Source organism: Kribbella jiaozuonensis (assembly GCF_005233875.1).
Classification (GTDB): Bacteria; Actinomycetota; Actinomycetes; order Propionibacteriales; family Kribbellaceae; genus Kribbella; species Kribbella jiaozuonensis.
In genome coordinates, this window is record NZ_SZPZ01000002.1 from 849,532 (window position 1) to 905,991 (window position 56,460).

At 68.3% G+C, this 56,460-nt stretch carries 57 protein-coding genes, 1 tRNA gene and 1 riboswitch (2 of these 59 cut by a window edge); of the genes, 45 read left to right on the forward strand and 13 right to left on the reverse strand.

Annotated elements, in window-relative coordinates; all coding sequences use genetic code 11:
* The 3 genes in view from FDA38_RS15585 to FDA38_RS15595 are tightly spaced (at most 5 nt apart) and all read left to right on the forward strand, a layout consistent with a single transcriptional unit that may run on beyond the window.
* Window positions 1-224 carry the 3' end of an ABC transporter ATP-binding protein gene (locus tag FDA38_RS15585; RefSeq protein WP_233714738.1) on the forward strand. Its footprint begins 712 nt before the window's first position, so 224 of the gene's 936 nt are visible here — the last part of the coding sequence; its start codon lies beyond the left edge, outside the window; its stop codon occupies window positions 222-224.
* A complete protein-coding gene (locus FDA38_RS15590) occupies window positions 211-1,071 on the forward strand; it encodes an ABC transporter permease (protein WP_137254742.1) in 861 nt (286 codons plus the stop codon). The genes FDA38_RS15585 and FDA38_RS15590 overlap by 14 nt, the downstream gene beginning before the upstream one ends.
* Window positions 1,072-1,076: 5 nt before the next feature.
* Window positions 1,077-1,919: a putative RNA methyltransferase gene (locus tag FDA38_RS15595; RefSeq protein WP_137254743.1), complete on the forward strand. Its 843-nt coding sequence runs from the start codon at window positions 1,077-1,079 to the stop codon at window positions 1,917-1,919.
* Window positions 1,920-1,961: 42 nt separating this feature from the next.
* Here the strand turns inward: FDA38_RS15595 and FDA38_RS15600 are convergent, their stop codons facing one another.
* Entirely contained in the window at window positions 1,962-2,630 is a 669-nt protein-coding gene (locus FDA38_RS15600; RefSeq protein ID WP_137254744.1) for an FMN-dependent NADH-azoreductase, read from the reverse strand.
* Window positions 2,631-2,755: 125 nt separating this feature from the next.
* On the opposite strand from FDA38_RS15600, the gene FDA38_RS15605 reads away from it, so the two are divergent.
* On the forward strand, window positions 2,756-3,304 hold the full coding sequence (locus FDA38_RS15605) for a MarR family winged helix-turn-helix transcriptional regulator (RefSeq protein WP_137254745.1): 549 nt from the start codon (window positions 2,756-2,758) through the stop codon (window positions 3,302-3,304).
* Here the strand turns inward: FDA38_RS15605 and FDA38_RS15610 are convergent, their stop codons facing one another.
* Complete coding sequence (locus FDA38_RS15610) at window positions 3,305-3,955, reverse strand: response regulator transcription factor (protein ID WP_137254746.1); 651 nt, start codon at window positions 3,953-3,955, stop codon at window positions 3,305-3,307. It lies immediately after the preceding gene.
* A gap of 1 nt (window position 3,956) precedes the next feature.
* A complete protein-coding gene (locus FDA38_RS15615; protein WP_233714739.1) occupies window positions 3,957-5,231 on the reverse strand; it encodes a sensor histidine kinase in 1,275 nt (424 codons plus the stop codon).
* Window positions 5,232-5,606: 375 nt separating this feature from the next.
* Here FDA38_RS15615 and FDA38_RS15620 point away from each other — a divergent pair, with 375 nt between their 5' ends.
* From FDA38_RS15620 to FDA38_RS15680, 13 genes are all read left to right on the forward strand, one after another.
* Window positions 5,607-6,626 (forward strand): ABC transporter substrate-binding protein, encoded by a 1,020-nt coding sequence (locus FDA38_RS15620; protein WP_137254747.1) that lies wholly within the window; start codon window positions 5,607-5,609, stop codon window positions 6,624-6,626.
* Between the two features lie 16 nt (window positions 6,627-6,642).
* The gene (locus tag FDA38_RS15625) at window positions 6,643-7,422 is read left to right on the forward strand and encodes an ABC transporter ATP-binding protein (protein ID WP_137254748.1); all 780 of its coding nucleotides are present in this window, start codon (window positions 6,643-6,645) and stop codon (window positions 7,420-7,422) included.
* Window positions 7,419-8,198 carry an ABC transporter permease gene (locus FDA38_RS15630; RefSeq protein ID WP_137254749.1) on the forward strand — a complete coding sequence of 260 codons (780 nt, stop codon included), beginning with the start codon at window positions 7,419-7,421 and terminating at the stop codon, window positions 8,196-8,198. Before FDA38_RS15625 ends, FDA38_RS15630 begins: the two co-directional genes overlap by 4 nt.
* Before the next feature lie 115 nt (window positions 8,199-8,313).
* Window positions 8,314-9,402 (forward strand): Ldh family oxidoreductase, encoded by a 1,089-nt coding sequence (locus FDA38_RS15635; protein WP_137254750.1) that lies wholly within the window; start codon window positions 8,314-8,316, stop codon window positions 9,400-9,402.
* Complete coding sequence (locus FDA38_RS15640; RefSeq protein ID WP_137254751.1) at window positions 9,402-9,797, forward strand: RidA family protein; 396 nt, start codon at window positions 9,402-9,404, stop codon at window positions 9,795-9,797. The genes FDA38_RS15635 and FDA38_RS15640 overlap by 1 nt, the downstream gene beginning before the upstream one ends.
* A 40-nt stretch (window positions 9,798-9,837) precedes the next feature.
* On the forward strand, window positions 9,838-10,671 hold the full coding sequence (locus FDA38_RS15645; RefSeq protein ID WP_137254752.1) for a fumarylacetoacetate hydrolase family protein: 834 nt from the start codon (window positions 9,838-9,840) through the stop codon (window positions 10,669-10,671).
* The gene (locus tag FDA38_RS15650; protein ID WP_137254753.1) at window positions 10,668-11,366 is read left to right on the forward strand and encodes a GntR family transcriptional regulator; all 699 of its coding nucleotides are present in this window, start codon (window positions 10,668-10,670) and stop codon (window positions 11,364-11,366) included. The genes FDA38_RS15645 and FDA38_RS15650 overlap by 4 nt, the downstream gene beginning before the upstream one ends.
* The gene (locus FDA38_RS15655; protein WP_137254754.1) at window positions 11,363-12,088 is read left to right on the forward strand and encodes an SDR family NAD(P)-dependent oxidoreductase; all 726 of its coding nucleotides are present in this window, start codon (window positions 11,363-11,365) and stop codon (window positions 12,086-12,088) included. The genes FDA38_RS15650 and FDA38_RS15655 overlap by 4 nt, the downstream gene beginning before the upstream one ends.
* A gap of 4 nt (window positions 12,089-12,092) precedes the next feature.
* Window positions 12,093-13,649, forward strand: coding sequence for an FAD-dependent monooxygenase (locus tag FDA38_RS15660; protein WP_202877698.1), 1,557 nt, complete (start codon window positions 12,093-12,095; stop codon window positions 13,647-13,649).
* Complete coding sequence (locus FDA38_RS15665; protein ID WP_137254756.1) at window positions 13,646-14,035, forward strand: cupin domain-containing protein; 390 nt, start codon at window positions 13,646-13,648, stop codon at window positions 14,033-14,035. Before FDA38_RS15660 ends, FDA38_RS15665 begins: the two co-directional genes overlap by 4 nt.
* 1 nt (window position 14,036) lies before the next feature.
* Window positions 14,037-14,936 (forward strand): amidohydrolase family protein, encoded by a 900-nt coding sequence (locus FDA38_RS15670; protein WP_137254757.1) that lies wholly within the window; start codon window positions 14,037-14,039, stop codon window positions 14,934-14,936.
* A 61-nt stretch (window positions 14,937-14,997) separates the two neighbouring features.
* Window positions 14,998-15,942, forward strand: coding sequence for a quinone oxidoreductase family protein (locus FDA38_RS15675; protein ID WP_137254758.1), 945 nt, complete (start codon window positions 14,998-15,000; stop codon window positions 15,940-15,942).
* A gap of 117 nt (window positions 15,943-16,059) precedes the next feature.
* Window positions 16,060-16,752 carry a GntR family transcriptional regulator gene (locus FDA38_RS15680; RefSeq protein WP_137254759.1) on the forward strand — a complete coding sequence of 231 codons (693 nt, stop codon included), beginning with the start codon at window positions 16,060-16,062 and terminating at the stop codon, window positions 16,750-16,752.
* Here the strand turns inward: FDA38_RS15680 and FDA38_RS15685 are convergent.
* Complete coding sequence (locus tag FDA38_RS15685; protein WP_137254760.1) at window positions 16,715-17,482, reverse strand: PIG-L deacetylase family protein; 768 nt, start codon at window positions 17,480-17,482, stop codon at window positions 16,715-16,717. The genes FDA38_RS15680 and FDA38_RS15685 overlap by 38 nt on opposite strands.
* Window positions 17,482-17,946, reverse strand: a complete 465-nt coding sequence (locus tag FDA38_RS15690; protein ID WP_137254761.1) for a PPOX class F420-dependent oxidoreductase — start codon at window positions 17,944-17,946, stop codon at window positions 17,482-17,484. Before FDA38_RS15690 ends, FDA38_RS15685 begins: the two co-directional genes overlap by 1 nt.
* On the opposite strand from FDA38_RS15690, the gene FDA38_RS42245 reads away from it, so the two are divergent.
* From FDA38_RS42245 to FDA38_RS15700, 3 genes are all read left to right on the forward strand, one after another.
* On the forward strand, window positions 17,945-18,115 hold the full coding sequence (locus FDA38_RS42245) for a hypothetical protein (protein ID WP_170989747.1): 171 nt from the start codon (window positions 17,945-17,947) through the stop codon (window positions 18,113-18,115). The two genes, FDA38_RS15690 and FDA38_RS42245, sit on opposite strands and share 2 nt — an antisense overlap.
* 31 nt (window positions 18,116-18,146) lie before the next feature.
* The gene (locus FDA38_RS43090) at window positions 18,147-19,283 is read left to right on the forward strand and encodes a hypothetical protein (RefSeq protein ID WP_233714740.1); all 1,137 of its coding nucleotides are present in this window, start codon (window positions 18,147-18,149) and stop codon (window positions 19,281-19,283) included.
* A gap of 148 nt (window positions 19,284-19,431) precedes the next feature.
* On the forward strand, window positions 19,432-21,021 hold the full coding sequence (locus FDA38_RS15700) for a DNA polymerase Y family protein (RefSeq protein ID WP_233714741.1): 1,590 nt from the start codon (window positions 19,432-19,434) through the stop codon (window positions 21,019-21,021).
* A 1-nt stretch (window position 21,022) separates the two neighbouring features.
* On the opposite strand, the gene FDA38_RS15705 is transcribed toward FDA38_RS15700, so the two are convergent.
* The gene (locus FDA38_RS15705; protein ID WP_137254763.1) at window positions 21,023-21,631 is read right to left on the reverse strand and encodes a GNAT family N-acetyltransferase; all 609 of its coding nucleotides are present in this window, start codon (window positions 21,629-21,631) and stop codon (window positions 21,023-21,025) included.
* A gap of 148 nt (window positions 21,632-21,779) precedes the next feature.
* On the opposite strand from FDA38_RS15705, the gene FDA38_RS15710 reads away from it, so the two are divergent.
* Complete coding sequence (locus FDA38_RS15710) at window positions 21,780-22,544, forward strand: class I SAM-dependent methyltransferase (RefSeq protein ID WP_137254764.1); 765 nt, start codon at window positions 21,780-21,782, stop codon at window positions 22,542-22,544.
* A gap of 100 nt (window positions 22,545-22,644) precedes the next feature.
* Window positions 22,645-24,267, forward strand: a complete 1,623-nt coding sequence (locus tag FDA38_RS15715) for an alkaline phosphatase D family protein (RefSeq protein WP_137254765.1) — start codon at window positions 22,645-22,647, stop codon at window positions 24,265-24,267.
* A 10-nt stretch (window positions 24,268-24,277) separates the two neighbouring features.
* Here FDA38_RS15715 and FDA38_RS15720 read toward each other — a convergent pair whose 3' ends face one another.
* Window positions 24,278-25,459, reverse strand: coding sequence for an RNA polymerase sigma factor (locus FDA38_RS15720; RefSeq protein ID WP_137254766.1), 1,182 nt, complete (start codon window positions 25,457-25,459; stop codon window positions 24,278-24,280).
* Window positions 25,456-25,824, reverse strand: coding sequence for a YciI family protein (locus FDA38_RS15725; protein WP_137254767.1), 369 nt, complete (start codon window positions 25,822-25,824; stop codon window positions 25,456-25,458). The genes FDA38_RS15720 and FDA38_RS15725 overlap by 4 nt, the downstream gene beginning before the upstream one ends.
* A gap of 198 nt (window positions 25,825-26,022) precedes the next feature.
* Between FDA38_RS15725 and FDA38_RS15730 the strand changes: the two genes are divergently transcribed.
* The 21 genes from FDA38_RS15730 (at window position 26,023) to FDA38_RS15830 (ending at window position 48,084) form a co-directional block, all read left to right on the forward strand.
* Complete coding sequence (locus FDA38_RS15730; protein WP_137254768.1) at window positions 26,023-26,619, forward strand: CDP-alcohol phosphatidyltransferase family protein; 597 nt, start codon at window positions 26,023-26,025, stop codon at window positions 26,617-26,619.
* 4 nt (window positions 26,620-26,623) lie between these two features.
* Window positions 26,624-27,472 (forward strand): DUF881 domain-containing protein, encoded by an 849-nt coding sequence (locus tag FDA38_RS15735; protein ID WP_233714742.1) that lies wholly within the window; start codon window positions 26,624-26,626, stop codon window positions 27,470-27,472.
* Complete coding sequence (locus tag FDA38_RS15740) at window positions 27,469-27,801, forward strand: small basic family protein (protein WP_012920789.1); 333 nt, start codon at window positions 27,469-27,471, stop codon at window positions 27,799-27,801. Before FDA38_RS15735 ends, FDA38_RS15740 begins: the two co-directional genes overlap by 4 nt.
* 1 nt (window position 27,802) lies before the next feature.
* On the forward strand, window positions 27,803-28,669 hold the full coding sequence (locus FDA38_RS15745; RefSeq protein WP_137254769.1) for a DUF881 domain-containing protein: 867 nt from the start codon (window positions 27,803-27,805) through the stop codon (window positions 28,667-28,669).
* Window positions 28,670-28,699: 30 nt separating this feature from the next.
* Window positions 28,700-29,083, forward strand: coding sequence for a glycine cleavage system protein GcvH (gcvH, locus tag FDA38_RS15750; RefSeq protein ID WP_137254770.1), 384 nt, complete (start codon window positions 28,700-28,702; stop codon window positions 29,081-29,083).
* A gap of 127 nt (window positions 29,084-29,210) precedes the next feature.
* On the forward strand, window positions 29,211-29,747 hold the full coding sequence (locus FDA38_RS15755; protein ID WP_137254771.1) for an FHA domain-containing protein: 537 nt from the start codon (window positions 29,211-29,213) through the stop codon (window positions 29,745-29,747).
* Complete coding sequence (ftsR, locus tag FDA38_RS15760; protein ID WP_137254772.1) at window positions 29,734-30,447, forward strand: transcriptional regulator FtsR; 714 nt, start codon at window positions 29,734-29,736, stop codon at window positions 30,445-30,447. Before FDA38_RS15755 ends, ftsR begins: the two co-directional genes overlap by 14 nt.
* A gap of 47 nt (window positions 30,448-30,494) precedes the next feature.
* Entirely contained in the window at window positions 30,495-30,986 is a 492-nt protein-coding gene (locus tag FDA38_RS15765) for a bifunctional nuclease family protein (RefSeq protein ID WP_137254773.1), read from the forward strand.
* Window positions 30,987-31,306: 320 nt separating this feature from the next.
* Window positions 31,307-31,813 (forward strand): MerR family transcriptional regulator, encoded by a 507-nt coding sequence (locus tag FDA38_RS15770; RefSeq protein WP_233714804.1) that lies wholly within the window; start codon window positions 31,307-31,309, stop codon window positions 31,811-31,813.
* A gap of 15 nt (window positions 31,814-31,828) precedes the next feature.
* Complete coding sequence (locus FDA38_RS15775; protein ID WP_137254774.1) at window positions 31,829-32,722, forward strand: dihydrodipicolinate synthase family protein; 894 nt, start codon at window positions 31,829-31,831, stop codon at window positions 32,720-32,722.
* A 15-nt stretch (window positions 32,723-32,737) separates the two neighbouring features.
* Window positions 32,738-32,827, forward strand: a riboswitch (glycine riboswitch).
* Between the two features lie 70 nt (window positions 32,828-32,897).
* Window positions 32,898-35,729, forward strand: coding sequence for an aminomethyl-transferring glycine dehydrogenase (gene gcvP, locus FDA38_RS15780; protein WP_137254775.1), 2,832 nt, complete (start codon window positions 32,898-32,900; stop codon window positions 35,727-35,729).
* Window positions 35,729-37,027, forward strand: a complete 1,299-nt coding sequence (locus FDA38_RS15785) for a serine hydrolase domain-containing protein (RefSeq protein ID WP_137254776.1) — start codon at window positions 35,729-35,731, stop codon at window positions 37,025-37,027. The genes gcvP and FDA38_RS15785 overlap by 1 nt, the downstream gene beginning before the upstream one ends.
* A gap of 14 nt (window positions 37,028-37,041) precedes the next feature.
* Window positions 37,042-37,113 (forward strand) — tRNA-Tyr (locus FDA38_RS15790).
* A gap of 32 nt (window positions 37,114-37,145) precedes the next feature.
* Complete coding sequence (locus FDA38_RS15795; RefSeq protein WP_137254777.1) at window positions 37,146-39,440, forward strand: hypothetical protein; 2,295 nt, start codon at window positions 37,146-37,148, stop codon at window positions 39,438-39,440.
* Window positions 39,441-39,523: 83 nt separating this feature from the next.
* Window positions 39,524-41,011, forward strand: coding sequence for a pyridoxal phosphate-dependent decarboxylase family protein (locus tag FDA38_RS15800; protein WP_137254778.1), 1,488 nt, complete (start codon window positions 39,524-39,526; stop codon window positions 41,009-41,011).
* Window positions 41,008-42,630: an IucA/IucC family protein gene (locus FDA38_RS15805; protein ID WP_137254779.1), complete on the forward strand. Its 1,623-nt coding sequence runs from the start codon at window positions 41,008-41,010 to the stop codon at window positions 42,628-42,630. Before FDA38_RS15800 ends, FDA38_RS15805 begins: the two co-directional genes overlap by 4 nt.
* Before the next feature lie 17 nt (window positions 42,631-42,647).
* Entirely contained in the window at window positions 42,648-43,172 is a 525-nt protein-coding gene (locus FDA38_RS15810; RefSeq protein WP_233714743.1) for a GNAT family N-acetyltransferase, read from the forward strand.
* A gap of 1 nt (window position 43,173) precedes the next feature.
* On the forward strand, window positions 43,174-44,436 hold the full coding sequence (locus tag FDA38_RS15815) for a lysine N(6)-hydroxylase/L-ornithine N(5)-oxygenase family protein (protein ID WP_137254781.1): 1,263 nt from the start codon (window positions 43,174-43,176) through the stop codon (window positions 44,434-44,436).
* Window positions 44,433-46,178: an IucA/IucC family protein gene (locus FDA38_RS15820; protein ID WP_137254782.1), complete on the forward strand. Its 1,746-nt coding sequence runs from the start codon at window positions 44,433-44,435 to the stop codon at window positions 46,176-46,178. The genes FDA38_RS15815 and FDA38_RS15820 overlap by 4 nt, the downstream gene beginning before the upstream one ends.
* A 230-nt stretch (window positions 46,179-46,408) precedes the next feature.
* Window positions 46,409-47,071 (forward strand): hypothetical protein, encoded by a 663-nt coding sequence (locus FDA38_RS15825; protein WP_137254783.1) that lies wholly within the window; start codon window positions 46,409-46,411, stop codon window positions 47,069-47,071.
* A gap of 491 nt (window positions 47,072-47,562) precedes the next feature.
* Window positions 47,563-48,084, forward strand: a complete 522-nt coding sequence (locus FDA38_RS15830; protein ID WP_137254784.1) for a Mom family adenine methylcarbamoylation protein — start codon at window positions 47,563-47,565, stop codon at window positions 48,082-48,084.
* Between the two features lie 17 nt (window positions 48,085-48,101).
* Here FDA38_RS15830 and FDA38_RS15835 read toward each other — a convergent pair whose 3' ends face one another.
* The 4 genes from FDA38_RS15835 to FDA38_RS15850 all read right to left on the reverse strand — a co-directional run bounded on the left by FDA38_RS15835 (window position 48,102) and on the right by FDA38_RS15850 (window position 53,127).
* Window positions 48,102-49,640, reverse strand: a complete 1,539-nt coding sequence (locus FDA38_RS15835) for a carbohydrate kinase family protein (protein WP_137254785.1) — start codon at window positions 49,638-49,640, stop codon at window positions 48,102-48,104.
* A 50-nt stretch (window positions 49,641-49,690) separates the two neighbouring features.
* Window positions 49,691-49,903: a hypothetical protein gene (locus FDA38_RS15840; protein WP_137254786.1), complete on the reverse strand. Its 213-nt coding sequence runs from the start codon at window positions 49,901-49,903 to the stop codon at window positions 49,691-49,693.
* Between the two features lie 319 nt (window positions 49,904-50,222).
* Window positions 50,223-51,713 carry a PfkB family carbohydrate kinase gene (locus FDA38_RS15845; RefSeq protein WP_137254787.1) on the reverse strand — a complete coding sequence of 497 codons (1,491 nt, stop codon included), beginning with the start codon at window positions 51,711-51,713 and terminating at the stop codon, window positions 50,223-50,225.
* 25 nt (window positions 51,714-51,738) lie between these two features.
* Window positions 51,739-53,127: a PfkB family carbohydrate kinase gene (locus tag FDA38_RS15850; RefSeq protein ID WP_170989748.1), complete on the reverse strand. Its 1,389-nt coding sequence runs from the start codon at window positions 53,125-53,127 to the stop codon at window positions 51,739-51,741.
* A gap of 904 nt (window positions 53,128-54,031) precedes the next feature.
* Between FDA38_RS15850 and FDA38_RS15855 the strand changes: the two genes are divergently transcribed.
* Window positions 54,032-54,700, forward strand: coding sequence for a class I SAM-dependent methyltransferase (locus FDA38_RS15855; protein ID WP_137254789.1), 669 nt, complete (start codon window positions 54,032-54,034; stop codon window positions 54,698-54,700).
* Window positions 54,701-54,861: 161 nt separating this feature from the next.
* A complete protein-coding gene (locus tag FDA38_RS15860; protein WP_137254790.1) occupies window positions 54,862-55,293 on the forward strand; it encodes a DUF805 domain-containing protein in 432 nt (143 codons plus the stop codon).
* 57 nt (window positions 55,294-55,350) lie between these two features.
* On the opposite strand, the gene FDA38_RS15865 is transcribed toward FDA38_RS15860, so the two are convergent.
* Window positions 55,351-56,460, reverse strand: the 3' portion of a protein-coding gene (locus FDA38_RS15865; protein WP_137254791.1) for a metallopeptidase TldD-related protein. The gene runs 294 nt beyond the window's last position; only the last 1,110 of its 1,404 coding nucleotides appear in the window; its start codon lies off the right edge, out of view — the gene reads right to left on this strand; its stop codon occupies window positions 55,351-55,353.

Genomic DNA, 56,460 nt, shown 5'->3' on the forward strand with positions numbered 1-56,460 from the left:
CGGACCTCGGAGCCGCGGCGGAAACGCTGCAAAGTCTGGGTGTGACCGAGCTGAAGACGACGCCCGAGACCGTCGAGGGCGATCCCGGCGAGCTACCCATCGAGAAGTTCGCCGCCGCACTCGTCGCGGCTGACGTCCGCATCCACGGCTTCGGCATCGAGCGCCCGAGCCTCGAAGACGCTTTCGTGGCGCTCACCGGGGAGGGTTTCGATGTCGCCGAGTGAAGCGACCGCGGACGTCGTGGTCACCAGGCCGAGTGCCGGCCGGCACACCTTGGCGCTGTTCATCTCGGAGCTGCGCCTCGTCTTCGGCCGCGCCCGCACGCAGGTCGGCCTCGGCGTACTCGCCGCCGTCCCGCTGCTGATCGGGATCGCGATCAAGCTCAGCGGCTCCGGAGGTGACGCCGAAGGGTTCATCGGCCAGGTCGCCGGCAACGGACTGTTCCTGATCGTGGCCAGCCTCGGCCTGTCGCTGCCGTTCTTCCTGCCGACCGCGGTGACCGTCATCTCGGGGGAGTCGCTGGCCGGTGAGGCCAGCCTCGGCACCCTGCGCAACCTGCTCACCGCACCCGCCGGCCGGTCCCGGTTGCTCGCGGCCAAGATGGTCGCGCTCACGGTCTTCTGCCTGGTCGCGACGATGACGATCTGGGTCTCCGGCCTGATCGTCGGCTTCATCCTGTTCCCGGTCGGCGACGTACTCCTGCTCTCCGGCTCGACCGTCTCGCTCGGCGAAGGCCTGCTCCGGGCACTCGCGATCGCGCTGGTGATCTCGCTGTCGCTGCTCGGGCTGGCCGCCATCGGCCTGTTCGTCTCGTCGCTGACGTCGACCCCGCTGGCGGCGATGGCCGCGACGTTCGGCACGTTCATCGTGCTCGGCATCATGACCGCGATCCCGCAGCTGCACGCGATCCACCCATGGTTGCTGATGTATCGCTGGCAGTCGTTCGCCGACGTGCTCCGCGACCCGCCGTACTGGCACGACATCGGCCGCAACCTGCTCCTGCAGGCCGGGTATGTCGCCGTGTTCTACACCGCTGCCTGGGCTCGCATTACGAGCCGCGACATAACCTAGGCTGCGTGAGAGCCGATCTCGTCGCCGCCCTGCGCTGCCCGGTCTGTGCCGACGGGCTGGCGCTGGACGGTCGTACGGCGCGGTGCCCGCGCGGGCACGCGTACGACCTGGCCAAACAGGGCTACCTGAATCTGTTGCCTAAGGCATCTAATGGGATCGAGGGCGACTCGGTGGAGATGGTCGGCGCCCGGACGGTCTTCCTCGGCGGCGGCCACTACGCGGCGATCCGGGACGCGCTGATCATCGCCACCGAACTCGGGCCCGACGACCTGGTCGTGGAGGTCGGCGCCGGCACCGGCTACTACCTGGCAGGCGTCCTCGGCCTGGCTCCGCAACGACGCGGAATCGCCCTGGACGTGTCGAAGTTCGCCGCCCGCCGCGTGGCGAAGGTAGATCCGCGGATCGCCTCCGTCGTGTGCGACGCGTGGCAGGAGCTGCCGCTGCTCGACGGATCGGCGCAGCTGATGCTGAACGTGTTCGCCCCGCGCAACGCCGCCGAGATGGCCCGGGTCCTCGCGCCCACCGGCCGCCTGCTCGTGGTCACACCGAACCAGCAGCATCTCGCCGAGCTGGTCGACGTACTCGGACTGGTCAGTGTGGACGAGGAGAAGGACCGACGGCTGCAGGAGTCACTGTCGGGGGAGTTCGTCCGGATCGGCAGCGAGGCGGTCGAGGAGACGATGCGGCTCGACCGGACGGCCGTCGAGCAGTTGGTGCTGATGACGCCGAGCGCGCGGCACGTGAACTACCGCGAGCTCCTGCAACGGATCGCAGTACTCCCGGAGCCTGTGATGGTGACCTTGTCGGTCACGCTGTCGGTGTGGCAGCCACGCTATCGGTCATCGTGATGCCGGCTCGAGCTCGGCACCACTGACCGGATCAGCAACAGATCAGGCCGCGTGGCCGATCAGTTCGCGGGCGACGACGGTGCCATGGTTCTCGGCCTCGACGTGCGCCTCGGACTCGGAGACCTTGGAGGCGTCGATCAGCTCCTCCATGCCCGGGGTAACCGGGGCCAGGGTGAGCTCAGCGGCGGCGGTGCGGATGTTCATCCCGAACAGGTCGGCGAAGACCCGCTCGAGGTACGGCGTGGCGTGGTCCCAGCCGTGCTTCGGCGTACCCGGGGCGTAGCCGCCGCCGCGGGCGATGGCGAAGATCGCGGGCCGGCCGGCCAGCGGACGGGAGCCGAAGGCGAGGTCCCGGTCCATCAGCAGCAGGTCGATCCAGGTCTTCACGTTCTGCGCGATGCCGTAGTTGTAGAGCGGTACGGCGAGCAGGATCGCGTCGGCGTTCCGGGCCTCGGCCGCCAGGTCGGCGGCGATCGCCTGGGCCTCGGCGAGCGGCATCCGGTCGGAATCGGCGACCGGCTCCTGACCCACCTGGGCGGCGGCCAGCGTCGGCCACACGGTCGACGGCAGCGGGTGCTGTCCGAGGTCCCGCCGTACCACGACACCGTCCGGGTGCTCGGCCTTCCAGGCGGCCTCGGCGCTGTCGGCCAGCGCTCGGGACACCGAACCGTCCAGCCGGATGCTGGCGTCGACGCGTAGCAGGGTGCTCATAGGTTCTGTCTCCATCGAGTTGAGGGGGCGTGCTCATGTTGAGCTGCCTCGAAGATAATCTGTGAAGCAGAACATATTCAAGTCAGATCGTATTCCGAGTGGCGTACACCACGTACGATGGAGGCATGTCCAGTACTTCGCCTGAGGTCGCGACCCGGGTCGCCCGTGGGGTCGAGCCGCCGGTCGCCAGCGGCGCGCCGGTGGAGGCCGACCTCGGCTGGGCGCTGGGTGTCGTGTTCCGGCGGTACGCGAAGGCGTCCGCCGCGGCGCTCGAGGGCCTGCCAGGCGGCCCACGCGGCTACCAGGTGCTCGCGACGACGAGCTCCGAAGGCCCGAAGCGGCAGCTCGACCTGGCCGCCCAGCTCGGCGTCGACCGGACCGTGATGACCTACCTGCTCGACGACCTCGAGAAGGCAGGCCTCGTGCAGCGCCGGCCCGACCCCGCGGATCGTCGGGCCCGGCTCATCGCGCCGACCGACGAGGGCCACGAGGCCCTGTGTGACCTGGAGCGCCGCCTGCGCAGCACCGAGGAAGAGGTGCTCGGCATCCTGGACGAGCCGGAGCGCGCCAGCTTCCGGATGCTCCTGCAGCGCGTGGCGATGAAGGCCAACGCTGTCGACCCGCTGCACAACGCGTGCTCCCTGGCCGAGGCGGACGACCCCGCCAGCACCTAGCTAGTGCAGCGGCACGAAGCCTGACTCGTAGGCGCGGATGACCGCCTGGGTGCGGTCCCGTGCGTTGAGCTTGGACAGCACGTTGGCGACGTGCGTCTTGACCGTCTGCAGGCCGAGGATCAGCTCTTCGGCGATCTCGGCGTTCGACAGACCGCGCGCCATCAACCGGAGCACCTCCTGCTCCCGCTCGGTCAGTTGGTACTCGTCCAGTCCGCTCGGCGTCTGCGGGCCGACGTGGGCGAGCGCCAACGCCCGGATCGCCTCCGGGAACAGCAGCGACTCGCTCCGCGCGACGGTCCGGATCGCCGCGATGATGTCGTCCGGCGGCGTCCGCTTCAGCAAGAACCCGGACGCGCCGGCCCGCAATGCGTCGTACACGTAGTCGTCGTTCTCGAACGTGGTGACGACCAGCACGCGCGGCGCCGGGTCGAGGTTCTCCAGCAGCAACCGGGTCGCCTGGATGCCGTCCACCGCGGGCATCCGGACATCCATCAGTACAACGTCGGCGCCGGTACGACGAACGACCGGCAGCACCTCCGCGCCGTCTCCGGCCTCACCGACCACCGTGAGGTCGGGCTCGGCGTTGATGATCGCCCGCAGCCCGCTCCGGATCAGCGGCTCGTCGTCGACCACGACCACCGACAGGTTCATGTCATCCCTTCGTCATGCTCACCGGCAGCCGGACCGCCAAGCGCCAGGCCTCGCCCTCCGCGACCGGGCCGGCATCGACCGTGCCACGCAGTACGGCGACTCTTTCACGGATCCCGGCCAGGCCGCGGCCGCCGCCGGAGTGATCCGACTTGCCGCTGACCGGATTGGTGACCGCCAGCCGCAGGCCGGACGTGTCGAGCCGGATCGACAGGTCCACGGCCAGCTCACCGGCCGGACGTCCGGCGTGCCGGATCGCGTTGGTCAGACCTTCCTGGACAATTCGGTACGCCTCCCGGGAGACCGCCGCCGGCAGCTGGTCCAGGTCGCCGGACCGATCAACCTCGATCGTGATGCCGCCTGCCCGGGTGGCCTCGACCAGACGGTCGAGACCGCCGAGGGTGGCCTGCGGCGTGGTCCGTGAGCCCGGGCGACGGTCGTCGCGGAGCAGGCCGAGCACGTGGTCGAGATCCGCGAGCGCTGCCCGGGCCGACGTTTCCATCGCGGCCAGTGCGTTCTCCGCGAAGTCCGGGTCGCTGGCAAGTACCCGCCGCGCCGCTGCGGCCTGGATGGTCACCAGGCTGAGTGCGTGCCCGACGCTGTCGTGCAGTTCGCGGGCCAGACGGTTGCGCTCGGCAAGCGTTGCGGTCTGTTGCTCGAGCAGCTCGATCCGCTCCGCGGCGGTGGGTCCGAGGACGCGCGGCGCGAGGTACGCCAGCAATGCGCCGACCGCGGCCGACAGCAGGAACAGTCCGGCGAGGCCGCCGATCGCGGCCGCGGGCATCCAGAGATCGGTCCAGTTGCCGTGGATGTCGTACGACCAGCCGGGCACGATGTCGCGCGTTCCGGCCGACCGGAACGGCGCGGCCAGCCAGATCGCGCCGACGCCGAACACGATCGTGCTGAGGATCCCGACGACCCCGCCGGCGACGAGATGGAGGCAGAACCAGGCCGCCGTCCGCCGGCGCTGCGGCCAGGTCCGCGCCGGACCGAGCGGACGCTCGTCGAACCGCACCGCGAGCAGCGATTCGACCGCGATGCCCTCCACCTCGCGGACCGCGGGCAGCAGGCCGAGCACGACCGGGGGGATCAGCCCCATCAGCACCCAGATGATGCCGGTGGCAACTTTCGGCATGCCGAGGTCGCCGACCACGGCGCCGAGCGCGCTGTCCACCAGGATGAACGCCAGCACGAGCGCAGACCCGAGCAGCAGGTAGACCCAGCGCAGGTACGTCGACGTACGCCACAGGCTCCCGATCGCGCGCGCGACTGCTTTCACGGTCACATCGTGTCAAAGCCGGGGGAGTGTCACCTCCCTCCCCGGAGTGAGTGCGGGGAAACCCCTGCGTTCCCGCACCCCGGAAGTGGGATGCCTCACCAAGAAGTTGAGGGTTTACGCAAATTTGACGCTGCGCGGCCCGGTTGTGCCCTCGGGGGCGTCGCGATCTGCTGCTCAGGCAGGTACGGTCTGTGGTCGGGGCGGGTGCCCGTTCGGCTACGGACAGGTATGGGGAACGGCTCCAGGACGGGTGGCCAGCATGCTCTGCGAGGACCCGGCACGGCGGACGTTAAGTCACCGTGAAGACCCCGCGGGCGGATTGACCACCCTTCCATATTTGATGTTTGATCAAATATCGGGACGAGAGAGGTCGATATGAGGTTGAGGCGTTCCGTCATCGCACTGATGGCGGTCCTGGGGCTCGCCCTGGTCAGTGCGTGCAATGGTGACGACAAAGGCAATCAGGCCGACACCGGTCTGCAGAAGGTCAACTACCTGACGTCGTTCAACACCTTCGGACGCGAGGCGTACGCGTACGTCGCGCTGGACAAGGGGTACTTCAAGGACGCCGGCTTCGACGTCAAGATCACCCCCGGCACCGGCACCGTCGACGTGATGAAGCTGGTGGCCGGCGGTCAGGCCGACTACGGCATCGGCGACTTCACCGCGGTCGTGATCACCCTCGGCAAGCAGAAGCTGCCGGTCACCACGGTCGGCATGGTCCACCAGAAGTCGCTGGCCGCGATCATGTCGCTGAAGGGCTACGGCATCGAGAAGCCGCAGGACCTGGTCGGCCAGACGATCGCCGACCAGCCGGGCTCCACCAACACGGTGATGTTCCCGGTCTACGCCAAGGCGGTGCACATCGACCCGAAGTCGGTGACGTTCCTGCCCTCGCCGCCGCCGGCGCTGCCGAAACTGCTTGCCTCCGGCAAGGTCAAGGGCATCGGCCAGTTCGTGGTCGGCAAGCCGCTGATCCAGAAGGCCGACCCGACCCACCGCGAGCCCGTCACGCTGGCCTACGGCGACGTACTGCCGGAGCTGTACGGCAACGCGATCATCACCCGGTCGGACCTGGCCAAGGACCACCCGGACCAGGTGAAGAAGTTCACCGGCGCGCTGCTGAAGGGCCTGCAGGACACCGTCACCGACCCGGAAGGGTCCGCGGCGATCCTGAAGAAGTACGTGCCGGACACCGATCTCGCCGTCGCCACCGCCGAGCTGAACATCATGAAGGACTACACGAAGCCGAAGAACTTCGACGGTCCGCTCGGTGATGTCGACGTCAACCGGGTCAAGACGATCATCTCGCTGCTGGAGCAGTCCGAGGCGATCCAGAAGGGTGCCGTCACCCCGGACGACGTCGTCACGATGAGCCTGGCTCCGAAGAGCTAGGGGTGTCTGACCACTGATGATTCGCCTGGACGGCGTGGGTCAGGTCTTCGATGGACGCGAGGGCCAGGTGACCGCCCTCGAGAAGATCGACCTGCACGTCCGTGGCGGTGAGTTCGTCACGCTGATCGGCCGGTCCGGATGTGGCAAGTCCACTCTGCTCCGGCTGATCGCGGGACTGCTGCCGCCGACCTCCGGTTCGGTCCAGGTGGCGGATGAACCCGTCACCGGGCCGCGCCGGGACGTCTCGTTCATGTTCCAGCGGCCGGCGTTGCTGCCGTGGCGTTCGGTGTTGTCGAACGTGATGCTGCCGGTCGAGATCGACAAGGGCGGTGACCGCAGCAAGGCGGCGTACCGCGACCGGGCTCATCAGTTGCTCGAGTTGGTCGGTCTGCAAGGGTTCGAACGGCGGCTGCCGCACGAGCTCTCGGGCGGTATGCAGCAGCGGGTGTCGCTGTGCCGGTCGCTGATCCGCGACCCGCAGGTGATGCTGATGGACGAGCCGTTCTCCGCGCTCGACGCGCTCACCCGGACCGAGCTGTCCGAGGAGCTGCAGCGGATCAAGATGGAGCTGGCCACCACGATCGTGTTCGTCACGCACTCGATCGAGGAGGCCGTCGTACTCGCCGACCGGGTCGTCGTCCTGACGCCGCGGCCGGGCCGGATGCGGGAGGTCGTCGACATCGACATCCCGCGACCGCGCAGCCTGGCCCAGAACGCGTACGTCACCGAGGTGGCGACGATCAGCGCGCGGCTGCACGGGCTGCTGTCGGAGAAGGACAGCGAGGACCGGCGATGAAGAAGCGTTCCTGGCTGACCAGTTCGCCGGCCGCGGCCATCATCCTCCCGATCATCGGGCTGGCGGCGACGATCGCGCTGTGGTGGGGCGCGACGGCCGTGTTCTCGATCGAGTCGTACCTGCTGCCGACGCCGTGGGAGGTCGTGGTCAAGTTCTTCGACCAGCCCGGCGTCCTGCTGTCGGAAACCGGTACGTCGCTGCTGGAAACGATCGAGGGCTTCCTGCTGGCGATCGTGATCGGCGTACCGATCGCGCTGGTGATCGTCCGCTCGGTCGTGCTCGAGCGGCTGGTGTACCCGCTGCTGCTGATGGTGAACTCGATCCCGAAGGTCGCGATCGCCCCGCTGCTGGTGGTGTGGATGGGTTTCGGTCAGTGGCCGAAGGTCGTAATGGTGCTGCTGATGTGCTTCTTCCCGATCGTGATCTCGACCGCGCAGGGGATGAAGTCGACGCCGACCGAGCTGGTCGAGCTGATGCGGTCGCTGAACGCGAGCCGGGCGCAGGAGTTCTTCAAGCTCCGGCTGCGGTACGCGATGCCGCAGATCTTCACCGGGTTCAAGGTCGCGATCTCGCTGGCGGTGATCGGCGCGGTGATCTCCGAGTTCGTTGGTGCCACCAAGGGACTCGGCTACGTGATCCAGCAGTCCGGCGCGAGCGCCGACACCACCCTGGCGTTCGCCGCGATCACGCTCCTGAGCGTGATGAGCATCGTCCTGTTCTACGGCTTGGTGCTACTCGAGCACCTGCTGCTGCCCTGGGCCCAGGAGAAGCGGTGACTCTACTGATGCCACGCCTCCGGCGCGGCGGGTCATCGGGCTGTAACTCCCGCCCTTCCCTCGTCGCTCCGGTCGCTTCGCTCCCTCCGCTCCTCAGTCCAGGCCGGGAGGCCCGATGACCGCACAAGCATCGGATGCGGACAGACGCGTGCTGGTCCGGCCGGACTGGCTGCATGCCACTGTTTCGGCTGTTTTCAGGGCGCTCCGGTTCGACCGGGAGGATGCCGACAAGATCGCTGCTGCGCTGGTCGAGGCGGATCTGCGTGGCGTCAGTTCGCATGGCGTGATGCTGGTGCCGATGTACGTCGAGCGCCTGAACGCCGGCGGGGTGACCCGCGAGCGTGAGCTCGACATCCTGTTCGACGCCGGCGCCGCGATGGTCGCCGACGCCCGCGGCGGGATGGGCCAGCTGTCCAGCCCGCAGGCGATGGGACACGCGATCGAGCGCGCCGGGCGGTACGGCATCGGCCTCGTCTCGATCCGCAACGCACACCATTTCGGCGCGGCCAGCCGCTGGGCCATGCAAGCCGGTCAGGCCGGGTGTATCGGTATCGCGATGTCGAACACCACCCCGCTGATGCCGGCCCCGGGCGGCGCCGAGCGGATCGTCGGCAACAACCCGCTGGCGATCGCGGTACCGACCAAGGCCGGCGTGGAGATCGTCCTGGACATGGCGTTGTCGGCGGTTGCCCTGGGCAAGATCCGGCTGGCCGCCTCGGCCGGGCGGCCGATCCCCGAGACCTGGGCGACCGATCCCTCGGGCACACCGACCACCGACCCGGAGGAGGCCGTGCTCGGCATGCTGCTGCCGGCCGCCGGTCACAAGGGCTTCGGGCTGGCGCTGATGATCGACGTACTCACCGGCGTACTGAGCGGTGGCGGCTGGGGCGACCAGGTCCGCCCGCTGTACCGCGAGCCGGACCGGCCGAACGACTGCGCACACCTGTTCTTGGCGATCGACCCGGAGTTGATGGGCGGCGTGGAGAGTTTCCGCCTGCGCTCGTCCGGGCTGGCGGCGCGGGTCCGGGGGAGCGCGACGGCTCCGGGCGTGAACCGGTTGCATCTGCCGGGTGAGATCGAGGCCGAGCGTGCGGCGTACCAGCGCCGGCACGGTGTGCTGATCGAGCGGTCCGGACTGGACGGGCTGCTGGAGGCCGCGCGGGCGGTCGGTGCCGTCGTACCGGCGGGAGGGGTGTTGAGCTGATGGGGAAGACACAGGTGTCGACGGAGGCGCTGCGCAGCCCGAACGGGGTGTTCTCGCAGGCCACGACGATCGAAGCGACCGGGCGGTTGGTGTTCGTTTCCGGGATGACCGCCCGGCAGCCGGACGGCGGTATCGCCGGGGTCGGGGACGTCCGGGAACAGACCAGGCAGGTGTGCGAGAACGTGAAGGCGGCGGTCGAGGCCGCCGGCGGCACGCTCGCGGACGTCTGCCGGGTGGATGTGTACGTGCGCAACATGGAGGACTTCGCCAAGATCCACGAGATCCGGGCGCAGTACTTCACCGAGCCGCTGCCGGCGTCGACGATGGTCGAGGTCAGCAAGCTCGCACATCCCGATTACCTGATCGAGATCAACGCGATCGCAGTGGTCGCATGACCGGGGGTGAGTTCCGTGCGCGGTGTCGAGTGGACCTGAGATGAAGTACGTGACGGTGGAGTACGCCGGGCGCGAGGTGCCCGGCGTACTCGACGGGGACTCGATCCTGTTGCTGTCAGCAACGGATCTGACCGAGGTGATCTCCGGGCCGGCCGACGTGGTGGACAAGATCCCTTATGACGAAGGGATCCTGCGAGCACCGCTGCGACGGTTCCGGCGGGACATCCTGTGCACCGGGTGGAACTACTGGGACCACTTCGAGGAGAGCAGGGGCAAACGCGAGGGCCAGGACGTGGAGCGGCCGAAGCACCCGACGTTCTTCACCAAGGGCCCGGACGTGGTGATCGGTCCGTACGACGACATCGCCTGGGATCCGGCTGTCTCCGCCAAGTGGGACTACGAGGCCGAGGTCGCGCTGGTGATCGGCAAGACCGGCAAGAACATCGCCGTCGCCGACGCACTGGACCACGTCTGGGGCTACACGCTGGCGAACGACGTGTCGCAGCGGGACCTGCAGCGTGCACACGGCGGTCAGTGGTTGAAGGGCAAGAGCATCGACGACACCATGCCGCTCGGACCGTGGATCGTGACCGCCGACGAGGTGGGCGACCCGCAGGACATCCACCTGCAGTGCCTGGTGAACGGCGAGGTGCGCCAGGACGCGTCCACGCGGCAGATGGCGTTCGACGTGGCCACGCTGATCAGTGAGCTCTCGTTCGGTATGACGCTGCGCCCGGGCGACCTGTTGCTGACCGGTACGCCGGCCGGCATCGGCAACGCCCGCGAGCCACAGGTGTTCCTCCAGGACGGCGATGTCGTCGTCACCCGCTCCGACAAGCTCGGCGAGTTGCGCAACAGAGTGGCACGCGCATGAGCGGGCCGCTGGAACTGCTGCCGGGTGGCGGCAAGGGTGGACGCCGTACCCTCGCCGAACACGCGGCCGCCGAGCTGCACCAGCTGATCCTGTCCGGCGAGCTGCCCAGCGGTACGCCGCTGCGCCTCGTGGAGCTGGCCAGTCGCCTCGAGATGAGCCAGATGCCGGTGCGGGAAGGACTCCGCCGGCTGGAGGCGCTCGGGCTGGTCGAGATCATCCCGCACCGCGGCGCGTGGGTCCGTGACCTGTCGCTGTCCGATCTGCGCGACACGCACGAGACCCGGCTGGCGTTGGAGAGTCTCGCAGTACGAGCTGCTGCGGCCCGGTTCAGTGAGGACGATCTGACGAAGGCAGCGGCTGCGTTGGCCGAGCACCTGCGGCTGTCGCGCGCTGAGGACTCGGCGGGTGCTCGTGAGGCCCATGCGGACTTCCACTTCGCGATCTACCGGGCGAGCGGTTCCCAGTGGTTGCCGCGGGCAATCGAGCCGGTGTGGCAGAACAGCGAGCGCTACCGGTTCGGGAGCCGGCCGACGGCGTTCCTGATCGAGAAGAGCCGGCAGGAGCATCAGGCGATCCTGGACGCGTGCGTCGCGCAGGACCCGGATGCGGCCGAGTTGGCGTTGCGCAGCCACCTGGCCGGCGCGTTCCAGCGGATCACCGAGACGATGACGTCGAAGCAGAAGGAGACGTCATGAAGGTGAGCTTCGACGCGACCGGTGAGGTCGTGGTGATCACAGGTGGCGCACGCGGCATCGGTGCGGCGCTGGCGCATGCGGTCAACGACGCTGGTGGTACTGCGGTCGTCTTCGACATCAAGCCGCCGGACGACGGCGTCGAGTACGTCGAGGTCGACGTGGCGGACCGGTTCGCCGTACAGGCCGCGGTTGCCGGCGTGCTGCAGCGGTACGGGCGGATCGACGGACTGGTCGCCGGTGCGGCCGTGCAGCCGCGGTCGACCGTGCTGGAGATGGATGCGGCCGAGTGGACCCGCACGCTGCAGGTGAACCTCGACGGCGTGGTCTGGGCATGCCAGGCCGTCGTACCGCAGATGGTGGAGCGGCAGTCCGGTTCGGTGGTGGTGTTCACGTCGGGGCTGGCGTCGACCGGGTACGCGGGCGCGTCGGCGTACGCGGCGAGCAAGGCGGCGCTGGTGGCGTTCGCGAAGTCGCTGGCGGTCGAGGTGGCGCGCTACCGGGTCCGGGTGAACGTAGTCGCGCCGGGCGTGATCGACACCGAGCAGTTCCGTAGTGCGAACGGCGGTGCGGACCGGGATCACTGGCACGACACCATAGGTATCGGCGACCCCGACGACGTGGTCGGGCTGTTGCTGTTCCTGCTGTCCGACGCGGCCGCGATGACCGGGTCGGTGCTGGCCCGGGAACGTGCCTTTGCCAAGCTCACGACGTTTGTGGAGTGAACGAGTGAACCAACTGCCTGTCGCCGTGGTGGGTGCCGGACCGATCGGTCTGACCACCGCGCTCGGTCTCGCGCACTACGGCATCCCGTACGTGCTGCTGGAGGAGGACGCCGTCCTGTCGTCCGACACCAAGGCCGGTACGACGCTCAGCCGGACGCTGGAGATCTGGAACCGGTACGGCGCCGTCGACCGCATCCTCGGTGCCGCACTGCGCATCGACGAGATCGGTGACATCGACCGCGCGACGAACACCCCGCGCGCCTCGGTCCAGCTGGCCGAGCTGGCGAACGACACGCAGTTCCCGTTCGTCATCAACCTGCCGCAGCAGAAGATGGAGCCGCTGCTGGCAGCGGCGCTGCCGGAGCCGGTACGGACGCAGCACCTGATGACGTCGTTCGAAGTACGTGACGACCGGGTCGTGCTGCAGCTGGAGACGCCGGACGGTCCGCAGGAGCTGGAAGCGTCGTACCTACTGGCCTGTGACGGTGGGCGTTCACGGATCCGCGATGCGCTCGGGGTGAAGGTGGTGGGGGAGACCCTGCCGGAGCGGTACATGCTGATCGACGTCGTGGTGGACCTGGACGTCAACAACGCCAGGGACTACCCATACCTCGCGTACTTCGCGGACAAGTCCGAGTGGATGGTGCTGATCCGTCAGCCGGACAACTGGCGGTTCCTGTTCCCGCTGGCGCCGGGCGCCGACGCACCGGGTGACGAGGACCTGCTGGTGAAGGTGAAGCAGTTCATCGGCGAGGTGGACCGGATCGAGCTGCTGGGCTCGGTCGTCTACAACGTGCATCACCGGGTCGCGGAGCAGTGGACCAAGGACCGCAGGGTGTTCCTGATGGGCGATGCGGCCCATCTGATCACGCCGATGTGGGCGCTCGGTCTGAACACCGGTGCGCTGGACGCTTCGAACCTGCCGTGGCGGCTGGCCTGGGTACTGCGTGGCTGGGCCGATCCGTCGTTGCTGGACGGGTACGAGCAGGAGCAGCGCCCGGTGGCGATCGAGGGCTCGGGCGAGATGGCCGAGGCCGCGCGGAAGTACATGTCGTTCCAGCGTGGTGCTGTTACCGAAGGCACCGGCGCGTGGGCCACGGCGTACAACAGGACTCTGCTCAGTGTGCGGCTCGACGTGGAGGGAGTCGGGGACTGGTCGATGGTCGCCACGTCCGCCTCCCCGCCTGCCGTACGGGCGGGGGACCGGGCGCCGGATCTGGTGCTGCAGAGTCCGACCGGCCGCACGACGATCCATGACCTGTGTCGCGACTCGTTCGTGGCGCTCTACTTCACCGACGTACGCCGTCGGCCGGAGATCCCGGTCAACCAGTCGCCGGCGCTGCAGCACTACGCCGTCTCCCGGTGGGACGCCCCGCACGACTCCGGTCTGCGTGACCGCGCCCTGTTCGATCCGGGCAGCGTCACGACCAACAGGTACGGCGTACCGCCGGAGAGCGTCGTACTGATCCGGCCGGACGGCCACATCGCAGCCGTTGCCCCGATGGCCGCCGGCGTGGCCGAGCAGCTGTACACGCATGTGACTGGTCGGGAGGTCCCGTGAGTTTCGACGAACCGTTGCGGGAGATCCTGCTGCAGACGGATGACCTGGAGTGGGTCGAGAAGTCGTTGGACGGCTTGTCCCACAAGATGCTGTGGCGGGATCCGGAGACTGAGGCGTCGATCGCTCTGGTGCGTTTCGAGAAGGGCTCCGGCATTCCGTCCGAGCACAAGCACGCGTCGAACCAGTTCATGTTCTGCCTGTCCGGCCGGTACGTGTACCTGCCGACCGGGACCACGCTGACCAAGGGCAGCTTCTACTGGAACCCGAAGGGCGTGACGCACGGACCGACGCGGGCTGAGGAGACCTCCGTCCTGCTGGAGGTGTACGACGGGCCGCACTATCCGGAGCGGCCGGAGTTCTACGACAACGACGAGGACGCCCGCTGACATGGCCGGTTGGGACGTCCACACCCACCTGATCCCGCCGACCGTACTGTCGGCGGCGCACCGGGGTGAGTTCGGGTTGTCCGTCGACAGCGGTTCGCTGGTGGTCGACGGACAGCGACTGCCGCTGGGTCGGCTGGCCGACCCGGCCGCACTGCTGCACTGGATCACCGAGCAGTCGCTGGACGGCGCGGTGGTCTCCGTACCGCCCGCTCTCTTCCGGTACGACGCCGGCGTCGAGTGGGCCGAGTTGGTGAACCAGGGGCTGCGGGAGCTCGCCACACCGCAACTGCGAGTGCTGGCGCACCTGCCGCTGCTCGACCCGACCGCGCCGTCAGTGGCAGCCGGACTGGCCGGTGAGGGTGTCTTCAGCGGGTTCGCCCTGGGTACGCCGAGCTATGCCGGGCTGGACCCGGTCTGGCGGGTGCTGGATGTGTTGGAGGCGTTCACGCTGATTCACCCCGGCAACAGTGACGACAAGCGGCTTGATTCGTTCTACTTGTCGAACCTGTTGGGGAATCCGTACGAGACCGGAGTGGCCGCCGCTTCGCTCGTCTTCGCCGACGTGCCGGGGCGGTTTCCAGGGATCCGGTTCTGCTTGTGCCATGGGGGTGGTGTGACGGCGGCCGTTGCCGGCCGGTGGCAGCGCGGGATCGACACGGACCGGCCCGGGATCGAGCCGGTGTCGTTGCCGGTGGCCGAGGCGCTGCGCCGGTTCTACGTCGACGATCTGGTCCACGACGACGCCGTACTGGAACTGCTGCACAAGACGTTCGGGCCCGAGCGGGTGCTGGCCGGGAGTGACTGGCCGTTCCCGATGGGCAGCGACGGGGTGTCCGCCGCGCGGTCCGCGACGGCCGAGGTGCTGACCCGGCCGCTGGCGAAGGAGGTCGCCGCGTGGTGAGACGGGTGTTCTGTCTGGTCGAGGTTGTGATCAGATATCAAATCGTGAACGGGGATGAGGCGTGAGTACACGGGGGACTGTGTTGCACAGTCACGGACCGGGTGAGCAGCTGAAGGCCGAAGAGGTCGAGCTGACTGCCGGTCCGGGTGAGACGTTGGTGGAGATGCGGCTGGCCGCTGTGACCGCACTGGACCGGTCGACGCTGGCGGGCAAGCAGCCGTCGGTGCCGTTCGTGCCGGGCTCCGAGGGAACCGGTGTGGTCGTCAGCTCGGACGTGGTCGAGGCCGGGACGGCTGTGCTCGTCCGGGGCGACGGCGTCGGCGTGACTCGTCCAGGTGTTTGGGGTCAGTACGCAGTGGTGCCGGATGCCGCCGTACATCGGCTGCCGTCGTCGCTCGAGCCGGGAGCGGCGCTGACGTTGCTGACGCAGGCGTTGACCGCGCACACCGCAGTACGACGGGTGGCCGACGTACTGAAGGGCGAGACCGTTGTGGTCACCGGGGTGAATGGTCTGCTCGGGCGGATGTGCGCTGCGATCGCTCGGTCCGCCGGTGCGGCGCGGGTGATTGGTCTGGTGGCCATGGAGGCGTCTGTCGATGCCGCGAGTGCGCTGGTGGACCAGATCGTTCGCGTCGACGGGCTGGGACAGGTTGGTCGGGAGCTGCAGTGGTGTGACGCGGCGATCGACACCATGGGCGGTCCGGTGACCGGTGGGGTCCTCGGGCATATCGCTCCGGGCGGGCGGATCGCCGTACTGGGTTACAAGGCCGGTGAGTTCACCACGATCGACCTGCACCAGTTGATCGGCCGCGACCTCCGGGTGCTGCCGGTGAACCTGCAGCGCACAGCTCTGACACCGGATGCGGTCGGTCAGGCACTCGCGGATATCGCACCGGCGTCCTGGCGGGCGGAGTACGACGTGGTGCCCGCGGACCGGGCCGGTGACGCGCTGGATCGGCAAGCAGGGCGGGTGTTGCTGGACTTGACGGCACTCCGGCTGGCATAGACCACTTGCGTTGGTTTGGGGTCCTAGCTGAGCAATCCGTCGTCGAAGGCCCGCAGATACCCGAGTGGCGGCTACGGTACCTCCAGAGCTGAATAGGAGAGAGGCAGCCCGCTACTGATGATCCGACGACTCGAGCTCACGCCTGGGGGGCCGACCGGCCGTCGTACGCTCGCCGAGGAAGCCGCCGCCGAGCTGCACGAACTCATCCTGTCCGGCGAGCTTCCCAGTGGTACGGCGCTGCGGCTCGAGGAGCTCGCCAAACGGCTGGACATGAGCCAGATGCCGATCCGCGAAGGGCTGCGGCGGATGGCTGCGCTCGGACTGGTCGAGATCGTCCCGCACAAGGGCGCCTGGGTCCGTGAGCTGTCGATGGAGGACCTGCGCGACACCCACGCGACCCGACTGGCGCTGGAGTCCCTGGCGGTGCGTGCGGCCGCGACGCGGTTCTCCGACACGGACGCCTCGACCGCACGGGACGCACTGGCCGAGCATGTCCGGTTGTCGAAGCTGGGCGACAACATCGCGTCCCGGCAGGCGCACACCGAGTTCCACTTCGCCATCTACCGGGCCGGCGGTTCGCGGTGGCTGCCGCGAGCGATCGAGCCGGTCTGGCAGAACAGCGAGCGCTACCGGTTCGGCTCCCGGCAGACCAAGGCCCGCATCGAGCAGACCCGCCGGGAGCACCAGGCGATCCTCGATGCGTGCGTTGCCCACGACGAGACGGGCGCCGAGGCCGCGCTGCGCGAACACCTGGAAGGTGCGATGCAGCGCATCACCGAGACAATGGAGCGTCGCTCGGCCAAGCCGTGAGCTCTTCGAACCGGTCGTGCTGCCAGCCGGTCGCATCGAAGACTGCACGGAGCAGCAGGCCGTCGCTGCTCGACCGGTGAACTCCGATGAGCTCTTCGAGCGGTTTGCTGCCCAGACCGTCGTAGTACTCGTCGAGTGCCTGTCGCCTGCGCTGCTCGGACGCTCCGCTGATTTCCTCGAGCGGCGCTTCGCATCCTTTGATGTGGCCTGAGCCGACCCGCTGTCCTGGTGCGAGCTGCTGGACCAGTTGTTCACCTGCGCGCACGTCCTGCGCTCTGACGCGTGCACCAAGCGCGCGGCAGTGGACGTGCTGGAGTGCTCGCTCGACTGCTTGTGAGATCGCGATGTGGTCCGGGTGCCCGGTGAGTCCGTCACGTCCGACGGTGAGGATGAGCTCCGGCTCGATCACCTGCACCGCGGTCTCGATCTCCGCGGCCAGCTCGGCCGGATCGGCGGCTGCCGGCGTCTGCGGTCCGTTCAGTCCGCCGTCGTCGATCCAGCGGCCTCCACCGCCGGCGGGCTTTGCAGCGCCGTCGGCTCCGAGCCAGTCCCATTCGTCGATCCCGAGTAGTGCGCAGGAGGCGGTCAGATGGTCGGCTGCTCCATGCATGCCGGCGGTGGCGACCCGCAGTACGACGTGCCAGCCCTGATCGTGCAGTACGGAGGTGGCGGCGCCGGTGGCGAACACCTCGTCGTCCGGGTGCGCGTGGACCACCAGCGCCGTACGCATCAGTCGGCCAGGCGCGCCGGGAAGCCGCCGGTGGCGAGTGGGCCCCAGCGCTCCGGGGTGATGCGGATCAGGCACTTGCCCTGCTTCACCATCGCCTCGCGGTACTCGTCCCAGTCCGGGTGCTCACCGGAGATCGCACGGTAGTAGTCGACCAGCGGCTCCACCGCGTCCGGCAGCTCGATCACCTCGCCGCTGCCGTCCACCTGCACCCACGCGCCGTTCCACTCGTCCGACAGCACGAGCACACCGGCCTTGCCGGTCCGCTTCACGTTGGTGCTCTTGGCCCGCTCCGGGTACGACGAGATGACGATCCGGCCCTCGGTGTCCACACCTCCGGACACCGGTGACGCCTGTGCCGTCCCGTCCGCCCGGTACGTGATCAGCAGCATGTGATGACGAGGCCGCACAAACTCCAGCAGCCCCTCGAGGTCGACCTTGGTGTTGGTAGCAATAGTCCTCGGCATGACTCCCACCCTATGTGCCGGGCCGGAGGTCCTGCGTGCCGAGGAGGTGTTCCAGCTCGCCGTCGGTGCGCTGGTTGACGAGGTGCTTGAGGTACTGCGCCTGGGCGGTCGTGGGCAGCTCTCCGGCCAGCAGATCGGGCAGGTCCGGGCCTGGGGACGACCGGATTGACATGTTCGAACAGGTGTTCGAACATGGATTCATGACGGGGAGCAAGGCAGCGACGAGCCGGGTCACGGCACTCGACCAGGCACGCCTGCTCCTGGCCCAGGCCAAAGCCCAGAAAGCGGCCGCCGAGGACCTTCTCGAGGTGCCCGATCTCCCCCCACCCAGCCTCCCCACCCCCACCCATCTGGCCCCAGTCACCAGCTTCGACCCCGACACCCACCTCGACCCCGACACCCTCGACCCGAGCTCCCTCGACGCGGGCTTCCTTGATGCCGGCTCCCGGGGCATCGGTTCACGCAACCTGGGCTCCGGCGACGCCAGCTTCCGCGAGGCGGGCTTCCGCGGCGCCGGCTTCCGCGACCCGAGTCCCGGCGGCCTCGGCGCCGGCTCCGGGGGTCGCGAGGAGGCTGGGGTGCGGCTTGCTTCGGTTGGGGGTGGGGTTACTCGGGTGCCTTCGGTGGCGCGGGTGCAGCAGGCGCTGGACACGGCGGGGGTGGATCGGGAGCTGCCCACGCATCCGGCGGTGAGTGAGCTGCTGGCGGGGGCGAGCCTGCGCGGCGGCTCGGTGTACTCCGTGCGTGGCAGTGCCGCCCTGGTGATGGCGCTGATGGCCGGTCCGTCCGCGGAGGGCGCCTGGTGCGGTGTCGTCGGGGTGCCGTCGTTCGGCGCCGAGGCGGCGCGTGGGCTCGGGGTCGACCTGGAGCGGCTCGTGCTGGTCCCGGATCCCGGCCGGGACTGGCTCAGCGTCGTCGCCGCACTGGTGGACGCGCTGACGGTGGTGGTCGTCCGGCCGCCCGGGGAGGTGACACCGGGGGAGGCGTCCCGGCTCGCCGCCCGGCTCCGGACCCGCGGCGCGATGCTGATCGCGTACGGGTCGTGGCCCGGCAGCGAGGCCAGGTTCGAGATCGAGAGCAACACCTGGACGGGTCTCGGCGACGGCGAGGGGCTGATCACCGCCCGCCGCGCGACGGTAGCGGTGACCGGTCGACGATCCGCCGTACGGTCCCGTCGCCAAGACCTCTGGCTCCCCGGCCCCGACGGCACCGTCCGCCCCGCCGAGCCCACCCAAGAACAGGCACCCGGCTGGCTCGGCCGACCCGCCGATCCGACTCGCGAGCAGGCTCCCGGCTGGCAGGAGGAGTGGGTGGAAGAGATCGGCGCGGTGGGCTGATGGCCGGCCGTGGACTCACCCGCAGCATGCCTGACCGGCCGGTGACAGCGGCCGCGGTGGCGACCGGGTGGCAGGAGGAGTGGGCTGAAGAGATTGGTGCGGTGGGCTGATGGGTGGGCGTGGGCTCACTCGGACGATGGTGATCTGGGTGCCTGACTGGCCGGTGACGGCGGCTGCGGTGGCGGGCGGGCGGTCGCCGGACGAGCCGATCGTCGTGCTGGAGAAGGGGAAGGTGCTCGCCACCTCCGCCGCCGCGCGGGCCGAAGGGGTGCGGCGCGGGCAGCGGGCCCGGGACGCGCAGTCGCGGTGCCCGGAGCTGGTCGTGCTGAAGTACGACCCGGTGATCGACGCGCGCGCGTTCGACCCGGTGATCGCGTGCCTGGAGGCGATCACGCCGGGCGTGCAGGCGATCCGGCCGGGCATGTGTGCGTTGAAGGCGCGCGGTCCGGCCCGGTTCTACGGCAGCGAGGAGGTGGCGGCGGAGAAGCTGCTCGACCGGCTGGAGACGTTCGACGTGCCGGGCAGCCGGGTCGGGATCGCCGACGGTCCGTTCGCCGCGGAGCAGGCGGCGCGGACGAGTTCCGCGCGGACCAGGGTGCAGGTGGTGCCGCCGGGCGGATCACCGCAGTTCCTCGCGCCGTTGTCGGTCGACCTGCTCGAGCAGCCCGAACTCACGGATCTGCTGCGCCGGCTGGGCCTGCGGTCGCTGGGTGCGTTCGCCCAGCTGTCCGGGACGGAGGTGCTGACCCGGTTCGGGCCCGGCGGAGCCTTCGCCCATCGGCTGGCCGGCGGGGCCGACGATCGCCCGGTGACCGGCCGGGAGGTCCCGCCGGAGCTGACCCGGGCGCTCGACTTCGAGCCGTCCGTCGACCGGGTCGACCAGGTCGCGTTCGCGGTCCGTGCGATCGCCGACGAGCTGATCGTCCGGCTGACCGAGCTCGGCCTGGTGTGTACGACGCTGCGGGTCGAAGTCGGCACCGAGTCCGGGCGGATCCATGAGCGGGAGTGGCTGCACCCGCGCTGGTTCACCGCGGCGGACGTGGTGGACCGGGTGCGTTGGCAGCTACAGGGCAGCGGCACGGCGACCAGCGAGCTGACGTCGCCGGTCGTGCGGATCCGGTTGATCCCGGAGCAGGCAGACCCGGTCGGTGCGCATGTCGACGGGCTGTGGGGCGGCGGGCCGGACGAGCGGATCCACCGGGCGTTGTCGAGGGTGCAGAGCATGCTCGGTCACGGCGCGGTGGTGTCGGTGGTGATCGGCGGCGGGCGAGGGTTCGCGGACCGGCAGACACTGATCCCGTGGGGCGATCCACCGGTGCCGCCCCGACCGCCCGACCAGCCGTGGCCCGGGGCGATCACCGGGACGAGTGCCGGGACGAGCGCCGGAGCCGAGCGCTGGCCGACCCCGGCGCCGACCACGATCTTCCCGGAGCCGATCCCCGCGAAGGTGTTCGCCGCGGACGGCGCCCAGGTGTCGGTCAGCGCCCGCGGCGAGCTCTCCGGCGTACCGACCGCGTTCTCCCTGCTACCCACCAACGGCCCCGGCGTTCAAGTTGCCGACAGCAACAAAATCCACCCGATCACCGCCTGGGCCGGCCCGTGGCTCAGCACCGAACGCTGGTGGGACCCCACCACCGAGTCCCGCCAGGCCCGCTTCCAGTTCCAGACCGCCGACACCCGCGCCTGGCTCTTCACCCTCCACCAAACAACCTGGCAGGCCCAAGCCACCTACGACTGACCTAGGTGAAGTCGATGCGCATCACCGTGCGGCGGAGGGTGGGGTGGGTTACTTGCTTGAAGCCGGCTTCTTCGAAGGCTTGGTGGGGGCCGACGTGGAGTTCGCCCCAGGTGATGGTTTTGCCGGGCTGGGTGAACATCGGGTAAGCCTCCAGTGCGCGGGCGCCGCGGGTGCGGGCGTATGGGATCGTCGCGCGGGCCAGGTGGTACGTGAGGCCTTGGCCGCGGAAGCCTTTGCGGACGGTCATGCACGTGACGGCCCAGACGCTCTCGTCGTCCTTGTCCTCGTTGCGGTCCGTCCACGGCACGCGGGACGTCCGCAGCTTCGGGTACGCCGTGCGCGGTTCGAGCGCGACCCACCCGGCCGGCTCATCGTCGACGTACGCGATCAGCCCGGTCGTCGACGGCGCGTCCGGCGTACCGCACGCCGTCTGGTCCTGCAGGCGCGTCATCCGCTCGTCCAGCGTCGAGTCACGCCAGATCCACCCGCGGATCTTGAACCGCTGACATTGGCACTGTCCCGCGTCCGTCGTACCGAAGACTGTCTGCAGGTCCTCCCACGACGCTTCGTTCGCCGGTACGACGGTCACCTGCGACTCATCGATCACCATGCGGGCACGCTAACCCGAGTTCCGGACGACCACCTTCCGGAACCACTCGGAAGTTAGGACCAACGACCCTGAAGACGCCGGAGTTCCGCGCTAGGCCGGCAGCAGAACCGGCCCGCCAAGAGGCAACACCCGGACTAGGCTCCGGGGCATGACTGAGCTTGCGGCGACGTTCCAGCAGGAGGCGGTAGCGGAGGCCTATCAGCATCGGCCGCCGTACCCGGACGAGGTCTTCGACCGCCTCGAAGCCCTGATCACCGACGAACCACGACGCGTGCTCGACATCGGCGCCGGTGAAGGCGCGATCGCCCGGCCGCTCGCGCCACGGGTCGAACACGTCGACGCGATCGACTTCTCCGCGCCGATGATCGAAGCCGGCCGGCAGCGCCCCGGCGGCGACCAGCCGAACATCACCTGGCAGGTCAACCCGATCGAGACCGCCGAGCTCGACGGCCCGTACGCGCTGGTCACGGCCGGCGCGAGTATCCACTGGATGCCGTGGGAGGAGACGTTCGCGCGGATCGTCCCGCACCTCACCCCGAACGCCCAACTCGTCGTCATCGAACACGGCCCCGTCGACATGCCCTGGTGGGACGGCGTCATGCAAGCGATCCAGCGGCACTCCCGCAAGAAGAACCACGACCCGAAGTACAACGTGGTCGAGGCGATCCGGGACCGCGGCCTGCTCGAGCTCGGTGGTACGGCGCGAACCGCGCCCGTCACCTATCACCAGAAGGTCACCGACTACATCGAGCAGTTCCACTCGACGTCGAGCCTCGCGCGCGACCTGATGACACCCGAGGAGGCCGCCGACTTCGACGCGATGGTCGAGGAGGCGGTCCGGCCGTACGCGAAGGACGGCGTACTGGAGCTGAAGATCGAGGCCGAGCTCAGCTGGGGCCGGCCGCTGGCCTGACGTCGTCATTGTTCAGCTTCCCGATGCCCGCAGGCCATTGACCCGGCCGGGCTGTCCGGCAAGGGTTCGTGACCGGACAGCCATCGTGGGAGGGGTAATGATGAGCGAACGAGTGACACTGCCGTCGATCCGGCGGCGAACGCTGCTGGGTGCCGCAGGCGCAGCAGTCGCCGCGGGCGGCGTCGTCGACGTACGGCAGGCGCACGCGAACCCGATCCGCAGCGACCCGTTCGGCCTCGGTGTCGCCAGCGGCGACCCGCTGTCGGACCGGGTGATCCTCTGGACCCGCCTGCTGCGCGACCCGGCCGACGGCGCTCGCCTCACCGACCGCGCCGTACAGGTCGGATGGCAGATCGCCACCGATGAGCGTTTCCGGCACGTGGTCAGGGCCGGGTCGGCAACCGCACGCGCGAATCTGGCTCACTCGATCCATGTGGACGCCGCCGGGTTGCGGCCGGGGCGGGACTACTTCTACCGGTTCCGCACCGGCAGATTCATCAGCCCCGTCGGGCACACCCGCACGGCGCCGGCTCCGCACAGCGCGGCCGCGCGGCTGCGGTTCGCCGTGGCCAACTGCCAGGACTGGCAGAACGGGTACTTCGGGGCGTACCGCGACATCGCCGCGTCCGACCTCGACCTGGTCCTGCACGTCGGCGACTACATCTACGAGTACGACCCGCAGCAGAACGCAGTACGGCAACACAACGCATCCTCCGGGACCGCTGCGGGTGCCGATCAGCTGATCACGCTCGCCGACTATCGCAACCGGCATGCGCTCTACAAGTCCGACCCCGCACTGCAGGCGGCCCATGCAGCACTGCCCTTCATCTCGACGTGGGACGACCACGAGACCGAGAACAACTACGCCGGTCTGATCGACGAGCAGGACGCCCCGCCGTGGCACCAGACACCTGAGCAGTTCAAGCTTCAGCGGGCCGCGGCGTACCAGGCCTGGTACGAGCACACCCCGGTGCGGGCGACGAACCGCGGCGGCTGGTCCGACCTGCGGATCTACCGCCGCTTCGACTTCGGCACGCTGCTGCGGCTGAACGTGCTCGACACCCGGCAGTACCGCACCGACCAGCCCGGCGGCGGCCTGCCGACCGGAGGTCTGCCGTCCGACTTCGGGCCGCAGGCGCTCGGCGACACGAACGTGACCGGCACGCTGACCGGTCCGGTTCAGGAGAAGTGGCTGCTGGACGGCCTGCGTACGTCGCACACCCGGTGGAACGTGCTCGGGCAGCAGGTGATGATGGCCCCGACCAGGTTCATCGCGCCGCCGCCGGCTTCGGTGGTCAACCTCGACCAGTGGGACGGCTACACGCCGCAGCGTCGTCGGCTGCTCGCTGCGATCGCCGCGAGCAAGGCAGCGAACCCGGTGGTGATCGCCGGCGACATCCACTCGACCTGGATCAACGATCTTCGGCTCACGGTGGACGACCCGTCCGCGCCGGTGGTGGCCAGCGAGTTCGTCTCGACGTCGATCACCTCGGACTTCCCGGCGGCGTTCGTGCCGATCGCCGAGCAGTCCAACGCTGCCTTCAACCCGTGGGTTCGCTACTTCAACGGCCGCACCCACGGCTGGCTGCGGATGGACGTCGACCGCACCCGCTGGCTGACCGAGGAGCGTTCGGTGTCGTCGGTCGCCGTACCCGATGCGCCGTCGTCCACCACAGCACGTTGGGCCGTCGAGGCCGGCAAGCCAGGAGTTGTCCCGGCCTGACGAGGCAGCGCTAGAGCGCGTCAGCGCGGGACTGCAGGTAGCGCTGTTCGGGAAGGCTCTGTGTGAGCCGCGCGGCGAGCTCGTACGCCTGTCGCGCGGCGACCGCGGAGCCGGACAGCTCCAGTAGATGGGCACGAACAGCAGCCAACCGGTGGTGTCCCTGCAGGGCGGTGTCCACATCGTCGAGCAACGCCAAGCCGGCGGCCGGGCCGTGCACCATCGCGACCGCGACGATCCGGTTCAGTGTCACCATCGGCCCCGGCGCGGTCGACTCGAGGAGTTCGTACAGCATCAGGATCTCGCGCCAGTCCGTGTCCTCGGCCCGTGCCGCCGAGTCGTGGACCGCGGCGATCGCAGCCTGCAACTGATAGAGCCCGACCGGCGCCGACTGCAGCGTGGACGTGATCAACTCGGTGCCTTCGGCAACCGCCTTGGCGTCCCACAACGTCCGGTCCTGCTCCGGCAACGGCACCAGCGCCCCGTCCGCCGTCGTACGAGCGGGCCGGCGCGCATCCGTCAGTAGCATCAACGCCAGCAGCCCGGCCACCTCACCTTCCGCCGGCAACTGCGCCCGCAACTGCCGGGTCAGCCGGATCGCCTCCGCACTCAGCTCGACCCGGTGCAGCGACGTACCGGACGACGCCGTGTAACCCTCGTTGAAGATCAGATACAGCACATGCAGTACGGCGGCCAGCCGCTCGGACTGCTCCGACGCCGGCGGCATCGCGAACCGCGCGCCCTGGAGCTTCGCCTTCGCCCGGCTGATCCGCTGCCCGATCGTTGCCTCCGGCACCAGAAATGCCCGGGCGATCTCGCCGGTGGTCAGCCCGCCGACCGCGCGCAGCGTGAGCGCGACCTGCGATTGTGACGTCAGCGCCGGATGACAGCACAGCATCAGCAACGTCAGCGAGTCGTCGACCGACGACGCGGGCTCCGGTTCCGGCGCGACGGCGACCGCCTCCTCCCGCCGCGAGCGGGCCGCCTCGTTCCGCAGTACTTCGATCCGCCGCCGCGAGGCGACCGTGATCAGCCAGCCGCGCGGATTCGCCGGAACCCCCTCACCCCGCCACTGCAGCGACGCAGCCAGCAGAGCCTCCTGTACGGCGTCCTCGCACGCGTCGAAGTCGCCGTACCGCCGGACGAGCGCGGCCAGCACCTGCGGCGCCTGCTCCCGCAGCAGCTCCTCGATCACATGTACGCGCCGAGATCACGGACCGGACGGACCTCCACGACGCTGAACGGCGCCTCCGGGATCTGCGCGACGATCTCCACCGCCCGGTCCATCGAGTCGCACTCCAGCAGGTAGAACCCGGCCAGCTGCTCCTTCACCTCGGCGAACGGCCCGTCCGTCGTCAGCGGCTTCCCGTCGCGCACAAGCACCTGTTTGGTCAGCCCCGGATCGTCCAGCGACTCCGACGCGACCAGCTCCCCTCGGGCCTCGAGTGCCTCGTGCAGGCCGGCATACCCCGCCATACCTTCCTGCTTCTGCTCGTCGGACAGCGAGTCCCACACCGCCCGCGATTCCGGGTTCCCGTAGATCAGTACCAAGAACTTCATGATCGGCCTCCCGTTCCAAGGATCACTCTCGGGTATCGATCGGGTCACCGGTTCGCACCAGCCATAGCGGACCACGAACGGGCGCGTTCAGGTAATCAGGGGAAAGTCGGGGCATGCCCCGGCATGGCCGGACGTAAACGTGTCGGGGTGCCCCAGTAGAGTTACGACGGGTATCAGGGTGAGAGAGGGAGGGGTCGCGTGCCGGACTTGGAAGTGTCCGACCGGGTTTGGACGATCCCGAACGCGCTCAGCTTCCTCAGGTTGCTGGGTGTGCCGCTGTTCCTGTGGCTGGTGCTCGGCCCCAAGGAGGACGGCTGGGCGCTGCTGGTGCTGGCGATCTCCGGGTTCACCGACTGGGCCGACGGCCAGATCGCCCGCCGGATGAACCAGACCAGCCGGCTGGGCCAGATGCTCGACCCGGTGGCCGACCGGCTGTACATCTTCGCGACCGTCGTCGGCCTGGCGCTGCGCGACATCATCCCGTGGTGGCTGGCGATCGCGCTGCCGCTGCGGGACCTGCTGCTGACGCTGACCCTGCCGGCCCTGCACCGCCGCGGTTTCAACGCGCTGCCGGTGCACTTCCTCGGCAAGTCGGCCACGTTCTGCCTGCTGTACGCGTTCCCGCTGCTCCTGCTCGGCGACGGCGACTCCACCCTCAACCTGCTCGCCCGCGTGTTCGGCTGGGCGTTCGCGATCTGGGGGACCGGTCTGTACTACTGGGCCGGCGCGCTGTACTTCGCGCAGTTGCGGCACCTCGTCCAGACGGTGAAGCCGATCAAGGACGCGGCCGGGTAGACCCGTGACACAGCAAGCCCCCCAACAACCGGCGCAGAAGCCTCGGCGCGTCGACGCGTCGATGTCGCTGCTGAACAACCTGATGGCGCACCCGATCGACGAGGGGTACGCCGTCGCCGCCCGGACCCGCCCCAAGGACGGCGCCAGGGCGCTCCGCTCCCGGCACCGGATCATGCTGGTGGCGGCGACGCTCGTGCTCGGCTTCCTGCTCGCGGTCGCCGCCTCGCAGAACTACCGCAGCGCGCCGGAGGCCGAGAAGCAGCGCAACGAGCTGATCGACCGGATCAACCAGGCCGACGACCGGCTGACCGGCCTGCGCAACCACCAGTCCGACCTCGCCGACGAGGTACGCCGGTTGCAGGCCAGCGGACTGAGCAACGACAGCACCGGCGCCGCGCTGCAGCAGAAGCTCGACGACCTGGAGCTGCAGACCGGGGCGATCTCGGTCGCCGGGCCCGGGCTGAAGGCGGTCATCGACGATGCGAAGAACGCCGACTCCAAAGAGGGCCGGCTGCTCGACGTCGATCTGCAGCAGCTGGTCAACGGCCTGTGGACGTCCGGCGCGGAGGCGGTCTCGGTGAACGGTCACCGGATCACCTCGCTGACCGCGATCCGCGGCGCGGGCAGTGCGATCACGGTCGACTACAGCTCGCTGACCCCGCCGTACACGGTGCTCGCGATCGGGGACACCGCGACCATGCCGGCCCGGTTCGCGCAGAGCTCGGGCGGCCGCTGGGTGCAGTACCTGGTCAGCAACTTCGATGTCCGGATGACGATCACGACGGAGGACTCCTTGCTGGTGCCGGCCGATGCGACCATCGCGTTGCGCTACGCGAAAGTGGGATCGAGATGATCGCCGTACTCGGACTGGTGATCGGCGTCGTGATCGGTCTGCTGGTCGCGCCCGACGTGCCGGACTGGGCCCAGCCCTACCTGCCGATCGCGGTCGTTGCCGCGCTCGACGCGGTGTTCGGCGCGCTCCGGGCGTTCCTGGACGGGATCTTCGACGACAAGGTCTTCGTCGTGTCGTTCGTCTCGAACGTGCTGATCGCGGCCCTGATCGTGTACCTGGGTGACCAGCTCGGCGTCGGCTCGCAGCTGTCGACCGGCGTGGTCGTCGTACTCGGCATCCGGATCTTCACCAACATGGCGGCCATCCGGCGCCACATCTTCCGGGCCTGACATGGCAAACGAGAATCCCGACAAGCCCGAGCAGCCGGCCAAGCCTGAGCCACCGGTCAAGCCCGAGCAGCCGGCCAAGCCGGTGGTGGAGTCGCCGCAGCCGGCGACACCGACCCCGATGCCCAAGCCGAAGACGCCCAACCTTGCGTTGCGGCGGCTCAAGTCCGGGTTCAAACCGTCCCGCGGCCAGGCGATCGTGGCCGTCGTACTGGCGCTGGTCGCCTGTGTGGCCGTGGTCCAGGTCCGGGTGAACCGGGCCGACGACGGCTACCAGAACGCCCGCCGCGAGGACCTGATCGCGATCCTGGACGGCCTCGGCCAGAACACCCGCCGGCTGGAGAGCGAGATCGCCGACCTGGAGGAGCGGAAGAACTCGCTGTCCTCCAGCGCCGACAAGGCACAGACGGCGCGCGAGCAGGCCGAGGCCCAGGTCCGCACCCTCGGCATCCTGGCCGGTACGCTGCCCGCGACAGGTCCCGGTGTCCGGATCACGCTGAACGACCCGCAGGGCAAGATGACCTCGAGCAACCTGCTGGACGCGATCGAGGAGTTGCGCGATGCCGGTGCCGAGGCGATCCAGATCAACGGGTCGGTCCGGGTGGTCGCCAGCACCGACTTCGTGGACGACCCGCCGGGGATCCGGATCGACGGTCAGAAGGTCAACTCGCCGTACGTGATCGAGGCGATCGGGGAGTCGCACAACCTGGCCGAGGCGGCCAACTTCCCCGGCGGTCTGGTCAGCGAGGTGACCGGTCCGCAGGTGGGTGGAACGGCGGAGGTGAACGAGCTGACGACCGTCCCGATCGCCGCCTTGCACGCGCCGGAGGAGCCTCGTTACGCTCGCCCGGCGCCCAGCCCGACCAAGTAGCTGTTCTCCTTGAGTGAAAGAGGAACGAAGGTGTACCCCGAAGACCTGAAGTACACGGCCGAGCACGAGTGGCTGAAGGCCGGTAGCGACGGACCGGTGCGGGTCGGCATCACCGACTTCGCGCAGGACCAGCTCGGCGACATCGTGTACGTGCAGCTGCCCGAGGTCGGCAGCACGGTGCGGGCCGGCGACGCCTGTGGGGAGCTGGAGTCGACCAAGAGCGTGAGCGATCTGTTCGCTCCGGTGAACGGCACCGTGACCGCCGTGAACGAGGCGCTCGCCGACCAGCCGGACCTGGTGAACAGCGATCCGTACGGCGAGGGCTGGCTGCTCGACATCGAGGTCGAGGACGCGGCCGAGGTCTCCGCGCTGATGGACGCCGATGCCTATCAGGGACAGCTCGACCAGAGCTGATAGGTTTTGGGGCCTCAACCGCTGGTCGAGGGTTGAGGCCCTCTCATCTTGTTCCAGCACGTCACACTGTTCATACGGGGTCTATCGAAAACGTCGCCGGACACCCGGCGATCGGGAGGATCACAGCATGCCGTTCTGCAACCAGTGCGGGCACGAGAACTCCGAGGGCAGCCGGTTCTGCTCGCAGTGCGGAGCGATGCTGCCTGGCGCGGACCGCCCGGCGGCAGCACCGGCGACCCCTCAGCCGACGCCGGGCGTCACCGACACCGCGATGCTGACTCCGATCGGCGCGGAGCCGGAGCCGGAGCAGACCGGTGAGCCGCTGTCCGCCGACGACGAGGCCGCTGTCGGCGCGCTGCCGGCCGGGTCGGCCCTGCTGATCGTCCAGCGCGGCCCGAACGCGGGCAGCCGGTTCCTGCTCGACGTCGACGTCGTCACTGCGGGACGCCACCCGGACAGCGACATCTTCCTCGACGACGTGACCGTGTCCCGCCGGCACGCGGAGTTCCGCCGCGACGGGTACGGCGTGAAGGTCCGCGACGTCGGCAGCCTCAACGGCACGTACGTCAACCGCGACCGGATCGACGAGGTCCAGCTGAACAACGGTGACGAGGTTCAGATCGGCAAGTACCGGCTGGTGTACTACGCCAGTGGCCAGGCCTGATCCGAGCGCCGCTGATTCCACGGCCGGCGGGCCGGCGGACGGTCGCGGCATCGGCCAGGTGCTGCAGCTGCTGCAGGCCGAGTTCGCCGACGTCACGATCTCCAAGATCCGGTTCCTCGAGGCCGAGGGACTGGTGACGCCTGCCCGTACGGCGTCGGGGTACCGCAAGTTCAGTGCCGCCGACGTCGAGCGGCTGCGGTACGTGCTGACCGCGCAACGCGACCAGTACCTGCCGCTGAAGGTCATCAAGGAGCACCTCGGCGCGATCGACCGCGGCCTGCGACCCGCCGCCGCGGGTCCACCGGTCGCGCCGAGCTCGTTGCCGCAGACCCCCGGTCAGCCGGTCGCGGAGGATTTCGGTGCCTCGGGCACCGAGCTGCGGCTGACCCGGGCCGAGCTGCAGGCCGCCGCTGGCGTCTCCGCCGAGTTGCTCGGCGAGCTGGAGAGCCACGGGCTGGTGGTGGCCAGCGGCAACCACTACGCGGGCGACGCGATCGTCATCGCCCAGGTCGCCGCGCAGCTGGCCGGGTACGGGCTCGAGCCCCGGCACCTGCGCGCGTTCCGTACGGCGGCCGACCGGGAGGTCGGGCTGATCGAGCAGGTCACCGGTCCCCGCCGTACCGAACAGACCGGGGAGCTGGCCGCGCTCACGGTTCGGTTGCACACCGCACTGGTGCGGTCCCGCCTGCCGCGTCCGTAACAACCGGCCGGGCACCTAGGGGCTTCCCTGCGGAGTAGGCTGAAGGGGTGCGCGAAGTCGACGTGGTCGGAGTCCGGGTTGAGATGCCCTCGAGTCAGCCGATCGTGCTGCTGAAAGAGGTCGGCGGAGAGCGGTACCTGCCGATCTGGATCGGGGCCGCCGAGGCCAGTGCGATCGCGTTCGCCCAGCAGGGCATGGAGCCGCCCCGGCCGCTGACCCACGATCTGTTCGCCGAGACCATCCGGGTGCTCGGGCACACGCTCAGCCAGGTCCGGATCGTGAACCTGAACGACGGCGTGTTCGAGGCGATCCTGGTCTTCGACGACAAGACCGAGATCTCCGCCCGGCCGTCGGACTCGATCGCGCTCGCGCTGCGTACCGGCACCCCGGTGTTCTGCGCCGAGGAGATCCTGGCCGAGGCCGGCATCCCGGTCCCGGAGAGTGAGACGGAAGACGACGAAGTGGTGGAGGAAGAGGAGGTCGAGCGGTTCCGGGAGTTCCTCGACCAGGTGACCCCTGAGGACTTCGACAAGAGTTAGCCCCACCCGTCGGTTTGGCCCCGGGTGGTACAAGATCGGCTTGGTAACGATTCGTACGGCGGTCGCGACACGCTCCCGGCTCGGTGCGGTTGTCGTTGACCCGGTTGGGGCGGCGGCTTACCGTGAAGGAGTCGTGGGGTGCTGTCACTCCACGGAGATGGCTCGTTCCAGTCGGTATCCAGGGAGGCTCAGGCGTGACACGCACCGGCGACACGGATCTGACGGCGCAGTCGACGTCCGACGCGCACGCCGAGGCTGTGGCAGCTGCTACGGCCACCGCCGGCGTCCAGGGTCTGCTGTTCGACGACGACCTGCGACCGATGCCGGAGGATGTCGGATTCCGCGGCCCGACGGCCTGCGCCGCGGCCGGGATCACCTACCGTCAGCTCGACTACTGGGCGCGCACGGGTCTGGTTTCCCCGTCGGTGCGCCCGGCGACCGGCTCCGGGACGCAGCGGTTGTACGGCTTCCGTGACGTTCTGTTGCTGAAGGTGATCAAGCGGCTGCTCGACGCCGGCATCTCGCTGCAGCAGATCCGGACCGCGATCGCGCACCTGAGCAAGCGCGGCTTCGACGACCTGACCCAGATCACGCTGATGAGCGACGGCGCGTCGGTGTACATGTGCTCCTCGCCCGACGAGGTGATCGACCTGCTGGCCGGCGGCCAGGGCGTGTTCGGTATCGCGCTCGGCGGCGTCTGGCGCGAGGTCGAGGGTTCGCTGTCCGAGCTGCCCACGGAGCGTGCCGACGGCCACGACGAAGGCGACTCCGACGGCCACGCCGGCGATGAGCTGGCAGCCCGCCGTCGCGCCCGGATGACGGGCTGACATAGCTTTACCTTCGTGCGCCCACTCACTGCCGACTCGCTCCGTGGTGTGTGGGCGACGTTGTTGCTGCCGCTGAACGCCGACGACTCGATCGACTTCACTCGGCTGGAGTCTCAAGCAGAAGCACTGAGCACGAGCGCGGTCGACGGCCTGTATGCCCACGGCACGGCGGGCGAGTTCCAGACGCTGACCGAGGACGAGTTCGACCAGGTCAACGCTGTCCTTGCGGCGGCAGGTAAACCGTTCCAGATCGGGGCGAGTCATCCGTCGGCCCAGGTGCAGCTGTCCCGCGTCGAACGGGCGGCGAAGCTGGCGCCTGGAGCGATCCAGGTGATCGCCCCGGACTGGCTGCCGCTCAACGACGGTGAGCTGCTGAGCTTCTTCCGGCGGGTGGCCGAGGTGGCGGGGGATGTGCCGCTGGTCTTCTACAACCCGCCGCACGCGAAGACCGCTGTCGGACCCCAGCAGTTGCGTGAGCTGGCCGAGGCAGTGCCGACTCTGATCGGGCTGAAGACCGCGGGCGGTGACAAAGCCTGGTTCGACGAGGCGTCCAAGTCCGGGCTGGCGATCTTCGTGCCCGGGCACTTTCTGGCGAGTATGTCGTTACTCGGTGCGCACGGGAGCTACTCGAACGTCGCCGCGCTCTCGCCCGACGGCGCCGTACGGACCGCCCATGATCTGGACGTCGAGCGGCGGATCGCGGAGTTCTTCGCAGGCCACGTCGCGCCGCTGCAGAAGATCGGCCTGTCGAACCCGGCGCTGGACAAGTTCCTGGCCGCGGTCGGGGACTGGGCCGACGTCGGCACCCGGGTCCGCTGGCCGATGCAGTCGGCGACCGCGGAACAGGTCGAGGGCGCGAAGCCCGCCGCCCGGCGACTGCTGCCCGAACTGTTCCAGGATTCCTGGTAGCCTCGACTCAGCCGTGAACAGCACTCGGGAGAGACCCGTGTCATCGGGCGCCGAAGGGGCAATTCCTCCCCGGAACCTCTCAGGCCCATGGACCGAGTGCCTCAGGCGACTCTGAAGCACGTTCGTGTGACAGAGGGGGAGGCGACCGGAAGCATTGTCAGCAACGGAGCCTCTGATGACCGAACTCTCCGCAATCTTCGCCGACCGCCACATCGGGCCACGCCCCGACGAGGTCGCACGCATGGTGGAACTGCTCGGGTACGCCGATGTCGACGCGCTCGTCGATGCCGCCGTACCGGACTCGATCCGCTCGGCCGAGCCGCTCCGGCTGCCTGAGCCGGCGTCCGAGGTCGACGCGCTGACCGAGCTCCGGCAGCTCGCGGCCCGCAACAACGTAGCCACCTCGATGATCGGCCAGGGGTACTACGGCACCTTCACGCCGTCCGTGATCGTGCGACGGCTGGTCGAGAACCCGGCCTGGTACACCGCCTACACGCCGTACCAGCCGGAGATCTCCCAGGGCCGGCTCGAGGCGCTGCTGAACTTCCAGACCGTCGTCTCCGACCTGACCGGCCTGCCGACCGCGAACGCGTCGCTGCTCGACGAGGGCACGGCGGCCGCCGAGGCGATGACGCTGGCCCACCGCTCGAACAAGAAGAGCAAGTCCGACCGCTTCCTGGTCGACGCCGACTGCTTCGCCCAGACCGTCGCCGTCGTGCAGACCCGGGCCGAGGCGCTCGGCATCGAGGTCGTCGTCGCCGACACCGCCGAGGGCCTGCCCGAGGGCGACTTCTTCGGTCTCCTGGTGCAGTACCCGGGCTCCAACGGCGCCGTCCGCGACCTCAAGCCGCTGATCGAGGCGGCCCACGAGCGCGACACGTTGGTTGCCGTGGCCTCCGACCTGCTCGCGCTGACGTTGCTCGACGCACCGGGGGAGGCCGGCGCTGACATCGTCATCGGCTCCTCGCAGCGCTTCGGCGTACCACTGTTCTACGGCGGCCCGCACGCCGGCTTCATGTCCGTGCGCTCCGGCCTCGAGCGGTCGTTGCCCGGTCGCCTCGTCGGCGTATCGGTCGACGCGGACGGCGCCCCGGCGTACCGGCTGGCGCTGCAGACCCGTGAGCAGCACATCCGCCGCGAGAAGGCCACCTCCAACATCTGTACGGCGCAGGTCCTGCTGGCCGTCGTCGCTTCGATGTACGCCGTCTACCACGGGCCGGACGGTCTGAAGGCGATCGCGGAGCGTGTGCACAACTACGCCGGCAAGCTGGCCGCCTCGCTGCGGGCCGGCGGGGTCGAGGTCGTGCACGACGACTTCTTCGACACCGTCCTCGCCCGCGTACCGGGTCAGGCCGCGGACGTGGTCGACGCCGCCCGGCAGAACGGGATCTGGCTGCGGCTCGTCGACGCGGACCACGTCGGCATCTCCTGCGACGAGAAGACCGACGTCGCCACGCTCACCCGCGTCTGCCAGTCCTTCGGCGTGCAGTACGACGACACGTTGGGCGCCGCGGCGATCGCCGTACCGCGGACGACGGAGTACCTGACGCACCCGGTGTTCAACACGCACCGCTCCGAGACGGCGATGCTGCGGTACCTGCGCAAGCTGTCCGACAAGGACTACGCGCTGGACCGCGGGATGATCCCGCTCGGCTCCTGCACGATGAAGCTGAACGCGACGACGGAGATGGAGCCGGTCACCTGGCCGGAGTTCGCCGACGTGCACCCGTTCGCGCCGATCGAGGACGCGGCCGGGTACGTGAAGCTGATCGGTCAGCTCGAGCGCTGGCTCGCCGAGGTCACCGGTTACGCGAAGGTGTCGATCCAGCCGAACGCCGGCTCGCAGGGTGAGCTCGCCGGTCTGCTTGCGATCCGCGGATACCACCGGGCCCAGGGCAACGAGGACCGCAACGTCTGCCTGATCCCGGCGTCGGCGCACGGTACCAACGCCGCCTCCGCGGTGATGGCCGGTATGAAGGTTGTCGTTGTCAAGGGCAACGATGACGGCACGATCGACCTGGACGACCTGCGGGCGAAGGCTTCCGAGCACGCTTCGAAGCTTGCGGCGATCATGATCACGTACCCGTCGACGCACGGCGTGTACGAGGAGAGCGTCCGCGAGGTCTGCCAGATCGTCCACGACCACGGCGGCCAGGTGTACGTCGACGGCGCGAACCTGAACGCCCTGCTCGGGCTGGCGAAGCCGGGCGAGTTCGGCGGCGACGTCAGCCACCTGAACCTGCACAAGACGTTCTGCATCCCGCACGGTGGCGGCGGTCCGGGTGTCGGCCCGGTCGGCGTCGCCGCGCACCTCGCGCCGTACCTGCCGAACCACCCGCTGCTGGACCAGGCCGGTCCCGAGTCCGGTGTCGGCCCGATCAGCGCGGCGCCGTTCGGGTCCGCGGGCGTGCTGGCGATCTCGTGGGCGTACATCCGGATGATGGGCGCCGAGGGGCTTACCGCCGCGACCAAGACCGCCGTACTGAGCGCGAACTACGTGGCGAAGCGGCTCGAGGGCGCGTTCCCGGTGCTGTACACGGGTGAGAACGGGCTGGTCGCGCACGAGTGCATCCTGGATCTGCGGCCGATGACCAAGGAGACCGGGATCAGCGTCGACGACGTCGCGAAGCGGCTGATCGACTACGGCTTCCACGCGCCGACGATGTCGTTCCCGGTCGCGGGCACGCTGATGGTCGAGCCGACCGAGTCCGAGGACCTCGACGAGCTGGACCGCTTCTGCGACGCGATGATCGCGATCCGGCACGAGATCGACCGGGTCGCGGCGGGGGAGTGGCCGGCCGCGGACAACCCGCTGGTGAACGCGCCGCACACCGCCGAGTCGGTGATCAACGACAAGTGGGAGCACGCCTACACTCGCGAGGAGGCCGCGTTCCCGCGCTCGGTGGACCGCGCCTCGAAGTACTGGCCGCCGGTCCGCCGCATCGACGGCGCGTACGGCGACCGCAACCTGATCTGCTCCTGCCCGGCACCGGAGGCCTTCGAGTAATGTCTTTGCGTTCTGACACCGCCGCTGCTCTGTACGCCGAGATCGCGGCGGCTCAGAGCGAGGGAAGGTTGCCGTCGGTGAACGGCGGCGTGCTCCGCGACGGTGCGCTGGTGTGGACCGGCGCGCGCGGGCGGTTCGCGTCGGCGGGCGAGGCGGCGCCGGGGCCGGACGTGCAGTACCGGATCGGGTCGATCACCAAGACGCTGACGGCGGTCCTGGTGCTGCAGTGCCGCGACGACGGGCTGCTGTCGCTGAACGATGCCGTGGGCAAGCATCTGCCCGGGATCGCGTTCGGTGACCGGACGATCCGGCATCTGCTCGCGCACAGCGGCGGGATGAACGCCGAGCCCGAGGGCCCTTGGTGGGAACGGAATCCGGGGGTCTCGTTCGACGAGCTGACGGCGGCGATGGACGAGTCGCAGGCGGCCGGTCCGGCGGATCGTCGGCATCACTACTCGAACCTCGGGTACGCCCTGCTCGGTGAGATCGTGGCGCGGTTGCGCGGATCGTCGTGGATCGAGTTGGCGCAGGAGCGCATTCTCGATCCGCTGGAGATGCGGCGTACGACGTACTTTCCATCGGCGCCCGCGGCCGAGGGGTTCTCGGTGCACCCGTTCAGCGGGCAGCTCGTGCCGGAGCCGGCGTACGACTCGGGTGCGATGGCGCCGGCCGGGCAGCTGTGGAGCACGATCGAGGATCTGGCCCGGTACGCGTCGTTCTGGATCGATCCGGTGCCCGAGGTGCTGAGCCGGGAGTCGGTCGAGGAGATGGCGGCTCCGGTCGCGTCGGATCCGCGGGAGGGGCTGACGGCGTCGTACGGGCTGGGGCTGCGGCTGATCGCGGACGATCCGCATCTGCTGATCGGTCACACCGGCTCGATGCCCGGGTTCCTCGCGGGTCTGTTCGTCGACCGGGTACGCCGGATCGGGGCCGTGACGCTGGGTAATGCGACGTACGGGCGGGTTGCCTCGCTGGCGCCTGACCTGGTCCGGATCCTGGCGGCGTACGAACCGCCGATCGCGCAGGAGTGGGTGCCCGAGCCGACGCTTGCCCAAGGCACCGATCTGCTCGGCCACTGGTACTGGGGCAACACACCGCTCACGATCTCCGTCTCCGCGGGCATTCTGCAGCTCAGCGGTGGTCTGACCACGCGTCTTTCCCCGCTGGGACCGGACGTCTACCAGGGCCGGGACGGCTACCTGGCAGGCGAAAAACTGCGCGTCGTTCGTGACGGTGACGCCATCTCGCACCTCGACATCGCCACATTTGTCCTGACGAGAACGCCGTACGGCAGTTAGGCTGTGACGCATTGCATGGAGTAGATCAGGGGTAGATCGCCCGGCTGTAGACCGGGAGGGCGCAGGTTCGAGTCCTGCCTCCATGTCTCTGCACGGCTAGGCAGGGAACGGGGATCCGATGGCGGAGGAGCAGCGGGCGACGGCCTCGGCGGGGTATGCGATGGCCCGGCTGGAACAGGCTCTCGAGCGCGCTCTGACCTCCGACGATCTCGCGGTACGACGGCGCGCGGCCGCCCGGGTCGATGCCTGGCGCAACGTTCTCGACGGCATGGCCTCCGGCCGGCTCACGGTCGGATCGCGGACTCCGGTCGCGGACACGCCCGCCTGGGTCACGCTCGAGGTGGCGCACGGAGGGTTCGCGACCGGGCGGTATCTGGCCGAGGCGCCGCTGCGGGAGGACGAGCTCGCGTGGGTGCCGTCCGACGCACCCGGGGACAACGACCGGGAGCGGCTCAACCTGTGGTTCCTCAGCGACGAAGGGCTCGCCTCACTTGGGCAGGCCCTGCGGAGCGGGAACTACCGGATCGAGGTGCCGGAGGAGTCGGCGCTGCTGATCGTAGCCTGGCTGCTCGAGCGGGGGCAGTACGCCGCGGCGCTGGACCTGACGTTCGAGCTGCGTCCGCTGATGCACCGGCTCCGGTTCACGCCGACGTTCAGCCCGTCGTCGTCGACGCCGTCCGGCGCGGTGGTGCGGCTGCAGCCGGTGTCCGAGGTGCGCAGTACGTTGCGGCAGGCAACGGTACGGCCGCAGATCGCTGCCATGCTGGAGACTCTGCGGGTCTGGAACCCGCTGTACGACCGCCTGGTGGCGCTGTGGTGCGACACGGTCGACGACGAACTGCCGGAGCTAACCGCTGACGGTGCGGTCGTCGGCGGATGGCCGTGCCGGGTCTGGCCGGACGACTGGGCGGAACGGCGTTCTCAATGGCTGGACGAGTTCCGCGCCGCTGCTGAGGTTCATCGGCAACCGAGGGACAACTTCGCCCGCCTGCAGGCGGCGCTCGAACGGTGTCCGTCCGACAGCTCGGCCCTGACAGGTCGTGAGGTCGGCTGGATCCGTCGCTCGCTGGCCAACACGATCCAGGCCCACGGCGCGCCCGGGTCGGAGGCTCGTGCGGCCTTGCGTACGACGCAGAGCGCGGTCGCCGCGCGGCCGACGTACGCGACCTTGGCGCACGTGCTGAGCTGCCGGCTGGACCGGTTTCCGGCTGACGGTGGGCTGCCGACGCTCGACGCGATCGACGGTGAGGTGACTGCTGACGAGATTCCCGCGGCGGCTGGCTCAGCCATCCCGGCGCATCTGCTGGCGAAGGCGGCGCGGGCGCTCGAGGCTCCGATCGGCGAATTGGTGGATCGCGGTGTGATCAGCTCGGGTGAGGTGCTCGCGCGGGTGCTGCCGCAGGTCACGTCGCAGTTGCTCGCCGCGAACATCGAGGACCCGTCGCTCGCCGCGGCGTACGCGCAGAGCTATGCGGCGTTTCGCCGTCGGCGGAGCCTGTTGCTGCTGAACCTCGAGCACCAGGTGCGGTTCGACGAACTGCCGTGGATCGCGGCGGTGGCGCCGTACCGGGATCGGCGTGTTCAGGCGACGCGAGCCGCGGCGCAGTCGCTGCGCGAGACGACGGTTCTGGCACTCACGGCCTTCCCACAGACGATCCTGCCGAATCCGCTGGTCCGGGAGTTCGGCGCGTTGGCCTCGCAGGCGGACTTGAAACTGCCGCTGGTGGAGGAGGTCGCGGCCGACATCTTCATGGGGACGTTCACCGAGAAGTGGCGGAGCGCGGCGACCGTCGCGAGTCGAGTGATGTTCGGGACGCTGTACGCGCGGTACTACGACCTGCCGGCGTCCTGGCCGGCTGTGGAGCAGCGTCGGTACAAGCGCTGGGGGAAGGCGACCGCGGACGACTTCGCGGAGGTCTGCCGCCAGCGCTCGCGCGAGGCAGCGAACGGCGGTGGCGGGCATGTCGCTCAGAACGGGACCGTGCTGGAGCAGAGCCAGATCCTGACCACGCACAACCTGGCCGTGCTGGTCGACGGGCTGGAGCTGACCGACTGGCTGCGGGAGGTCGCTCAGGAGTTGGCCGATCGTGCCTTCGCCTGGGCGGTGCAGCGGCAGACTCAGCCGCTGACATTGACGGGCATCAAGAACACGGCGTACGCGTGGCGGCAGGCGATCTTCTACCTGAGCTTCTGCTCGCAAGCTTCGCAAGGTGAGATTCTGGCGCGGCTGGACGAGCGGGCGGGGCCGCGGTTGGCGCCGGCTGTTGCCGGGCTGCAGCAGGTGGTCGCGGGGGAGCGTTTCGACGCGGCGGGACGGACGGTTGGCGGCGGGCGCCGGCTGCTCGGATGGAGTGCCGGGCCGCACTGGCTGGCGCCTGCGGTTCGTGAGGATGTTCACGCTTCGGGTGGCTGAGTTGACACGGTCGGTGAGGCGGGCAAAAGTTAGGCCTGCCTTAGTAAGGGTTGCCTTACTCGACAACTTCCCGGGAGATCTGGATGTCGCAGCCCGCGCGTCTGACCGCGCTGCCAACACCCGTCCGCGATCCGTTCACCGACCGTTGGCCGCTGGCGTCGACGGTGGCGGATCGGGAGCGTGGACCGTTGCCGCACGGTTCGCCGGGAGCGGTACTGCGCCGGGCCGCCGAGGTGCTCGGTGAGCCGCGGATCCCGTCGACCGGCGTGGGGGAGTCGGCCGCGCTCGATCTGATCGCGGGCCTGCTGGACGAGAACGGCATCGACCTGAGCCACCCGCACGCAGCGGCGCACCTGCAGCCGCCGGTGCTGCAGGTCGCGGTCGACGCGGACGCGCTCGCGTCGGCCTCGAACGCCTCGATGGACACGTACGACTCCGGTCCGGCAACGCTCGCGATCGAGCAGTGGGTCGTGAAGGCGCTCGCGGGGCTGGCCGGCTTCGGGCCGGAGGCGGACGGCGTACTGACGCCCGGTGGCTCGATCTCTAACCTGCTTGCGGTCCTGATCGCCCGTGACAGTGCGGGCGCCGCCGCGGGAGTCGACGTACGGCGGAACGGTCTCGGCGGACTGGTCCAGCCGGTCGTCTTCTGCTCCGAGCTGGCGCACTTCTCCGTCCAGCGAGCCTGCGCCGCCCTCGGGCTCGGTGAGTCGGCCGCGATCACGATCCCGTCCGACGAGACCTTCCGGATGCGCACCGACGTACTGGCCGACGAACTCGCCAAGCCCGGCCGTACGCCGGTCGCGGTGGTCGCGACGGCCGGTACGACGGACTTCGGCTCGATCGACCCGATCGCCGAGGTCGCCGCGCTGGCGCGTTCGCGTGGGGCTTGGGTGCACGTGGATGCGGCGTACGGGTTCGGGGCCCTATTCTCCGAGCGCCTCGCGCCGCTGCTCGCCGAGCTGCCGCTGGCGGACTCGGTCACGCTGGACCTGCACAAGATCGGCTGGCAGCCGGCCGCGACCAGCGTGCTGCTGGTGGCCGACCGGACCCGGTTCTCCGCGTTCGACCGGTCGGTGGACTACCTGAACCCGGCCGACGACATCGACTCCGGGCTGGACGGCCTGCTCGGGCGCAGCCTGCAGACCACCCGCCGTCCGGATGCGGTCAAGGTTGCCACCACGCTGACGGCATACGGCCGGTCCGGACTGGGCACAATGCTCGACACCTGTCACGAGCTCGCGCACGCCGCCGCGGCCCGGGTCGTTGCCGACAGCAACCTTGAGTTGCTGGCGCCGGTGACTCTGACCACGGTGTTGTTCCGGGTCGCCGGGCAGGGGCTGGAGGCATCCGCTGCGGACGCCCTCCAGGGCGAGGTCCGGCGCCGGTTGCTGACGTCGGGACGGGTGCTGATCGGCCGGACCAAGCTGCCGGCCCGCGGCGGCCGCCCGGCAGCGGTCGCGTTGAAGTTGACGCTGCTGAACCCGAACGCCACCGCGACGGACATCGAGGACCTGCTCGACCAGGTCGTGGCCACCGGCCTCGACGTCCTGACCGGTGAAGGAGCGGCGTGAGTATTGCGGTTGCTGCGCATCTGAACGCAATCCTGCGGTGTTACACCCGTGAATCGTCCGTGCCGGTGGCTGTCGGTCCGTTGTCGTTCTCCGTGGGCTCGTCGACGGTGACTGCCCGGGTCGCGCACGCCTCGCGGACCGGGTTGCACCAGTTCGCCGACGTGCTGGTGGACGGCGTACCGGCTGTTCCTGAGGAGCTGGTGCGGGTGCTGTCGGAGGACGCTGATCCGGCAGAGATCGACGACTTGGCGGCACGTACGGCGGAGTCGGTGCGGAACGTCTCGCTGTTCGTCTCCGAGGTCGATGGGGAGCGTGGGCCTGGGCGCTTCCTGGAGTTCGAGCAGGCGTTGCTGTTCGGGCATCTGAACCATCCCGCGCCGAAGAGCCGGGACGGACTGAGCGGGGCCGAGCTGGCGGCGTACTCGCCGGAGCTCGGCGGCCGCTTCGCAGTGCACTGGTTCGAAGCCGACGCCGAGCTGGTGTCGTCGGACCAGGTGGCCGGCGCGCCCTCGCTGCAGGGACTGGACGCTGTGCAGCTGATGGGCGCGCTGGCCGGTATCACCCCGTCGTCGGGACGGGTGCTGATCCCGGCGCATCCGTGGCAGGCCGCGTCGGTGCTCTCGCGGCCGCGGGTGGCCTCGTTGGTCAGGGACGGCCGGGTGACGGCGCTGGGGCCGCAAGGGGCGGAGTGGTACCCGACCTCTTCGCTGCGTACGGTCTTTCACCCGGACCGGTCGGTGATGCTGAAGCTGTCGCTCGGTCTGCGGATCACGAACTCGCGGCGCGAGTCGACGCCGACGGAGCTGCGGCGTGGGTTGGAGATCAACCGGCTGCTGGACGCGGCGTACAACGCGGGGACGGCGACGGCGCATCCGCGGTTCACGATCGTGCGGGATCCGGCGTGGGTCGCTCTCGACGAGGGTGGACCGACGCTGACCGGTCTGGACGTTGCTGTCCGGGAGGTGCCTGCCGACGTCAACAGCTACGCCTGTCTGGCGGGGCTCGTTGCGCCGCGTCCGGGCGGGGTGAGTCGCTTGAGTGATTTTGCTGCGGACGATCCGGCTGCTTGGGTTTCGGCGTACATCGACAACGTGCTGGTGCCGATGCTGCACCTGTACGCCGAGACCGGTATCGGGCTCGAGGCGCATCAGCAGAACACGCTGGTGCGGCTGGATGGTGCCGGGCGTATTCGCGGAGGCGCTTATCGCGACAATCAGGGGTACTACCTCGCGTCGTCGTACCTGCGTGGTCTCTTGGCGGTGACGGGGCTGCATGGTTCGACGCTGGCGGTGGTCGATGACCCGATCGTCGACGACCGATTGACCTACTACCTGCTACACAACCAGGCGCTGGCCGTTGTGGGCTGTCTGGCAGCGGATGGCGTTGCTGACGAGGGATTGCTCCTTGAGGTGGTGCGGGAGCGGCTGACGCTCGCACTGCCGTTGCTGAAGGCTGCCGGACCCTCTGGGGACCGGCTGGCGCGGCGCTGGCTCGAGGCGGAGACCCTGCCCTGCAAGGCGAACATGCTGACCCGGCTGCGCGGTATCGACGAAGTGGTGGCGCCATTGGACGCCCAGTCGGTGTACCTCGACATCCCGAACCCGCTGCGGCTCCGGTGAGGTGCGACATCCGGCCGATGCTCCACCTGGACAACGGCTTCGACCTGCGACCGGCCGACTCTTCCGATGCTGCCCGAATCGCGCTGTGGATGGCGCAGCCGCACATCCGGCAGTGGTGGCACCAGGACTGGTCGGTCGAACGCTGGGCCCAGGAGCTCGAGCAGCAGTCGGCGGGGGAGCACTCCGTGCCCTGCGTGGTCGCCGTCGACGCGGAGGACTTCGGGTACGTCGAGCTGTATCGCGTGCGGCACGACCGGCTCGCGGAGTACTACTCCAGCGGCGAGCACGACTGGGGCGTGCACGTGGCGATCGGCGAGGTGACGCGGGTCGGCCGGGGAGTGGGGCGGCGGCTGTTACGTGCGCTTGCGGACGCGCTACTGGTGGCCGACCCGGCGTGCGAGCGGGTCGTGGCGGAGCCCGACGTACAGAACATTCCGTCCGTGCGCGCATTTGTCGCGGCGGGCTTCGATCGGGTCGGGGAGCTACAGCTGCCCGACAAGACAGCAGTGCTGATGGTCCGCGCCCGGACTGTGGAGGATTGACATGTACGACGTGATCGCTGTCGGCTGTGGGCCGTTCAATCTCGGTCTGGCCGCGCTGGCCTCGGAGGTGGATGATCTCTCCGTTGCTGTGCTGGACAGCCGGCCGGAGTTCACCTGGCACCGGGGGCTGATGTTCTCCGACGCGATGCTGCAGGTGTCGTTCCTGGCGGACCTGGTGTCGTTGGTCGAGCCGGCGCACCACCTGTCGTTTCTGTCGTTCCTGCGTGCGAATGACCGGCTCTATCAGTTCTACGTGCGAGAGAAGTTCCATCCGACGCGGCGCGAGTACGAGACGTACCTGCGGTGGTGTGCGGCTCAGCTGGACTCGCTGCACTTCGGCCACCACGTGCGTGACGTGGTCTGGGACGGGTCGGCGTTCTTATTGACGGTCGAGCGCGGTGAGGCTGTTGAGCACTTCGAGGCCAGGCATCTGGTGGTTGGCGTTGGAACCGAGCCCGCTGTGCCTGCCGCACTGGCCGGGCTGCCTGCTGAGCGATTCCTGCACTCTGGGGATTACCTGTACCGACGGGACGACCTGCTGCGCGCCGGCCACGTGACTGTCGTCGGCTCGGGGCAGTCCGGCGCCGAGTGCTTCTTGGACCTGCTCCGCGCTGAGGGTCCCGCGGTTTCGTGGCTGACACGCACCGGGGCGTTCACACCGCTGGACTACTCGAAGCTCGTGCTCGAGATGACCACACCGTCGTACGTCGACTACTTCCACGCGCTGGACGAGCCGGTGCGCGATCAACTGGTGAAGGACCAGTGGCGCCACTACAAGGGGATCTCGTCGGAGACGCTGGAGGAGATCCACGACGTCCTGTACGCAAGAGACCTGAGTGTCAGCCCCGCTGAGCTGCAGGTCGGCGTCGGGGTCGTTTCCGCGGTCGCCCGCGCCGACCGCCTCGAACTGACCCTGCTCCACGCCGACAGCGGCAAGACCTTCCAGCACACGACCGACGCCGTCGTCGCAGCCACCGGCTACCGCAACCGCCCCCTGCCGTTCCTGGAGTCGCTCCAGCCCCAGATCGAACACGACGCCTCCGGCCGCTGGGTCATCAACCGCGACCACAGCGTCTCAGCCACCAACGGCCTGGCCGGCCGCCTCTTCGTAGCCAACGCCGACCTCCACTCCCACGGCGTAGCCGCCCCCGACCTAGGCCTCGGCGCCATCCGCAACGCCACCATCCTCAACACCATCACCGCCCGAGAACTCTTCCCCCTCCCCAAATCCACCACCTTCACCAAGTTCGCGATCCCCGGATGACAAACCTCTGGACGCAGTGCTCTTCGCAACTACTGGCAAAGCTGATCTCCCAGTTCTCCACCGAGGGCCTACTCGACCCCTCGACTCCGGACCCGACCGGCTCGCCGGTCGTCTACCGCCTGGACCTCAACGCGGCTTCCTACACCTTCACCGCAACCCGCGGCGGCTTCGGCAGCTGGCGCGTCGACCCTGACTCGATCCGCCGTACGACCGCTGGCATCCTCGGCAACGACGAGAGCGAACCCGCCACCGACCCCATCCAGTTCTTCGTAGAAGCAGCCGACGTACTGCGACTGGACGGCTCGACCATCGCCGGCTTCGTAGCCGAACTGACCAACACCCTGGCAGCCGACGTACGCATAGCCGCCACCGCCATACCCGCCACCGACCTACTAGATCTCCACCACACCCGCCTAGAAGGCCACCTAACCGGCCACCCTCTCCTAGTAGCCAACAAAGGCCGCCTAGGCTTCTCCGCCGCCGACACCGAACGCTACGCCCCCGAAGCCCGCACCCCACTCCATCTGACCTGGCTAGCCGTACGCCGAGGCCTAGCCGAGTTCCGCGCCACCCCAGACCTCTCCGAACACGCCGTCATAGCCCGCGAACTAGACCCACCGACCATCGAGTCCTTCCGCGCCAAACTCGACGACCCCGACACCTACGTCTGGCTCCCATGCCACCCCTGGCAACTGGACCACGTAATCCGCACCCAATGGTCCCGAGAACTAGCCACCAACGAAATCGTCATCCTGGGGGAGTCCCCCGACGAGTACCTCCCCACCCAATCCATCCGCACCATGGTCAACGTCACCCGTCCGGATCGCTACCAGGTAAAACTCCCCCTAAAAATCCTCAACACCTCCGTCTACCGAGGCATCCCCACCCACTGCTCCCTAGCCGCCCCCATGCTCACCCAATGGCTCCGCGGCCTCTGGTCCCGAGACGAAGTCTTCCGCCAACTAGACACCGAACTCCTAGGCGAGATCGCCTCGGTCACCGTCCCCCACCCCCAACTCTCCACAACCCCCAACATCCCCTACCAATGGACCGAGACCCTCGGCGTCATCTGGCGAGACCCCATAGACCCCCGCCTCCAACCCGACGAAACCGTCTGGCCCCTGGCAGCCGTACTCAATCCCGGCTTCACCTCAGCCGCCATCACCCGCTCCGGCACCGACCCCCAAACCTGGCTGAGCCACCTCCTCTCCACCCTCCTCCGCCCACTACTCCACCTACTCCACCACTACGGCATAACCGTCAACCCCCACGGCGAAAACCTCGCCATCATCTGCACCTCCACCGGCCTCCCCAATCGCCTTGTAATAAAGGACTTGGTAGACGACATCAATATCTCCATTGACCACACCGATGCCCGAGGCAACGAACCCGACTCCCACGCCAGAGTCCTCCCCCGAAAACCGTGGCCCATCCTCCGCCAGTATCTGGTAGACGCCCTCCTGCTAGGAGTTCTGAACCCGCTGGCTGCCCAAAACCTAATCCCCGAACGAACCTTCTGGTCCCTGACCCGCTCCGAAATTGACCGTTACGCCCGATCCCACCCTGAACACGCCGTCCGGCTAGCAGCCACCGCCCTAACCGCCCCCACCTTCCTCCGCTATCCCCTCAATGGTTATCGCCTGACCCTTGGCTACCGCGACCTGGACATCCGCCCACCCATCCCGGGCACAGGAACAATCCCTAACCCGCTCCATGACGCCGCGCTCATCCCGCCAAAATGAGCGTTTGACCGGAGGTTAATTTCTGGCAAGGAGTCGCGCGGCATCGGCAAGCCTCCTTGCCAGCGACCACGGCGAGCGGTCGAATGGCTCATGCACCTGCTCCGTGCGGCCAGAGAGACTGCGAGGAGCGCCGCGCCGGATACTGGGGGTTGCGGTACTGGCGCTCTCGGTAATCATGGCCCTAGACTCCCGACTCGGCAGGCATCTAGTCGGAAGAGCGGGGAGCACGGTTGACTGTCGTCGATTCTGGCGTCTCGGACAATGCTGCCCGGGTTCAAGCATGGCCACTAGCTCAGCTCAAGTTGGCCGGGATCACCCCACGGCCGGTGCGTAGGTTTGTCGAGGTGTGTGGCGAAGAGGGCGCGCAGGCGGCAATTGCGCGCGTCCTGCTCTGGCCCTTGAGCAGACAGTTGCCCGGGCATCGAAATGCGCTTACCCAGGTTTGGTCACCGGAGACCATCTATCCAGGGTCGGACCCATCTCCCCAGCCGGACAGGCCGGTGTCGTACGGGCAGTGTGGTGTCACGTCGGCGTGGCTCATTCAGCAGATGAGCTGGTTGCGTCGCTTGCGGGCTGAGTATTGCGTCGGCCACATCGACTTCGACCGGGGGCGTCAACGGTCCGAAGTGCATTGCTGGGTTGAGATCGGCAGTGCGAACTCAGCGAAGCGCTGGGTGATCGATCTGACGTTCGATCAGTTTGGAGATCGACGGAGCAAGCCGGTTGTGTTCGCACGTCATGAGTGCCTCGTCAATCAATTGATCGAGTACAAGGCGGAAGACCGAATTCGCCCTCGGAAGGTTCGTCACGATGATGTCTGGGGACGCTACCAACTGCTGCGGGCAGCCACCGACGAGCTATGGAGGTCGCGGAAGGCGAAACCTGGAAGCTGACCGCACTGTAAGCGAGCCTGCCGCGTATCATGGGTGTTGCCAGGTGAGGTTCCGGGGCGGACAGGGGACTGTACGGCTTGTCGGGAGTCAGCAGCGGTAGTGAGGCTTTGCTTGGGCTGCTGCCTGTGGGATTGACATTGGCTGAGTGTCGACTGCCGGATGCAGCATTCATGGCTGTGGTTTCGAAGGTCGCCGAGAGCCGGGGGGTTGAGGCACGAGCGCTTGCCGTGCGGACGCGGCTACACCTGCCGAGGGTGGCTCGTGCGGACGGAGTTGTTGGCCGGCGGTTGGCTCTGGCAGAGGTCAGTCGGAGCGCGAGGCAGTTGTCTGGTGATATCGCAGCTATTCGTGCGCTGGTGCCGACGACGGCGGTCGACAGCCCCCGTGAGTTGGAGTTCGTCACGTATGCCCAAGACGCAACGCCTTTTGCTGTGTTCACTCACCTGCACTATCTCCGAAGCGCTCGGCCGGATTCGTTCAACTTCGCATTGGTGGATCGATCCAGCCGGTTGCCGATGGCACTGTGCAGTGCGACGGCGCTGGACTGGCGGCGGCTGGGTAGCACGCTCCACCGGCAGTATGGTGTTCCGCCAGAGCAGATCTGGGACATCTCGAGGGTCTACTCGTTCGAGGTGGCGCCGTACAACACGATCTCGATGCTGCTGGGCCGAGTGCGGAGATGGTTCGCACGGTCGCGGCCGGATGCGAGCCTTCTCGTCACCACGGTGGATCCCAACATGGGCTTCACCGGCGCGAGCTACCGTGCTGCCAACTGGCAGGAGTGGCTGACGGTGAGGCCTCGGCCCTACATGTACCTCAAGCGTCGGTACATCAGCCCTCGGCAGCTGCGTCAACACTACGGGACGTCCAACCGGCAGGAGTTGCGCGACGAGCTCGGCGTACGGCTCGAGGTGAGCACGGCTGAACTGCTCGACTCGTCAATCTACTGCTCTCGGGTGCGAGGCCGGACCGAATCCGTTCCGCAAGAAGACCGGTCGCGCATGCGTCGGTGAGCAGGTCCGCGGCTCCATCACCGCCGCAAGCGGAAGCGCGTGAGCATCGCCCCGATCCGTTCTGGCGTCGGCAACGGGTTGCTGAGCGGGTAGTCCGCGATCGTGCACGACATTGCCGCCGACGCCCAGTCGGCCGCGTTGGCGGAGAACCGCTCGCCGCTCTGGATCAGTTCATCGGCGAGACCTGCGCAGAACGCGTCTCGGGCGGCCGCGGACTCCTTGTAGATCGTCGCGAAGACGGGAGATTGGACGACGTCGTGCGCTGATTGCGAGTACATCGTGCAACCGCCCCTGAGCAGGAGGCACACCGCGCCGGCACCAGTCTCCATCAGCTCGCGAGCGACGGGGTCTGGATCGAATTGCTGGGCGCCTGTGCTGCTGAGGCGCCGGAGCTCCCAAGGATGCACAACCACGTAGTCGATGTGCTTGAGCACATCTGGCGAGAGCGTTGCATCCGGGTACGGCTGGGCGGCAGCAACGATTGTCGCCGGTCGCCTCCCGGCGGCGTCACGGAGGAGCGTCAGGGCGTGCTCGACCGTCTCCCGGGGGACCTCAAAGGTCATCAGCACGGCGTCGCTCGCCAGCAGTTCGCCGGCGATCTCATCACAGTCCCACGGGTCGAGCCGAACCTCTTTGTCGTTGCGCCAGTACGTCGCAAGGCTGTCACCCAGATCCATCTCGAGGACGCCGGTAAACGGCGTGTCAGCGCCTGGCACAATCTTGAGCAGTTGGGTGTCGACGTTGTTCGCACGGAGATAATTGATGATCTCCGTGCCGAACCGGTCGTCGGCGATTGCAGCTACCAGCGACACCCGATGGCCGAGTCGCGCAGCGGCCACGGCCTGAGTCAATCCCTTACCCCCTGGTTTGAACACGAAGTCGTGTGCCTCACTCGATGTCTCCCAGCGAGGGAGTTCTCTGATCCGGAACACCGCATCCATCACTGCGGCACCGATGACCAGAATCCGGCCTCGCTTCCGTCCTGGCACCGGCTGCTCGTTCTCGTCGGTCGCCGGCGAGGTGCTGTTGGAGGATCCAACGGAATATCGATCGCGGAGTACCAGTTGGCGGGCGAGCATCTTGAGCGCTGCCGGCTCGATCGAGCTTCGAAGGTCCCGCTCGGTCGGGGCACCGCCGACGGAGGACGCATCCACGGCGTTTGATAGCGCTTCATGCAGCTTGAGCCAGTTCTCCAGGAGCGCGCGCCTTCGCTTGCTCAGCTGACGGTCGGACAGCTGCCGGATCGCGCGCCGGCTGACACCGGACCGCGCATACTGCTCGCCAAGCAGCCCAAGACCCAATGCGGCATCGATGACAACGTTGTCGGATGCAGAAAGCTCTTGGGCGCACTCCGCGATTACGGCAAGCGCGCCGGACTCGGGGACAACATCGTGCACGGCTGAGTACCGCCGCACCGCGGCGAGCTCGAGCAGCGGTGCGGCAAGGCCACCACTGACGGCTTGCAGGCTGGCGAGATTCGCGCCAGTCGACCGCAGTTGCTCCAGGATGTGCAGCAGAACGAGGTGCAGATCATCTGGTGAACCGTTGTCGCGCACTTTCCGCTCCTGTCGGTCGGTGACCGCGGCGGACCGCGGTCACCGGGTTCTCAGCGTTGCTGGGAGGTGGACTGCTTCTGGACGAACTCGTTGCTGGCAGCGAACGGTTCGCCGTGGAACAGCTCGGCGATCGTGAATGCTCCGAACAAGAAGACGGAAATCACGACGATGGCTATCAGGAAGGCCAACTGCCTCCGGTAGCTCACGATGTAGTAGGCGAGGACGACGATCAGGACCAGCGCAACGGCTTGACTGGCGGCCATGGTGAGCTCCGATCTGAATTTCCAACCAAGGGGTGCTGGGTCAGGTTGCGACGGGAATCCCCCCGGATCCCGTGCTTGAAATTCGTCTCACCAATGAGCTTGACGCAGCCCGTTTGGGTGTCAACAGAGAATATCTGGAGCTCGCTGGATGCTTTGGAGCCGGTTTGCGAGCCAGGGTGACGTCGCCGCGCAGAATGGCGCGGATAGAGGGACGATGGTGCCGCGCCGCGGCACGCCCGTCGTTCTCGTGTGCCAAAAGGCACCCCGGAGGCACCGCGCAAGGGCGCAGATGTCTGAAGCCCGCCAAACGGCCCGATGTTCATGAGAAATGTTTCCGGTACATCGTGTCTACTCGGGAGCGTGGAGGTGGGGAGGGGGACTTGAGATAATCATCGGATACTGCCGCCATGGCGGCAGCCGACCAGTGGACGGCTTCGATAAGTGGGCGGCGTTCGATCAGGGCGGTGGCTAGGCAGGCGCAGAAGGCGTCGCGGGTGATCGACGATTCCTTGACCATGGACGGTGTGGCGGGGATGTCCATCGTGTCGCCCGAGGGCAGGTAGACCGTGCCGCCGCGTGCTCCGAGCAGGCAGAGTGCCTTCAGCCCCTGCCTCAGGAGATCCTGGCTGATCTGCTCGGGGTCGTAGCGCGCTTCTCGCGAGCGAGCGAAGCGCTCAAGTTCCCAGGGGCGGGCGACCAGGTAGTCGATCTGGTGGAGCGCGTCTCGTGGCAGTTCGGCGTCGGGATAGGGCTGTCCGGGGGTGACGACGATGAGAGGGTGAACATCCGACCTGCCGACTGCGAGATCCAGCGCACGGCGAAGGATCGCCGGTGAGACTTCGAACGTGAGAAGTATGGCGGCCGCGTCGGCCAGCGCCTTCGCATGCCGGTCGATGTGCAGGCTGTCCAGATCGAGGGCCCCGCGCCAAACGGCAGCCGCGCTTTCGCCCAACGGACGTTCGAAGATTCCAGTCGCCGGTGTCGACGAGTTGGGCACGCATTTGACCAAGGACCGGTCGACGCCTTCGAGCTCCAGGTGCTCGAGAATCTGCTGCCCCTCTGCGTCGCTTCCGACGGTCGCGATCAGCGAGACCTCGTAGCCGAGTCGCGCCACGGCTACGGCTTGACTCAGGCCTTTCCCACCTGGCGAGCGGTTGTAGCGGGCGGCGATCGTTGACGTCTCCAGATCCGGTGGACGCTCGACGTGCCAGATGTGGTCGATCGTGGCACCACCGATGACGATCACTTTGCGCGTCGGCGAGGCCGTGCTCGGCAACACGTCGATCACAGCGGTAGCCGTGTCAGATCCCACGTCGTCGAGCAGGCGAACGGCGAGTCGCTCGAACACCTCCTCTTCGGTCCGACCACGGAGAATCCGGTCCCTCGGTGCCACGGGAACCTCAGCTGGATCGGGGCCGTTCAGCGCCTGATGCAGCATGGGCCAGTGCGACAGCAGTGTTGCGCGCCGGATACCGAGGTCTGCCCACTCCAAGTTGTGGACGATTCGGGACGGCACGCCGTTTGCCGCGTACTCAGTGGCGAACAACCCTAGCCCGAGCACCGCATCGGCGATGACACGATCAGTGCGGTCCATCCGCCCGACTCGATCGCGAACGATCTCCACGGCGGCCTGAGTTGGTTGCGTTTCCGTTCGCGCCGCGTGCTCCGCTACGGCGGACAGGTGGAGCAGCGGCAACGCTCGATTTCCGGCGAGACGGTCGAGCTTCAATCCCTCGCCGCGCCGCAGATCCGTGAAGACGGAAACCAGCACGGAGATCTCAGGCGTCTGTGGTGTCGATCGGTCGGACATCTGACCCGCCTAGGAAGGATTTGAGTCATTGCCAGGCTTGGCCTGGGAGGGCTTGGAGCATTTGCTCGATGCGGTCGCGGTCGGGAAATGTGCGGTCGTTGGAGTAGTTCTCGGTGAAGCTGGCCATGGCGGCCGTCGCCCAGCGGACCGCATCGTCGGTCAAGGAGTGGTCCTCGACCAGGCGGGCGACCAGAGCGGCGCAGAACAGGTCGCGGGTGATGGATGATTCCTTGAGCATCGATGGTGGTGGCGAAATGGACCGAGGCGGACCGGTTTGCGAGTAGATCGTGCCGCCGCGGTTTCCTAGTACGCAGACCGATTGCACACCCAGACGGAGGAAGCTCTCGCCGAGATGGTTCGAGGATTGCCGATAGTAGGTGAGCCGGCGGAGTTCCCAGCTATGGGCGACCAGGTAGTCGATCTGGGCAAAAGCCTGGCCGGACGGAGGCCCAGTGTCGTACGGCTGTCCTGGAGTGACAACCGTGACCGGCCGGTTCGGCCTGAGACCGCTCACGAGGTTCAACGTGCTGGAGAGTACGTCCTGGGGTACCTCGAAAGTCAGCAGTACTGCGTCGCACGCCGCGAGCACGGCACGGTATTGGTGGACATCTTGAGGGGTCAGGCTGACGGCGCCTTCGTTGTGCCACACCACGGCGGCGCTCTCGGCATCGGGAAACTCGATCACGGCGGTCTGCGGTGTCGTCTCGCCGTGGACGCACTTCATCATCGAAGTGTCGATTTGCTCGGTCTCCAGGAACTTCTTGATCTGGAGACCGTCCTCGTCGTCGGCGTACGCGGCGATCAGCACGACCTCGAGGCCGAGACGAGCCGCAGCGACGGCTTGGCTCAGGCCTTTGCCGCCCGGGGATCGAGCGTGATCAGTCGCTCTCACCGAGGTCTCGGGCAGCGGTACGGCGTCGCTGTGGAAGACGTGGTCCATCGCGACACCGCCAACAACGACGACCTTGCCTGGGGACGGTGTTCGGGGGGCGTCGGACAGTGTTGCCGCGGACGCGGACGTGCCGACGATCAGCATGGCGAGGTCACGGAAGATGCGCGGTTCTACGGTGTCCCGGAGGTAGCGATCTCCGGGAGTCTCCGGTGCTTCGGCGCCAACCGCTCGATGCAGCCGCGGCCAGTGGTTGCGTAGTGAGTCCCGGCGAACACCGAGATCGACGCTCTGCAATTTCTGGATCGCCAGCGGATCGACGCCTTGCTTCGTGTATTCGGCGATGAGGAGACCCAGGCCGAAAACCGCGTCCAGCACGATCAGGTCGGACCTCGCCGGGAGTCGGCGTACCGCGTCGATCACGACTTGGATGGCTGCGGCGGCCGGATCATCGACCCCGTGCTCGTCCATGTAGTCACGCACCGCGCGGGAAGCGAGCAGGTTGCCGGCGCGGTCCTCGGTCATTCTGGTTTCCTTCAGGCCCTGGTTCTTCCGGAGCACAGTGAAGTCGTAGGCCAATGCCCTGGCCTCGGGCGATAAGGAGAGGTCGCCAGACATGTGTGCCCCCGGGTGGAACGGCCGCCTGAGATTTCAGTATCCGCCAATTGGCAGATGACGACCGGGCACCGAGTGTCGTGCGCTGGAACGAGCATTTGATTTCCCGCTGGTGGAGACCCAGCGGGGACATGGCGCGCCACTCGTACGAACTGGGTGAGAGGCGACTATTGGTGAAGCCCAGCTACGCAGATCCAGTGGGTTGGTTGCGCCAGGCAAGGATTCCGGTGACTAGGCGGACGTTAACCGGCAGACCGTGCATCATGCGAGGGGTGGCGGTGCTGGCACCTTGGCGAAGGGTGGTCAAGGACAGACTGCCGAAGGTTGTCAGGGCTCCAACAGTGTCGGCCAACTTGCGGCTGACGGGAATGGAGTTGGCGACGGTGAGGTCGGCCCCAGCAAGGGGAGCACGCCGCGGTTGAGGTGGGTGGCCGGGGGCGAGACGGAGGGTTGCTGCATTGGTTGGTTGATCGGGGAGCGGTAGAGCGGGAGGCGGTGAGCGAGAGCGGTCTGGTTGTGGGCATTCCGCAGCGTGGGTGTGGTCGGTGCGGAAGATGATTCCCGACAGGCTGTGGGCTGTGGGTAAGGCTGTGGATAAGGTCGTACGTGGGTGTCAGGGCGGCGGTGACGTACAGGCTGCGCGACAGTTGCGGCGGATGCTTGGGGCCAGTCTGCATGGCCATTCCCCGGGGAGGTTCCTTCACAGTCACGAGCTGGAACGGTTTGGGTGTTGGGTGCGTCTACCGGAGGTTCTGACGTAGGCTGCTGCGGTCTGTCGATCGGCCAGGTCGGTGGGACGAACACGGGGAGCAGGATGAATAGCGGGCATGTGGAGTTGGGTAGGGCTCAGCAGGAGCGGTGGGAGGCGGCGTACGCGCGGCGGCCTCGGCTGCATGGTGTGGGGCCTTCGGTGGCGGCGGAGTGGGCTGTGGGGGTGTTTGGGGCCGCGGGCATCGATGATGTGTTGGAGTTGGGGGCGGGGCACGGTCGGGATGCGCTTTTCCTGGCTCGGCAGGGGTTCAGCGTGCATGCCACCGACTTCAGCGAGGCGGCGCTTGATCAGTTGCGGCATGAGGCGCAGCGGGAGGGGCTCGATGATCGGGTGACGGCGGCGTTGCATGACGTGCGGGATCCGTTGCCGGTGGCTGATGCGACGGTCAACGCGGTCTTCGCGAATGTGCTGCTGAACATGGCGTTCTCGCCGGCCGAGTTGCGGGCGCTCGTTGCCGAGATCCATCGGGTTCTCTGTCCTGGCGGGGTTTTCGTGTACGCCGTGTGGTCGACGGCCGACCCGTGTTCGCGGCACTGGAACCGGCTCGACGACGGATTGTCGATGCACGACGGGTTCGTCGGGCGGTTCTTCGACGAGTCACTGGTGGGCGAGCTGTCCGAGCAGTGGCAGCTCGACGAGACCACGCCGTACGACGAAGGTCAGCGGCGGATGTGGCGCGTCACGATGACCAAACCCGGCCCGGAAAGCTGAAGCCGGCTCTAGGTGTTCTGGTTCCGAACAGGTGAAGTTGCCTGCCGCATCGGCGTGCCAGATTGCGGTGTGGTCACCAAAGCGAAAAGTTGCATTGACGAACCCGACCGGTTCCGACAGGCTCGGTCCGCGTCTCACCTTCGACCATCGGAGATACAGCAATGCAGTGGTACATCGACGTTCTGAAGAAGTACGCCGTGTTCGACGGCCGGGCCCGCCGCAAAGAGTACTGGATGTTCGTGCTCTTCAACGTGATCGCCTCGATCATCCTGTCCATCCTGGACAAGATCCTCGGGCTCGACTTCGGCTCGGGCTCGACCAGCTCGTCCGGCTGGTTGTCGACGATCTACAGCCTGGCGGTGCTGCTGCCCACGATCGGTGTGGCGATCCGGCGTATGCACGACACCGGACGTTCCGGCTGGTGGATCCTGATCAACCTGATCCCGTGTATCGGCTGGATCTGGTTCATCGTCCTGGCTGCCCAGGAGGGCAACGCCGGTGACAACCAGTACGGTCCGGACCCGAAGGCGGCCGAGCGGTTCGGCGGCCCGGGGCAGACCGGTCCGGCGGAGCCGGGTTACCCGACCGTCTGAGTCCAGACACAGCAGAAGGCCCCCGCGACAGCATGTCGCGGGGGCCTTCTCCATGACTCAGCTGGCCTGGCTGACGCTCGACATGTTGAAGTCGGGCACGAGCAGCGGCGGCGTCGCCGTCCGCGAGAAGTAGTCGCCCCACTCCCTCGAGTACGACGGAACCGTGGCGCCCGCGCTGGTGAACCGCGCGAGCAGGTCGACCGGGCTCTCGTTGAACCGGAAGTTGTTCACAGCGCCCGTCACCTCGCCGCCCTCGACCAGGTAGACACCGTCACGCGTCAGACCGGTGAGCAGCAGCGTCTGCGGGTCGACCATCCGGATGTACCACAGACACGTCACCAGCAGACCGTTGTCGAGCCCGGCAACGAGATCGTCGGTCGAGCCGGTGCCGCCGTCGACGGACACGACATAGTTTGCGATGTCGGGCGTAGCCGCCGGTACGCCGATCAGCTCCGCCGTGTGCCGGCTGGTCATCAGGTGCTCGAGCTTCCCGCCCCGGATCCAGTCCGTTGCCTGCAGCGTCAACCCGTTGTCGAACACGCTCGACGACCCGCCCGACGACCGCGCCACCGCGAACGCGAACGCCTCGAGACCGGCCAGCGCCGGATCCGAGTGCATGCTCACGGGCTGCGATGACAGGGTGTCGCCGAGACGGGTGCCGCCGCCGGACTTCGAGAACACCGTCTGGCCGTCGAAGGCGTCGCGCCCGTCGAGCTGCCAGTACAGGTACGTCATCAGGTCCGCGACCGCGGCCGGCGGCAGGATCGTCGGGTGCCGGCCGGCGTCGACCGAGACCGTCCGGGACGCCCAGCCGAGTCGACGAGTGAGCTCGGTGTCGAGCGCGCCGGCGTCGACATCGGTGAAGTCACGGGTCGCCGTACCGACCCACGCCGAGTGGCTGAGGTCGGCGTTCTTGCCGGTCGAGGAGACGTAGCCGCGGGGGAGCGCCTGACGCAGCCGCAGTCCGGTCGACGAACCGACGTACAGCGTGACGACCTCGTGGTTGGCGAACCCGTACAACCGGCGCCGCTCGAGGTCCGCGCGCTTGAGCGACTCGCCGAGCGAGGGCGCGAACTTCTCGTAGACGCCGACCGTGGTCTCCTCGGGCTCGAGGTCCCAGTCGGCGCCGACTGTGCCGTCGACGAGGGGGCGGGCGTCCTCGGCCGG

Coding starts and splice junctions, on each gene's coding strand:
- FDA38_RS15590 (WP_137254742.1), top strand. CDS start 211: ATGTCGCCGAGTGAAGCGACCGCGGACGTCGTGGTCACCAGGCCGAGT.
- FDA38_RS15600 (WP_137254744.1), bottom strand. CDS start 2,630: ATGAGCACCCTGCTACGCGTCGACGCCAGCATCCGGCTGGACGGTTCG.
- FDA38_RS15605 (WP_137254745.1), top strand. CDS start 2,756: ATGTCCAGTACTTCGCCTGAGGTCGCGACCCGGGTCGCCCGTGGGGTC.
- FDA38_RS15610 (WP_137254746.1), bottom strand. CDS start 3,955: ATGAACCTGTCGGTGGTCGTGGTCGACGACGAGCCGCTGATCCGGAGC.
- FDA38_RS15620 (WP_137254747.1), top strand. CDS start 5,607: ATGAGGTTGAGGCGTTCCGTCATCGCACTGATGGCGGTCCTGGGGCTC.
- FDA38_RS15625 (WP_137254748.1), top strand. CDS start 6,643: ATGATTCGCCTGGACGGCGTGGGTCAGGTCTTCGATGGACGCGAGGGC.
- FDA38_RS15630 (WP_137254749.1), top strand. CDS start 7,419: ATGAAGAAGCGTTCCTGGCTGACCAGTTCGCCGGCCGCGGCCATCATC.
- FDA38_RS15635 (WP_137254750.1), top strand. CDS start 8,314: ATGACCGCACAAGCATCGGATGCGGACAGACGCGTGCTGGTCCGGCCG.
- FDA38_RS15640 (WP_137254751.1), top strand. CDS start 9,402: ATGGGGAAGACACAGGTGTCGACGGAGGCGCTGCGCAGCCCGAACGGG.
- FDA38_RS15645 (WP_137254752.1), top strand. CDS start 9,838: ATGAAGTACGTGACGGTGGAGTACGCCGGGCGCGAGGTGCCCGGCGTA.
- FDA38_RS15650 (WP_137254753.1), top strand. CDS start 10,668: ATGAGCGGGCCGCTGGAACTGCTGCCGGGTGGCGGCAAGGGTGGACGC.
- FDA38_RS15655 (WP_137254754.1), top strand. CDS start 11,363: ATGAAGGTGAGCTTCGACGCGACCGGTGAGGTCGTGGTGATCACAGGT.
- FDA38_RS15670 (WP_137254757.1), top strand. CDS start 14,037: ATGGCCGGTTGGGACGTCCACACCCACCTGATCCCGCCGACCGTACTG.
- FDA38_RS15680 (WP_137254759.1), top strand. CDS start 16,060: ATGATCCGACGACTCGAGCTCACGCCTGGGGGGCCGACCGGCCGTCGT.
- FDA38_RS15685 (WP_137254760.1), bottom strand. CDS start 17,482: ATGCGTACGGCGCTGGTGGTCCACGCGCACCCGGACGACGAGGTGTTC.
- FDA38_RS42245 (WP_170989747.1), top strand. CDS start 17,945: ATGACTCCCACCCTATGTGCCGGGCCGGAGGTCCTGCGTGCCGAGGAG.
- FDA38_RS15690 (WP_137254761.1), bottom strand. CDS start 17,946: ATGCCGAGGACTATTGCTACCAACACCAAGGTCGACCTCGAGGGGCTG.
- FDA38_RS43090 (WP_233714740.1), top strand. CDS start 18,147: ATGACGGGGAGCAAGGCAGCGACGAGCCGGGTCACGGCACTCGACCAG.
- FDA38_RS15705 (WP_137254763.1), bottom strand. CDS start 21,631: ATGGTGATCGATGAGTCGCAGGTGACCGTCGTACCGGCGAACGAAGCG.
- FDA38_RS15710 (WP_137254764.1), top strand. CDS start 21,780: ATGACTGAGCTTGCGGCGACGTTCCAGCAGGAGGCGGTAGCGGAGGCC.
- FDA38_RS15715 (WP_137254765.1), top strand. CDS start 22,645: ATGAGCGAACGAGTGACACTGCCGTCGATCCGGCGGCGAACGCTGCTG.
- FDA38_RS15725 (WP_137254767.1), bottom strand. CDS start 25,824: ATGAAGTTCTTGGTACTGATCTACGGGAACCCGGAATCGCGGGCGGTG.
- FDA38_RS15740 (WP_012920789.1), top strand. CDS start 27,469: ATGATCGCCGTACTCGGACTGGTGATCGGCGTCGTGATCGGTCTGCTG.
- FDA38_RS15745 (WP_137254769.1), top strand. CDS start 27,803: ATGGCAAACGAGAATCCCGACAAGCCCGAGCAGCCGGCCAAGCCTGAG.
- FDA38_RS15755 (WP_137254771.1), top strand. CDS start 29,211: ATGCCGTTCTGCAACCAGTGCGGGCACGAGAACTCCGAGGGCAGCCGG.
- FDA38_RS15770 (WP_233714804.1), top strand. CDS start 31,307: ATGCCGGAGGATGTCGGATTCCGCGGCCCGACGGCCTGCGCCGCGGCC.
- gcvP (WP_137254775.1), top strand. CDS start 32,898: ATGACCGAACTCTCCGCAATCTTCGCCGACCGCCACATCGGGCCACGC.
- FDA38_RS15785 (WP_137254776.1), top strand. CDS start 35,729: ATGTCTTTGCGTTCTGACACCGCCGCTGCTCTGTACGCCGAGATCGCG.
- FDA38_RS15795 (WP_137254777.1), top strand. CDS start 37,146: ATGGCGGAGGAGCAGCGGGCGACGGCCTCGGCGGGGTATGCGATGGCC.
- FDA38_RS15800 (WP_137254778.1), top strand. CDS start 39,524: ATGTCGCAGCCCGCGCGTCTGACCGCGCTGCCAACACCCGTCCGCGAT.
- FDA38_RS15810 (WP_233714743.1), top strand. CDS start 42,648: ATGCTCCACCTGGACAACGGCTTCGACCTGCGACCGGCCGACTCTTCC.
- FDA38_RS15815 (WP_137254781.1), top strand. CDS start 43,174: ATGTACGACGTGATCGCTGTCGGCTGTGGGCCGTTCAATCTCGGTCTG.
- FDA38_RS15820 (WP_137254782.1), top strand. CDS start 44,433: ATGACAAACCTCTGGACGCAGTGCTCTTCGCAACTACTGGCAAAGCTG.
- FDA38_RS15840 (WP_137254786.1), bottom strand. CDS start 49,903: ATGGCCGCCAGTCAAGCCGTTGCGCTGGTCCTGATCGTCGTCCTCGCC.
- FDA38_RS15845 (WP_137254787.1), bottom strand. CDS start 51,713: ATGTCCGACCGATCGACACCACAGACGCCTGAGATCTCCGTGCTGGTT.
- FDA38_RS15850 (WP_170989748.1), bottom strand. CDS start 53,127: ATGACCGAGGACCGCGCCGGCAACCTGCTCGCTTCCCGCGCGGTGCGT.
- FDA38_RS15855 (WP_137254789.1), top strand. CDS start 54,032: ATGAATAGCGGGCATGTGGAGTTGGGTAGGGCTCAGCAGGAGCGGTGG.
- FDA38_RS15860 (WP_137254790.1), top strand. CDS start 54,862: ATGCAGTGGTACATCGACGTTCTGAAGAAGTACGCCGTGTTCGACGGC.